Source organism: Dorea sp. AF36-15AT (assembly GCF_003477705.1).
Lineage (GTDB): Bacteria > Bacillota > Clostridia > Lachnospirales > Lachnospiraceae > Claveliimonas > Claveliimonas ammoniilytica.
Window position 1 is genome coordinate 1 of sequence record NZ_QUDV01000007.1, and the last position, 57,671, is coordinate 57,671.

At 41.5% G+C, this 57,671-nt stretch carries 53 protein-coding genes, 1 rRNA gene, 4 pseudogenes and 1 riboswitch (1 of these 59 running past the window's edge); of the genes and pseudogenes, 16 read left to right on the plus strand and 42 right to left on the minus strand.

Annotated elements, in window-relative coordinates; genetic code table 11:
• Positions 1 to 6 precede the first annotated feature (6 nt).
• From DWZ93_RS10360 to DWZ93_RS10400, 8 genes are all read right to left on the minus strand, one after another.
• Positions 7 to 1,537, minus strand: a 16S ribosomal RNA gene (locus tag DWZ93_RS10360).
• A 482-nt stretch (positions 1,538 to 2,019) separates the two neighbouring features.
• A complete protein-coding gene (locus tag DWZ93_RS10365; RefSeq protein WP_118452889.1) occupies positions 2,020 to 3,270 on the minus strand; it encodes a saccharopine dehydrogenase family protein in 1,251 nt (416 codons plus the stop codon).
• A 546-nt stretch (positions 3,271 to 3,816) separates the two neighbouring features.
• Positions 3,817 to 5,106: a DNA polymerase Y family protein gene (locus DWZ93_RS10370; protein WP_118452890.1), complete on the minus strand. Its 1,290-nt coding sequence runs from the start codon at positions 5,104 to 5,106 to the stop codon at positions 3,817 to 3,819.
• A 7-nt stretch (positions 5,107 to 5,113) separates the two neighbouring features.
• Entirely contained in the window at positions 5,114 to 7,696 is a 2,583-nt protein-coding gene (gene clpB / locus DWZ93_RS10375; protein ID WP_118452891.1) for an ATP-dependent chaperone ClpB, read from the minus strand.
• Positions 7,697 to 7,813: 117 nt separating this feature from the next.
• Entirely contained in the window at positions 7,814 to 8,887 is a 1,074-nt protein-coding gene (locus DWZ93_RS10380) for a DnaJ C-terminal domain-containing protein (protein ID WP_118452892.1), read from the minus strand.
• 105 nt (positions 8,888 to 8,992) lie between these two features.
• The gene (locus DWZ93_RS10385; RefSeq protein ID WP_118452893.1) at positions 8,993 to 9,442 is read right to left on the minus strand and encodes an Hsp20/alpha crystallin family protein; all 450 of its coding nucleotides are present in this window, start codon (positions 9,440 to 9,442) and stop codon (positions 8,993 to 8,995) included.
• Between the two features lie 780 nt (positions 9,443 to 10,222).
• Entirely contained in the window at positions 10,223 to 10,504 is a 282-nt protein-coding gene (locus DWZ93_RS10395; RefSeq protein ID WP_330421767.1) for a hypothetical protein, read from the minus strand.
• A gap of 585 nt (positions 10,505 to 11,089) precedes the next feature.
• Entirely contained in the window at positions 11,090 to 11,863 is a 774-nt protein-coding gene (locus DWZ93_RS10400; protein ID WP_118383453.1) for a NifB/NifX family molybdenum-iron cluster-binding protein, read from the minus strand.
• 590 nt (positions 11,864 to 12,453) lie between these two features.
• Between DWZ93_RS10400 and DWZ93_RS10410 the strand changes: the two genes are divergently transcribed.
• Positions 12,454 to 12,816, plus strand: coding sequence for a hypothetical protein (locus tag DWZ93_RS10410; protein ID WP_005928529.1), 363 nt, complete (start codon positions 12,454 to 12,456; stop codon positions 12,814 to 12,816).
• 210 nt (positions 12,817 to 13,026) lie between these two features.
• Positions 13,027 to 13,512: pseudogene (locus DWZ93_RS10415) on the plus strand (helix-turn-helix domain-containing protein); the annotation flags it as partial.
• On the opposite strand, the pseudogene DWZ93_RS10420 reads toward DWZ93_RS10415, so the two are convergent.
• From DWZ93_RS10420 to DWZ93_RS10430, 3 genes and pseudogenes are all read right to left on the minus strand, one after another.
• A pseudogene (locus DWZ93_RS10420) lies at positions 13,507 to 13,785 on the minus strand (relaxase/mobilization nuclease domain-containing protein); the annotation flags it as partial. The pseudogenes DWZ93_RS10415 and DWZ93_RS10420 overlap by 6 nt on opposite strands.
• Positions 13,746 to 14,075, minus strand: a complete 330-nt coding sequence (locus tag DWZ93_RS10425; RefSeq protein WP_005422959.1) for a plasmid mobilization protein — start codon at positions 14,073 to 14,075, stop codon at positions 13,746 to 13,748. The pseudogene DWZ93_RS10420 and the gene DWZ93_RS10425, both read right to left, overlap by 40 nt.
• A gap of 244 nt (positions 14,076 to 14,319) precedes the next feature.
• Complete coding sequence (locus DWZ93_RS10430; protein ID WP_201259548.1) at positions 14,320 to 14,679, minus strand: helix-turn-helix transcriptional regulator; 360 nt, start codon at positions 14,677 to 14,679, stop codon at positions 14,320 to 14,322.
• 160 nt (positions 14,680 to 14,839) lie between these two features.
• On the opposite strand from DWZ93_RS10430, the gene DWZ93_RS10435 reads away from it, so the two are divergent.
• The 9 genes from DWZ93_RS10435 to DWZ93_RS10475 all read left to right on the plus strand — a co-directional run bounded on the left by DWZ93_RS10435 (position 14,840) and on the right by DWZ93_RS10475 (position 22,046).
• On the plus strand, positions 14,840 to 15,022 hold the full coding sequence (locus DWZ93_RS10435; RefSeq protein ID WP_005422953.1) for a helix-turn-helix domain-containing protein: 183 nt from the start codon (positions 14,840 to 14,842) through the stop codon (positions 15,020 to 15,022).
• Positions 15,015 to 15,713, plus strand: coding sequence for a VanR-ABDEGLN family response regulator transcription factor (gene vanR / locus DWZ93_RS10440; RefSeq protein WP_118452894.1), 699 nt, complete (start codon positions 15,015 to 15,017; stop codon positions 15,711 to 15,713). Before DWZ93_RS10435 ends, vanR begins: the two co-directional genes overlap by 8 nt.
• A complete protein-coding gene (locus DWZ93_RS10445) occupies positions 15,700 to 16,788 on the plus strand; it encodes a sensor histidine kinase (protein WP_005422949.1) in 1,089 nt (362 codons plus the stop codon). Before vanR ends, DWZ93_RS10445 begins: the two co-directional genes overlap by 14 nt.
• A gap of 146 nt (positions 16,789 to 16,934) precedes the next feature.
• A complete protein-coding gene (locus tag DWZ93_RS10450) occupies positions 16,935 to 17,771 on the plus strand; it encodes a hypothetical protein (RefSeq protein WP_106762866.1) in 837 nt (278 codons plus the stop codon).
• Between the two features lies 1 nt (position 17,772).
• Positions 17,773 to 18,486 carry an ABC transporter ATP-binding protein gene (locus tag DWZ93_RS10455; protein WP_005422944.1) on the plus strand — a complete coding sequence of 238 codons (714 nt, stop codon included), beginning with the start codon at positions 17,773 to 17,775 and terminating at the stop codon, positions 18,484 to 18,486.
• Positions 18,476 to 19,663 carry an ABC transporter permease gene (locus tag DWZ93_RS10460; protein ID WP_106763257.1) on the plus strand — a complete coding sequence of 396 codons (1,188 nt, stop codon included), beginning with the start codon at positions 18,476 to 18,478 and terminating at the stop codon, positions 19,661 to 19,663. Before DWZ93_RS10455 ends, DWZ93_RS10460 begins: the two co-directional genes overlap by 11 nt.
• Positions 19,664 to 19,689: 26 nt before the next feature.
• Positions 19,690 to 20,175 (plus strand): hypothetical protein, encoded by a 486-nt coding sequence (locus DWZ93_RS10465; RefSeq protein WP_181013427.1) that lies wholly within the window; start codon positions 19,690 to 19,692, stop codon positions 20,173 to 20,175.
• Positions 20,176 to 20,229: 54 nt separating this feature from the next.
• A complete protein-coding gene (locus DWZ93_RS10470; protein WP_106762868.1) occupies positions 20,230 to 21,186 on the plus strand; it encodes a D-alanyl-D-alanine carboxypeptidase family protein in 957 nt (318 codons plus the stop codon).
• A 464-nt stretch (positions 21,187 to 21,650) separates the two neighbouring features.
• Positions 21,651 to 22,046: an RNA polymerase subunit sigma gene (locus DWZ93_RS10475; RefSeq protein ID WP_243061271.1), complete on the plus strand. Its 396-nt coding sequence runs from the start codon at positions 21,651 to 21,653 to the stop codon at positions 22,044 to 22,046.
• Between the two features lie 116 nt (positions 22,047 to 22,162).
• Here DWZ93_RS10475 and DWZ93_RS10480 read toward each other — a convergent pair whose 3' ends face one another.
• The 12 genes and pseudogenes from DWZ93_RS10480 to DWZ93_RS10530 all read right to left on the minus strand — a co-directional run bounded on the left by DWZ93_RS10480 (position 22,163) and on the right by DWZ93_RS10530 (position 31,173).
• On the minus strand, positions 22,163 to 23,854 hold the full coding sequence (locus tag DWZ93_RS10480) for an FAD-dependent oxidoreductase (RefSeq protein WP_118452895.1): 1,692 nt from the start codon (positions 23,852 to 23,854) through the stop codon (positions 22,163 to 22,165).
• 1 nt (position 23,855) lies between these two features.
• Positions 23,856 to 24,176, minus strand: coding sequence for a rhodanese-like domain-containing protein (locus DWZ93_RS10485; protein WP_118383448.1), 321 nt, complete (start codon positions 24,174 to 24,176; stop codon positions 23,856 to 23,858).
• 12 nt (positions 24,177 to 24,188) lie between these two features.
• Positions 24,189 to 24,494 carry a thioredoxin gene (trxA, locus tag DWZ93_RS10490; RefSeq protein ID WP_118383447.1) on the minus strand — a complete coding sequence of 102 codons (306 nt, stop codon included), beginning with the start codon at positions 24,492 to 24,494 and terminating at the stop codon, positions 24,189 to 24,191.
• Between the two features lie 157 nt (positions 24,495 to 24,651).
• On the minus strand, positions 24,652 to 24,810 hold the full coding sequence (locus DWZ93_RS10495) for a rubredoxin (protein WP_005339874.1): 159 nt from the start codon (positions 24,808 to 24,810) through the stop codon (positions 24,652 to 24,654).
• A gap of 75 nt (positions 24,811 to 24,885) precedes the next feature.
• A pseudogene (locus tag DWZ93_RS10500) lies at positions 24,886 to 25,074 on the minus strand (lactate/malate family dehydrogenase); the annotation flags it as partial.
• A 58-nt stretch (positions 25,075 to 25,132) separates the two neighbouring features.
• Positions 25,133 to 25,675, minus strand: coding sequence for a rubrerythrin (gene rbr, locus DWZ93_RS15280; protein ID WP_243032033.1), 543 nt, complete (start codon positions 25,673 to 25,675; stop codon positions 25,133 to 25,135).
• An 18-nt stretch (positions 25,676 to 25,693) separates the two neighbouring features.
• Positions 25,694 to 26,314 (minus strand): annotated as a pseudogene (locus DWZ93_RS15285) (flavin reductase); the annotation flags it as partial.
• Positions 26,315 to 26,468: 154 nt separating this feature from the next.
• Complete coding sequence (gene yaaA, locus DWZ93_RS10510; protein WP_118452897.1) at positions 26,469 to 27,221, minus strand: peroxide stress protein YaaA; 753 nt, start codon at positions 27,219 to 27,221, stop codon at positions 26,469 to 26,471.
• The gene (locus DWZ93_RS10515; protein ID WP_118452898.1) at positions 27,221 to 27,676 is read right to left on the minus strand and encodes a peroxiredoxin; all 456 of its coding nucleotides are present in this window, start codon (positions 27,674 to 27,676) and stop codon (positions 27,221 to 27,223) included. Before DWZ93_RS10515 ends, yaaA begins: the two co-directional genes overlap by 1 nt.
• Positions 27,677 to 27,679: 3 nt before the next feature.
• Positions 27,680 to 27,892, minus strand: a complete 213-nt coding sequence (locus tag DWZ93_RS10520; protein ID WP_118452899.1) for a DUF6219 family protein — start codon at positions 27,890 to 27,892, stop codon at positions 27,680 to 27,682.
• Between the two features lie 112 nt (positions 27,893 to 28,004).
• On the minus strand, positions 28,005 to 29,729 hold the full coding sequence (locus tag DWZ93_RS10525; RefSeq protein ID WP_118452900.1) for an ABC transporter ATP-binding protein: 1,725 nt from the start codon (positions 29,727 to 29,729) through the stop codon (positions 28,005 to 28,007).
• 82 nt (positions 29,730 to 29,811) lie between these two features.
• Complete coding sequence (locus DWZ93_RS10530; protein WP_118453000.1) at positions 29,812 to 31,173, minus strand: MATE family efflux transporter; 1,362 nt, start codon at positions 31,171 to 31,173, stop codon at positions 29,812 to 29,814.
• A 113-nt stretch (positions 31,174 to 31,286) separates the two neighbouring features.
• On the opposite strand from DWZ93_RS10530, the gene DWZ93_RS10535 reads away from it, so the two are divergent.
• Both DWZ93_RS10535 and DWZ93_RS10540 read left to right on the plus strand, forming a co-directional pair.
• On the plus strand, positions 31,287 to 32,186 hold the full coding sequence (locus tag DWZ93_RS10535; RefSeq protein WP_118452901.1) for a LysR family transcriptional regulator: 900 nt from the start codon (positions 31,287 to 31,289) through the stop codon (positions 32,184 to 32,186).
• Between the two features lie 128 nt (positions 32,187 to 32,314).
• A complete protein-coding gene (locus DWZ93_RS10540; RefSeq protein ID WP_118452902.1) occupies positions 32,315 to 33,439 on the plus strand; it encodes a 5-methyltetrahydropteroyltriglutamate--homocysteine S-methyltransferase in 1,125 nt (374 codons plus the stop codon).
• Positions 33,440 to 33,513: 74 nt separating this feature from the next.
• Here DWZ93_RS10540 and DWZ93_RS10545 read toward each other — a convergent pair whose 3' ends face one another.
• The 7 genes from DWZ93_RS10545 to DWZ93_RS10575 all read right to left on the minus strand — a co-directional run bounded on the left by DWZ93_RS10545 (position 33,514) and on the right by DWZ93_RS10575 (position 41,493).
• Positions 33,514 to 33,774, minus strand: coding sequence for a hypothetical protein (locus DWZ93_RS10545; RefSeq protein ID WP_118452903.1), 261 nt, complete (start codon positions 33,772 to 33,774; stop codon positions 33,514 to 33,516).
• Positions 33,775 to 33,793: 19 nt separating this feature from the next.
• Positions 33,794 to 35,134, minus strand: coding sequence for an MATE family efflux transporter (locus DWZ93_RS10550; protein WP_118452904.1), 1,341 nt, complete (start codon positions 35,132 to 35,134; stop codon positions 33,794 to 33,796).
• A 75-nt stretch (positions 35,135 to 35,209) separates the two neighbouring features.
• Positions 35,210 to 36,583 carry a sodium-dependent transporter gene (locus DWZ93_RS10555; protein ID WP_118452905.1) on the minus strand — a complete coding sequence of 458 codons (1,374 nt, stop codon included), beginning with the start codon at positions 36,581 to 36,583 and terminating at the stop codon, positions 35,210 to 35,212.
• A gap of 45 nt (positions 36,584 to 36,628) precedes the next feature.
• The gene (locus DWZ93_RS10560; RefSeq protein WP_118452906.1) at positions 36,629 to 39,169 is read right to left on the minus strand and encodes an ATP-binding protein; all 2,541 of its coding nucleotides are present in this window, start codon (positions 39,167 to 39,169) and stop codon (positions 36,629 to 36,631) included.
• Positions 39,169 to 39,978: a substrate-binding periplasmic protein gene (locus DWZ93_RS10565; protein WP_118452907.1), complete on the minus strand. Its 810-nt coding sequence runs from the start codon at positions 39,976 to 39,978 to the stop codon at positions 39,169 to 39,171. The genes DWZ93_RS10560 and DWZ93_RS10565 overlap by 1 nt, the downstream gene beginning before the upstream one ends.
• A 137-nt stretch (positions 39,979 to 40,115) precedes the next feature.
• The gene (locus DWZ93_RS10570) at positions 40,116 to 40,691 is read right to left on the minus strand and encodes a xanthine phosphoribosyltransferase (protein WP_118453001.1); all 576 of its coding nucleotides are present in this window, start codon (positions 40,689 to 40,691) and stop codon (positions 40,116 to 40,118) included.
• Between the two features lie 43 nt (positions 40,692 to 40,734).
• On the minus strand, positions 40,735 to 41,493 hold the full coding sequence (locus DWZ93_RS10575) for a tRNA threonylcarbamoyladenosine dehydratase (RefSeq protein ID WP_118452908.1): 759 nt from the start codon (positions 41,491 to 41,493) through the stop codon (positions 40,735 to 40,737).
• A 255-nt stretch (positions 41,494 to 41,748) separates the two neighbouring features.
• A riboswitch (glycine riboswitch) is annotated at positions 41,749 to 41,844 on the plus strand.
• Between the two features lie 209 nt (positions 41,845 to 42,053).
• Between DWZ93_RS10575 and DWZ93_RS10580 the strand changes: the two genes are divergently transcribed.
• Positions 42,054 to 43,397, plus strand: coding sequence for an alanine/glycine:cation symporter family protein (locus DWZ93_RS10580; protein ID WP_118452909.1), 1,344 nt, complete (start codon positions 42,054 to 42,056; stop codon positions 43,395 to 43,397).
• Between the two features lie 314 nt (positions 43,398 to 43,711).
• Here DWZ93_RS10580 and DWZ93_RS10585 read toward each other — a convergent pair whose 3' ends face one another.
• The 6 genes from DWZ93_RS10585 to DWZ93_RS10610 form a co-directional block, all read right to left on the minus strand.
• A complete protein-coding gene (locus DWZ93_RS10585) occupies positions 43,712 to 44,734 on the minus strand; it encodes a hypothetical protein (protein WP_118452910.1) in 1,023 nt (340 codons plus the stop codon).
• Between the two features lie 18 nt (positions 44,735 to 44,752).
• Positions 44,753 to 45,709, minus strand: a complete 957-nt coding sequence (locus DWZ93_RS10590; protein ID WP_158574310.1) for an ArsR/SmtB family transcription factor — start codon at positions 45,707 to 45,709, stop codon at positions 44,753 to 44,755.
• A gap of 209 nt (positions 45,710 to 45,918) precedes the next feature.
• Positions 45,919 to 46,539, minus strand: a complete 621-nt coding sequence (locus tag DWZ93_RS10595; RefSeq protein ID WP_118452912.1) for a peptidase C39 — start codon at positions 46,537 to 46,539, stop codon at positions 45,919 to 45,921.
• 110 nt (positions 46,540 to 46,649) lie between these two features.
• Complete coding sequence (locus tag DWZ93_RS10600; RefSeq protein WP_118383429.1) at positions 46,650 to 47,018, minus strand: ArsR/SmtB family transcription factor; 369 nt, start codon at positions 47,016 to 47,018, stop codon at positions 46,650 to 46,652.
• A gap of 10 nt (positions 47,019 to 47,028) precedes the next feature.
• The gene (locus tag DWZ93_RS10605) at positions 47,029 to 48,897 is read right to left on the minus strand and encodes a heavy metal translocating P-type ATPase (RefSeq protein WP_118452913.1); all 1,869 of its coding nucleotides are present in this window, start codon (positions 48,895 to 48,897) and stop codon (positions 47,029 to 47,031) included.
• Between the two features lie 72 nt (positions 48,898 to 48,969).
• Positions 48,970 to 49,188, minus strand: a complete 219-nt coding sequence (locus DWZ93_RS10610) for a cation transporter (RefSeq protein ID WP_118383427.1) — start codon at positions 49,186 to 49,188, stop codon at positions 48,970 to 48,972.
• 174 nt (positions 49,189 to 49,362) lie between these two features.
• Between DWZ93_RS10610 and DWZ93_RS10615 the strand changes: the two genes are divergently transcribed.
• A complete protein-coding gene (locus DWZ93_RS10615) occupies positions 49,363 to 50,289 on the plus strand; it encodes a cation diffusion facilitator family transporter (protein ID WP_118452914.1) in 927 nt (308 codons plus the stop codon).
• A 494-nt stretch (positions 50,290 to 50,783) separates the two neighbouring features.
• Positions 50,784 to 51,371: a 50S ribosomal protein L25 gene (locus DWZ93_RS10620; RefSeq protein WP_118452915.1), complete on the plus strand. Its 588-nt coding sequence runs from the start codon at positions 50,784 to 50,786 to the stop codon at positions 51,369 to 51,371.
• Positions 51,372 to 51,433: 62 nt separating this feature from the next.
• Here the strand turns inward: DWZ93_RS10620 and DWZ93_RS10625 are convergent, their stop codons facing one another.
• The 6 genes from DWZ93_RS10625 to DWZ93_RS10650 all read right to left on the minus strand — a co-directional run.
• Entirely contained in the window at positions 51,434 to 52,648 is a 1,215-nt protein-coding gene (locus tag DWZ93_RS10625) for an LL-diaminopimelate aminotransferase (protein ID WP_118452916.1), read from the minus strand.
• Between the two features lie 27 nt (positions 52,649 to 52,675).
• Complete coding sequence (gene dapF, locus DWZ93_RS10630; protein ID WP_118452917.1) at positions 52,676 to 53,512, minus strand: diaminopimelate epimerase; 837 nt, start codon at positions 53,510 to 53,512, stop codon at positions 52,676 to 52,678.
• A gap of 60 nt (positions 53,513 to 53,572) precedes the next feature.
• Entirely contained in the window at positions 53,573 to 54,121 is a 549-nt protein-coding gene (locus DWZ93_RS10635; RefSeq protein ID WP_118452918.1) for an ANTAR domain-containing response regulator, read from the minus strand.
• Positions 54,122 to 54,178: 57 nt separating this feature from the next.
• Positions 54,179 to 55,507, minus strand: coding sequence for a type I glutamate--ammonia ligase (gene glnA, locus DWZ93_RS10640; protein WP_118452919.1), 1,329 nt, complete (start codon positions 55,505 to 55,507; stop codon positions 54,179 to 54,181).
• Positions 55,508 to 55,669: 162 nt separating this feature from the next.
• Positions 55,670 to 56,533, minus strand: coding sequence for a pyridoxamine kinase (locus DWZ93_RS10645; protein ID WP_118452920.1), 864 nt, complete (start codon positions 56,531 to 56,533; stop codon positions 55,670 to 55,672).
• Between the two features lie 126 nt (positions 56,534 to 56,659).
• Positions 56,660 to 57,671: the 3' portion of a sensor histidine kinase gene (locus tag DWZ93_RS10650; RefSeq protein WP_118453002.1), read on the minus strand. It continues 302 nt past the right edge of the window; the window shows 1,012 of its 1,314 coding nt (coding positions 303–1,314); its start codon lies beyond the right edge, outside the window; the stop codon is at positions 56,660 to 56,662.

The following is a 57,671-nucleotide window of genomic DNA, read 5'->3' on the forward strand; positions in this document are numbered from 1 at the left end:
CCTTAGAAAGGAGGTGATCCAGCCGCACCTTCCGATACGGCTACCTTGTTACGACTTCACCCCAGTTATCGGTCCCACCTTCGGCAGCTCCCTCCTTGCGGTTGGGTCACTGACTTCGGGCGTTACCAACTCCCATGGTGTGACGGGCGGTGTGTACAAGACCCGGGAACGTATTCACCGCGACATTCTGATTCGCGATTACTAGCGATTCCAGCTTCATGTAGTCGAGTTGCAGACTACAATCCGAACTGAGACGTTATTTTTGAGATTTGCTTACCCTCGCAGGCTCGCTTCCCTTTGTTTACGCCATTGTAGCACGTGTGTAGCCCTGCTCATAAGGGGCATGATGATTTGACGTCATCCCCACCTTCCTCCAGGTTATCCCTGGCAGTCTCTCTAGAGTGCCCGGCCATACCGCTGGCTACTAAAGATAGGGGTTGCGCTCGTTGCGGGACTTAACCCAACATCTCACGACACGAGCTGACGACAACCATGCACCACCTGTCATCCCTGTCCCGAAGGAAAGGCAACATTACTTGCCGGTCAGGGAGATGTCAAGAGCAGGTAAGGTTCTTCGCGTTGCTTCGAATTAAACCACATGCTCCACCGCTTGTGCGGGTCCCCGTCAATTCCTTTGAGTTTCATTCTTGCGAACGTACTCCCCAGGTGGACTACTTATTGCGTTGGCTGCGGCACCGAATAGCTCTGCTACCCGACACCTAGTAGTCATCGTTTACGGCGTGGACTACCAGGGTATCTAATCCTGTTTGCTCCCCACGCTTTCGAGCCTCAACGTCAGTCATCGTCCAGCAAGCCGCCTTCGCCACTGGTGTTCCTCCTAATATCTACGCATTTCACCGCTACACTAGGAATTCCACTTGCCTCTCCGACACTCTAGTTCGACAGTTTCCAATGCAGTCCCAGGGTTGAGCCCTGGCCTTTCACATCAGACTTGCCATACCGTCTACGCTCCCTTTACACCCAGTAAATCCGGATAACGCTTGCCCCCTACGTATTACCGCGGCTGCTGGCACGTAGTTAGCCGGGGCTTCTTAGTCAGGTACCGTCATTTTCTTCCCTGCTGATAGAAGTTTACATACCGAAATACTTCATCCTTCACGCGGCGTCGCTGCATCAGGGTTTCCCCCATTGTGCAATATTCCCCACTGCTGCCTCCCGTAGGAGTTTGGGCCGTGTCTCAGTCCCAATGTGGCCGGTCACCCTCTCAGGTCGGCTACTGATCGTCGCCTTGGTAGGCCGTTACCCCACCAACTAGCTAATCAGACGCGGGTCCATCTCATACCACCGGAGTTTTTACCCCTGCACCATGCGGTGCTGTGGTCTTATGCGGTATTAGCAGTCATTTCTAACTGTTATCCCCCTGTATGAGGCAGGTTACCCACGCGTTACTCACCCGTCCGCCACTCAGTCACAAAAGTCTTCATCCGAAGAATCAAACTTAAGTGCTTCGTTCGACTTGCATGTGTTAAGCACGCCGCCAGCGTTCATCCTGAGCCAGGATCAAACTCTCGTAAAAAATATTTTCCCTCACGCCTCAGCGTGAGTTAAAATCAAGTTTAATTCCGTTCAGGAAAACTACTAGCTTTCCTATCCCGTTATTACTGTTATATAGGTTGACTTCAACTTTCAAGTTGTCAGTCCGTTCTGAATTTTCTCTTAAAGAATCTTCAGGGTTGTTGTCTATTGTTCAGTTATCAAAGTTCTTTGTGTTGTCGTTTGCGACAGCTTTAATAGATTATCACATCTTTCGTCGCTTGTCAACAACTTTTTTATTTTTGTTGTTTCAGCGATGTGTGCTCGCTCGAAACAGCTTATCTAGAATATCATGTTCATCGACATTTGTCAACAACTTTTTTCATTTCATATATTCCGGATTTTCTCTTGTGCCTCATGGACAGCGGTACTTCTCAGCCCTGTCTCACGCGACAGCCTGTATAATATAGCACAGCAGTCACATCACTGTCAACAACTTTTTCATTTATTTCATTTTTGTCTACATTACATTGCGAGTATACGATATTCAAAGCCCGTTTCTTTCATTAATTCCATATATGGCATCGGGTTAAAAAATTCCGGAGAATATACTCCCGACTCTTTCCATATACCACGCCCGATTAATTCTATAGAAAGTGCTGCCCCGAAACCCGTCTGCGCAGTTACTGCCTGTGAATGCCACCGTTTCATGGAAGCCTGATTATCAAATGGCTGATAGATAAAGTACTCTTTCTTGTCTCCATTTTTCTTGCCAATGCAATGCACACCTACCAGCATACGTCCTGTCATTTCATCCCCTATGTCCTTCGGCTGAGGTGCACAGGCTGCCACTACATCTCGCGGCACTACAGACACATCTCCTACCTGCACCGGATGAAGGCTGCGTAGTCCAAGGTGATCTAATACCTTTAACGCCGTGATCAGATTCTCATCCAGGCTGATCTTAAAGGTCGCACGTTTCAATCCATATTCACCCAGATATCTTGGCATAGTTACGGTTTCCTCATGTTCTACTTTTACTAATGTATTAGCTCCTACTCCATCCGGCATCTGGAACACCTCTTTTCCGGCAAATGGTTTCTCTACAATAAAGCCACCTCGTTCTTCATCATATTCCACATTGGGATTCATCACTTCGTCAAGCACAGTCCATACATTAAACCCGAATGTAATATCATCCGGATCAGCTCCGGGAATTCTAAGGTTGCCACCATCTTTTACATGTACCTCAGTTAGTTCATCAAATAATTTCACAGCAGCATATTTAGCAAATACATTGACCACACCAGGATCTATCCCCATACAGATTACTGCCATATTTCCACGTTCTTTCCATTTTTCATGGCGATCAAAATTATATCTGGTCATAGGCTCCGTATAACTGTTTTCAATTCCAAGCCCATAAGCCGGATGTTCCATTGGCACTGACCAGGTACCCATACTTCCGTAATCTGCGCCCGTCTCGAAAGCGGCATCAAAAATCATATTACTTGCAAATGGAGGTGCCGCATCCATAACAAAATCTATGCGATGCTCCCGGATAAGCCTTACCAGATCTTCTGTGCTTGTTGCATCTGCCTGCGCTGTCTGAAAACGTTCCGCATCCCACAGCATATCTGCAATTTCCTTTGCTCTCGCTTCATCATAATCACAAATAAGCACATATTCCAGCCATTTTTTCGCCGGATCTCTCCATTTCAATACTTTCATTATACTTTCACCGACTGCTCCGGCTCCCACAAGCATCATTCTCATAATCATTTCTCTCCTCGTTCATATTGCAAATATCCTTGAACCTATTGCTTAAGTCATCTCGCCTATCAACTCGACGAACATTGACCGTCCTACAGGATTCGCGCAAGCTCGGACTTTGACTCGTCGTAGTTATCGAGTAGGCCAACACCTACTCGACGTGCAATCAATGTCATCTCGCCTGTCGGCTCGATGAACATTGGCCGCCATATAGAAATTCGTGCAAGCACGATTTCTGCATAGCGGCTTATTGCACAAAAAGAGAGATAGACATACAGTTCCCCTGTACATCTATCTCTCTGTCCATTTGCCAGTTGGTTCTTGCCACGTAGGCGATGCTAATGCATTCTCTCCAAAGATTCGTCCGACTGCCTTCCTTTTGCCTGTCAGTTTCCGCAGAGGAACGATGCATCCCCCCGGTTTGCTTCTTCGGCCCCTTTCGGTGTCTAGAGCAGTCATCATCCGCTTTATTTCTATATACTATTATATATCTATCCCCCTGAATCTCGTCAAGAACTTTCTATATTTCCCATAACAGATCTTTTTATCTCACTCATCTGCTTCAGCCTCCATTTTCTGTACCTTCAGTTGGGTTCCACGTTTCACAGCATCGTCGCCATACTTTTTTCGTATCTGATCCAGCGCCTCATCCAAATTGCGTAATTTATCACTACGTGATGTATTTTCAGTCGATAGTATACTATGTATTTTCTGTGTACTATGCGTGTCTTTCCCTGCACTGCTATGCAGTATCGGCATATCAAAAAGACTCATCTGCTCTGGTTCATCTTCATGTACCAGCTTGGAACTTCGAAGTCCAAGGAGGCGGATCGGTTCTCCATTCCAGAATTCCCGAAACAGTTCCATCGCTATATTATATATATCCATATCATTACTGGTTGATCGAAAAAGCTGCTTCTGATGCGAATTATCCTGAAATGTATGATAACGAATCTCCACGCTCAGCATACCTGCTTTCATCTCGGCATTGCGAAGACGCCTGCCCACACTCTCTGCCAGATTAAAAAGAACTTTTCCAGCCTCTTCCTCAGTGGTAACATCTTTTGCAAGAGTCGTAGAATTACCAATTCCTTTTGCCTCTGCCCGCACCGGTCGCACTACATCATCCCCGATGCCATTAGCAGATTCCCAAAGCATTCTTCCGTGGTTTTTCAAATGCAGCTCCAGAATTGCCGGATCTGCCTGTGCCACATCACCAATTATCCGCATTTCCAGCTTATGAAGTGTCTCTACGCTGGATCTGCCTGCCATGAACAGGTCTTCCACCGGAAGTGGCCACATTTTTGCCTGAATCTCTTCCGGAAAAAGCGTATGCACTTTATCTGGTTTTTCAAAATCAGATGCCATCTTAGCCAGCAGTTTATTCGTGGATATTCCTACATTCACGGTAAAGCCAAACTTATCGCGTACCGCATTTTTAATCTCCATAGCACCATCTATGGGCGAATGAAAACGATGCGCAATACCGGTAAAATCCATAAAACATTCATCTACACTGACCTGTTCTATATCTGGTGTATAATCCCGCAGAAGATCCATAAGCCTTTTACTGTATTCCTGATAACGCCTGTGATCCGGAGGTACCACCACAAGATCCGAACACTTACGAAAGGCATTCGCAACAGGTTCCCCCGTACGGATGCCATATCTTTTAGCAGACTGGGACTTGGCAAGCACAATGCCATGCCGCGACTTCTGGTCACCGCCTACAATAGCATTGATCTTACGCAGATCCCGGTCTGCGCCATTCTTCAGTTCTTCTACCGCGTTCCAGCTCAGGAACGCAGAATTAACATCAATATGAAATATTATAGTCATTGATCTATTATTCGCTTCTTGCCGTCAGACTGCCATTCTCCACATCAATTACAATGGTCTGATCTGCACCGACGCCACCCTGCAGCATCAGCTTAGCAGCCAATGTCTCTACATGTTTCTGCAGGAATCTCTTCAGCGGACGCGCACCATACATCGGATCATATCCGCCTTCTACCACGTAATTCTTCGCTGCATCTGTCAGCCTGATGGAAATCTCCTTCTCTTCCAGACGTTTGTTCAAACCGGCTATCAACAAGTCAATAATGCCATGAATATTATCCTTCGTCAATGGTTTGAACATAATGGTCTCATCCAGACGGTTCAGAAACTCCGGGCGGAAATGCGCTCTCAGATCTGCCATCACAGCATCCTTACTTGCTTCACTGATATTACCGTTCTCATCAATTCCATCCAACAGATAAGAGGAACCAATATTTGATGTCATGATCAGTATCGTATTCTTAAAATCTACCGTACGTCCCTGAGAATCCGTAATGCGTCCGTCATCCAGTACCTGAAGAAGTACATTAAATACATCCGGGTGTGCTTTTTCCACCTCATCAAACAGAACAACTGAATATGGTTTTCTACGAACAGCCTCTGTAAGCTGACCACCCTCGTCATATCCTACATATCCCGGAGGCGCTCCGATCAGACGAGACACAGAATGTTTCTCCATGTACTCACTCATATCTATACGGACCATATTGGACTCGTCATCAAACAGACTCTCTGCAAGTGCCTTGGCAAGTTCCGTCTTACCTACGCCAGTAGGTCCAAGGAACAGGAAAGAACCGATCGGCTTAGTCGGGTCTTTAATGCCAGCTTTGGAGCGAATGATCGCTTCCGTCACAAGTTCCACTCCTTCATCCTGTCCAATAACTCTGTGATGAAGTTCATCTGCCAGATGCAATGTCTTATTACGTTCGCTCTCATTCAGTTTGGCAACTGGAATTCCGGTCCATCTGGATACGATTCTGGCAATCTCTTCATCTGTTACACACTCGTGTACCAGAGATCGATCTTCATCCTTTGTCTGTGATTCCAGTTCTTCCAGCTGCTGTTTGAGCTGTGGCAGCTTACCATACTGAAGCTCTGCTGCCTTATTCAGATCATATGCCTGCTGTGCTTTCTGAATCTCTTTACCGACATTTTCAATCTCTTCACGTACCTTATGAATACGCTCTACAGCTTTCTTTTCATTGTCCCACTGAGCTTTCTGTCCGGCAAATTCTTCCCGGAGTTCAGCCAGCTCCTGCTGCAAATGCTCCAGGCGCTCCTTGCTAAGACGATCTTCTTCCTTCTTAAGTGCAGCTTCCTCGATCTCCATCTGCATGATACGACGATTCAACTCATCCAGCTCTGTCGGCATGGAATCAAGCTCTGTCTTAATCAATGCACACGCCTCATCCACCAGATCGATTGCCTTATCAGGCAGGAACCTGTCGGAGATATAACGGTTAGATAATGTAGCCGCTGCTACCAGCGCGCTGTCAGTAATCTTAACTCCATGGAATACTTCATAACGTTCTTTCAGACCACGCAGGATAGAAATGGCATCCTCAACCGTTGGCTCATCCACAAGTACCGGTTGGAAACGGCGTTCCAGAGCGGCATCTTTCTCAATGTACTGTCTGTACTCATCCAGTGTCGTAGCACCGATACAATGCAGTTCGCCTCGAGCCAGCATCGGCTTCAGCATATTGCCTGCATCCATGGCACCATCTGTCTTACCTGCGCCCACGATCGTGTGCAGTTCATCAATAAAGAGAATAATGTGTCCATCACTGTTCTTAACCTCTTCCAGAACAGCTTTCAGACGCTCCTCAAATTCTCCACGATATTTAGCACCGGCTACCAGTGCTCCCATATCCAATGAGAATATCGTCTTATCTTTCAGACCTTCCGGCACATCACCTTTCACGATACGTTGTGCCAGACCTTCTACAACTGCTGTCTTACCTACACCAGGTTCACCAATCAATACCGGATTATTCTTAGTCTTACGAGACAGGATACGAACCACATTACGGATCTCTGCATCACGACCAATGACCGGATCCATCTTCTGATCTCTGGCCCTTTCCACCAAATCTGTACCATATTTGTTCAATGTATCATAGGTAGCCTCCGGATTATCGCTGGTTACCCGCTGGTTTCCACGCACTGTAGAAAGTGCCTGGAGAAACCCTTCCTTACTGATACCCATCTCCCGGAAGATTTCTTTCATTGCACGGCTTGGATAACGAAGCATTGCAAGGAACAGATGCTCAACCGATACATACTCATCCCCCATCTGCTTTGCTTCATCCTCTGCGTGCACCAGAACATTATTCAGATCCTGTCCTACATACTGCTTGCCGCCCTGTACCTTTGTGCGACCGGCGATTGCCTGTTCTACACGATGCGTTACCACACCTGTGTCCAGACCCATCTTCTCAATCATCTTCGGAATCAGCCCATCATCCTGTGTAAGCAATGCATACAGCAAATGCTCCTGCTCGATCTCCTGATTACCATAGTCCATTGCAATCTTCTCGCAGTCCTGAACTGCTTGAAGTGATTTCTGCGTAAATTTATTTATATTCATAAAACATGCCTCCTTTGACATGCGAACCAGTCGCACTTATCTTTGTTCTATTCACAATATAGCACCGGCTATTAGCCAAGTCAATAGTCGAGTGCTAATTCTTTTCATCTATTATTATCATGCTGCGCCCTTTGTTCTGCCGCCACATGCTGCTTCAAATTCTCGCAATTTTCGTTTGGCTTCTTCTGTCAGATTCTTCGGAACATCAATCTGTATTGTCACATACTGATCTCCTTTTCTGCCAGAATCCCTCATTGCAACAATCCCCTTGCCTTTCAGACGGATCTTGGTTCCGGACTGAGTACCCGGATTAATCTTACACATAACCTTTCCGGTCAGTGTAGGCACAATGGTTTCGCCACCGAGTACCGCTGTTGTAAATGGTACCCGGGCAGTGGTGTATACATCCATTCCTTTTCTTTCAAATCCTGGTTTCTCGCCTACTCTTACTTTCAGTAACAAATCGCCCGATTTGCCGCCATTGATACCTGGCATTCCTTTTCCTTTCAAACGAATGCTCTTACCGTTATCAATACCTGCCGGGATATGCACCTTCAGTGATGTCTCACGTCCGCTATGATTCGGATCCGTCAAATGGATCATCTTATCTGCGCCAAATGCTGCTTCATCGAATGTTACATCAATCTCAGCTCTTGTGTCAGAACCATTCTCTCTATACTGACCGCTGAATCCACTATGGAATCCTCCACCAAAATCGCGTCCGCCGAAGCCTCCGCCATGGAATCCATTTTCAAAGTTACTGTAGCTGCTGTAATCGCTACGTCCGGTCTTATTTCCGAATCCTCCACCAAAGATATTTTTCAGGATGTCATCCATATCACCCATATCTCCGCCTTCAAAATGATATTCATGGAAGGTTCCATTCGGATCGCTGTACGTATAAGTACCTCCACCCGGTCTGCCGTATCCATATGCTCCGGATCCACCTGTTCCTGCTGTGCCATCAAATGCTGCATGACCGAACTGATCATACATTTTCTTCTTTTCCGGATCGCTGAGGACATTGTAAGCTTCTGTTGCTTCCTTGAATTTCTCTTCTGCCTGTGGATTGTCTTTATTCGTATCCGGATGATATCTCTTCGCCAACTTACGATAAGCTTTCTTAATCGTATTCTTATCGGCCGTCCTGTCTATACCAAGGACATCGTAATAATCTCGCTTCGCTGACATGTCTCTCCCTCCCATCTATATATTATTGCTCTGTTACTGTATTTGAATACCCCGCAGGTTCGGGTGCCTGCGGGGTATCTGATACTTACATCTACAATTTTACAATTACTCGATGGTAATGTAATGGCTCTTTTCTTCTACCGGCTTCTCCTCTTCCTTCGGTACTACGAAAGACAGAATACCGTTCTCATACTTCGGATGAATATCTTCCTCTGTAAGGTACTCGCCAACATAAAAGCTTCTGCTAAGGCTTCCGGCATAACGCTCTTTTCTGATATAATTACCTTTCTTGTCTTCCTCATCTTTGTCCAGACCCTTGGCTGCACTTACAGTCAGTACACCATCTTTCAAATGCATCTGAATCTCGTCTTTCTTAAATCCCGGCAGATCAATGTCTACTTTATATCCTTCTTTTGTATCTTTTACATCAGTCTTCATAAGGTTCTTTGCATGCTTACCATACAGCTCTTTATCCACATTCGGAAATGCTGGGAATGCAAAATCATTCATAAAATCATCAAATAAGTTCTCTCTAAAAATACTAGGCATCATCATAAGTCATATCTCCTTCCAAATGATAAATAATATATTTAGCACGATCGGAAAATTCCGAGGTGTTGATTGCTGGAACTTCTGGAATCGCAATCCGGAATACTGTATGAATGCTGTCAGCTTCATATCTCTGATTCCTTATCCCTCTTCCTTTGTTCTAGTTGTACTATAGCACCTATTATTAGCACTGTCAAGAGGCGAGTGCTAATTTTTTAAGATTTTTTTGCAAACCTTGATTTTACATGGTTTGCAACACTTTTTCTTCCTTATAATCATCACTTTTTCTTGATTTGACACCATTTTGACACCAATTTTTTTATTTTTGGTATCAGCTAATTGCTACGTTTTCCAGTCTTGTAACTTCACTCTCAATTCTGGACATTTCACTTACATGGTTATATAGCACCAGTAGTTGGTGCTGATCTGCCAACCCTTATCCTTTCTCATAATTTGAACGCAGATAAGCATTCCCCCGCTTCAAGTGCGCGGAGCACTAAACGGCGGGTGAGGGGGATGCTTATGTCAGTGGGAGTTGAAAGCTCCCACCGACAAATCGCGAAGCGACTGCGTTCATGCGCAAGTAGCGAAGCGGATTGCGAATGTCCGCTTTACTCTATTTCATTGTATTTTTTCAAAAAAATCCCATGCCGGATGATTTGCATACAGCATAGGATATGTAGGTTTATATTGTGTTTGAAAATTGTTTCAGAATTGTTAATTCAAGAGAAATATTTAACACCAAATCAATTTCTTAATTCGTTTTCTTTCTTATCCGTAATATTGTTATCTGCATCCATGACAGCCCGTACATGCTGTGCCTTTTGATGCCATCCATAATCTTTCTGCCGCAGGTGTCCAGTTTGCTGCCACCTCCTCACATTTATCTAAAAATTCCTTTGCTGTCTCAAGATTCTGATAGTCTGTACTTCTAGCCCCATTCTTTTCTACAATGTCCGTAAACCGTCCTGGATTATCAAGTACAGGACACGGACGAAGCATGTTATCATTAAACGGTTGATTGTCATGATATCCCATAAAAAGTCTTGAACAGTATGCCTCTAACAATGTCTTTTCCCTGATATTGGAATCTGAGTAATGGATTTCAACTCTCTTTTACTTACTCATCCATATTATTTTCTCCTTAAATCTATCCTCAGGCATACAAACTGCAGTAATTGTAATTTCTACAATTGCTACTAATGATACTATAACAAATATCATTTTCTTCATAAATCTCACCTTGTTTTATGGACATATTTCTATCTGATATTTATTTTTTAATTGAGTTTTATTTGAGGCATGTTGATTCTCTTACATTCTATTTTATCATACACGTTTCAAAATATCCTATACCAATATCTTGAAACGTGTATGCACATTTAATTTTTTACTTTCTATTCTTCACCACAACACCCGCTACTACTGCAACTACTACCACTGCTACTACGATAACTTTTCCCATGTTCCGAACCTCCTTTCGACTTCGTTAAGCGCATATTATCCTATATTTGTTTATATTTTGATAAAGCAATGTTTGAGTAATATTAATTTTCTGTTCCATTATTTAACTTAACAAAAAAAGGATGCGCTACGGTAACTTCTCCATTACCTTGGCACATCCTTTCGTATTATTATTTTTTACTATTCTTCTTAATGACAACTATGGCTTCCACATCCGTGCTCGCCACATGTATGTCCTTCCCCGTGGCTGTGTTCATGGTGAGAACATTTCACATCTGGATTGTAATCCAGTGTTTCATTAATAAAGGCTTCTACTGCTTCATCCGCATCTCCGGAAACTCCTCCAAAAAGTTTAATACCAGCTGCCGCTAACGCTGTCTGTGCACCGCCTCCGATTCCGCCACAGATCAAAATATCTGCGTTCAATGCATTAAGAACTCCTGCCAATGCACCATGTCCGCTTCCATTCGTATCTACTATTTCTGAATGTACTACTTTTCCTTCCTCTACATCGTAAATCTTAAATGTCTCTGTGTGTCCAAAGTGCTGGAAAATCTGTCCATTTTCATATGTTACTGCTATTCTCATGATACCTTCTCCTTTTTCTTCTGCATATTTTTTGTATATTTCCTGTTTATAACATCCTCCAAAGCTGCAGTTGCTGCTCTGACCATCACAGATTCTGAAATCCCCACCCTCAATTCTGAGTGGATGTCCATCAATGAGTGCATCTGCTATTTTCTTCCTGGCAATCTCGTAAATTCGTTGAACTGTTGTTCTTGCGACTTGCATAGATGCTGCACACTGCTCCTGACTATAACCTTTCTTGTCCAAAAGACGAATTGTCTCATACTCATCTACCGTCAGAACAATAGGTGTTTTTTTCTCAGTATTATCTGCCGGAAGAAATTCTAAAATATTGGGGAAATGACAGACTTTTCTACATTTTACTGGTCTCGGCATAAACTGCTCCTTTCTTGCTTTTTTTATATAATAGCCTTATAAAAGGCATATCGGAACCATTTTGAACTCATCCATCTCGGGGTTGGTTTATTTCTTGAGCATTTTAAATCTCCACCAAGCTTACTAAAAAGCTGGCCACGTCCACACAAATGATTACAGAAAAATTTATTTCCACCGAATATTGCTATTCCTAACGGCACCAGGAAATCAATCATCCCAAACCAAGCGAACAAAATATTTAAAAAACCTAGAGCAAAATAAATGATCGCCCATATCCATAAATAATCATACCAATGCTTTGTTCCCCTTTCAAATTTGTTATCTCTATTGTACCTGAAAAAGGTAAATTCTTCTGTGATATTATTACATAAGAATTTACCTTGACCGCTAATAACTAAAAAGACATTTTTTTATTGATTTGATAGACGCAAAACCTTTTATAAGTCCTCACAAATGTTTATAAACCAATGTGAAAATGGCTTAAAATCAAGGTTTTCCGCATATCTTCATTTTTCTTGTCATATCTCCGCATAAGGTGTTTTTGTAAGACCGGGCACCATTTTAGCACCACAGAATATAAGGAGGACGACATGAAAAACGAACTTTTGACTAAGGGTATTATACTTCCGTCCGGCGAAATCGGCAAGAATAAGATAAACCTTGTCGCCGGGGCAATCACGCAGCCGTTCGCGGAAATGGTATGGGTAACGACAGGCGGCGACATGGAAACAATCAACCGCCTTACCAACGTACTTGTAACCATGAACAACCCCACCGACCGGGGCAAGCTGTTCAAAATCATCAAACTGCTTTATGGGCTAATGGGCTTGCCTTTTTCAGAGGAAGCCGAGCCTATGGACGCAGACCCCGACGTTTTGGAATACTTCATCTTTTCTTTCATGGCAGACTTTGGAGAAGTCATGCAAGAACTGATAGCAGAAGAAATGAAATAGCGACCCGCACAGCGGCGTTTCTCACTCTCTCACTGGGAGAACAGGAACGCCGCTATTTTTATGCCCTCATGTTACGCAGTAGGGGCAAAAAAAGCCTTGATTTATCGGGCTTACAGAACGCAAAACAGAGGAAGCAAGGAAAAGATACCTTACCCCTCAAAATCCGCGTTCTACTGCGCAACAAATCTAAAGCAAAGGAGTGATGAAGCTATGGCAGTTTTCCGTGTGGAACGCAACACAGGCTACACCGTAATGAGCAACCACCACTTACGCAACAAGGAGCTTTCCTTAAAGGCAAAGGGGCTGTTATCTCAAATGCTGTCCCTGCCGGAGGATTGGGACTATACCCTTGCAGGGCTGTCCTACATCAACCGGGAAAGTATCGACGCTATCCGTACCGCCGTTTGGGAGCTTGAAAAAGCCGGATATATCACAAGGCGGCAGGGACGCGACGAGAAAGGCAAAATGACCGCAATCGAGTACACCATTTACGAACAGCCGCAGCCGCCGGAATTGGATTGCCCGGTATTGGAAAATCCAACAGCGGATAACCCGACAACGGAAAATCCGACGTCGGAAAATCCAATGCAATTAAATAAAGATATATCAAGAACTAACTTACAAAAAAAAGAAAAATCAAATACGGATTTATCAAGTACCCATTCCATTCCTATCCATTCCCTAAATCCCTTGCCCCTTTGTTACCGCGTCGGCAAGCTGTTTTCCGATTTCATGGGCTTTCTCATAATCGACTTCCCCCGGCTCAAAAGATTGTATCAAATGGTGTGCGAGGTTGTTTCCTCTGTCAAGAGCTTGCGACAATGTAAATCCGAACTCAATATCTGCCGTTTCATAGCTGCACCCGAACGAGGACACCAGCATTTTCCCGTCCGTCTTGTTCGGGTTTTGGATATAGTCAAGGGCTTTTTTTAACGTGCTTTTAATAGGCTTAATCTTTGTAACCGCCATATCTCCGCAAGCACCTCCTTGATTTCTTCTATATCCTCTTGGTAGACGCTGCCCGTCGCATTGACGCGCTTTGCAATCTGATTGACATTGACCCCGATTTTCTGTATCTCCGCTGTCATAGCTTTTATGTCGGCATGGTCTATCTGAATGATATACCCGTCGATTGCCATTTTCCGCAAGTAGGCTTCCATGTTCCGGGTAGGGACGAGCTGCATTTTCTGTTCAATGAACGCCCGTTCTTCCTCTGTTACTCTGAATTTAATTTGTACTGTCCGTTTCCTGCCGTTCATCGGCTCACACTCCTTTCCATTCCGAGGGTTTGGGACACTTCCCAACAAGCAATTTTCAACCGACGCGCCGCAGCGCAGGAGGGCGAAAATACGGAAAGGGTACCCCTTTCCTATGCTTGCTAAGAAACTTTCTCCCTTTATCCCTACTACATGGAAAATCTGATTTTGCCAAAGCAGGACAAAAGAAAAACGCCGCAAACTGCGACGTTTCAAACTGCTTTTTCTATGAAGAAACGAGGGAACTTTATTCCCCCGTTGTTTCGTTGTTGGCTTCCTCAATCCCTTTTGCGGTAGCTGACAGGATTTTCAAATCCTTTTCGCTCATGCCGTCGAGCATGGTATCAAGCTGACGGCGGCGTGTGGACTTTTCCTGTTCCCGTTCCGGGAAAAAGAACTGGTCTACCGATACGTCAAGCAGGGTTACAAGCTCATACAAAATCTGCAAACTTGGGTGCTGCCCGCTGTTTTCAATGGACGCGATATATCGCGGCGCAATGTTCAGCTTATCCGCTAACTGGTTGCGGGAAATTCCCTTTGCTTTTCTTGCCGCTTTGATAGCCTGTCCGAAAGCCTTAAAATCAAACTTTTCTTTGCTCTGCTTCATAATCATTTCACCCAACTACATTGTATATTTCATCTCTCTTTCAAGATATGATTACACGCATCATAGTATGGATAGAAATAGAGCATATCATGTACTTGCTATTATTCGGTTATCCGAGTATAATTATATTGATAATGTTTGAAGAAAGGACGGTTACGATATGGAATATATGTCTTGTCCCGAAGCAGCGGAAAAATGGGGTATTTCTGAACGGCGTGTGCAGATACTTTGTAAAGAAAATCGAATACCTGGTGTTTCAAAAATCGGTTATATGTGGTTGATACCCAAGAGCGCAGTAAAACCATTTGATAAAAGGATAAAAAGGAGTGTAGACAATGAATGAAAAAATTTTAGTTGTAGATGATGAAAAAGAGATAGCAGATTTACTTGAAGTTTATCTTAAAAACGATAATTATATAGTACACAAATATTACAATGGAATTGAAGCATTGGAATGTATTCAGAAAACGGAAATTGATTTGGCGATATTGGACGTTATGCTTCCTGATATAGACGGATTCCGTATTTGCCAAAAAATTAGAGAAAATTTTTATTTCCCTGTTATTATGCTTACAGCTAAAATTGATGATGGCGATAAAATAATGGGGCTAACAATAGGTGCCGATGATTATATAACAAAACCTTTTAATCCCCTTGAAATCATTGCAAGAGTGAAAACACAGTTAAGACGCTATCAGAAGTACAACAATCCAACAAAAAAGCAGTTTTTTCCAAAAAGTGAATATGACATTAGAGGATTGATTATCAATAAGGACACGCATAAATGCTTTTTGTTCGGAAAAGAAATATCTTTAACTCCTATCGAGTTTTCAATCCTTTGGTATTTATGTGAACATCAAGGCAAAGTTGTTTCAACTGAGGAACTATTTGAAAATATCTGGAAAGAAAAATATTTAGATAATAACAACACCGTAATGGCACATATAGGGCGGCTTAGAGAAAAATTAAATGAACCCGCCAAAAATCCAAAATTTATCAAAACAGTTTGGGGGGTAGGTTATGAAATTGAATAAAAATGAACAAAATTATCTGCTTACAATCCTGTTTAAAAGTTATATCTTACAGAGTGTAATTTGTTCGGGAATTATCTTAGTGTGTACGGTTTCGTTAGATATGGGACTTACTTGGGTACTGGATAGATATGTGGAACATTACTACCTGATATATAGGGGACTTTATGTTTATATGGTAGGGCTTATATTATGGGTAGTTTGCATTTTGTATTTGACTTATAAACTTTTGAAAAAGGTTGTTAATTATGTCTACGAGTTACAAGCTGCAACAGGAAAACTATTTGATAAATCAGTAGATTATATTGAACTCTCACCGGAACTAAGCGAAATTGCTATCAACATAAATCGCTTAAAGCAAGAAGCAGAAAACAATGCGCGACTTGCACAGGAAAATGAACAGCGCAAGAATGATTTGATTATGTACCTTGCACATGATTTGAAAACGCCGCTTTCTTCCGTCATTGGCTATCTAACACTACTGCATGATGATGAACAACAAATATCACAGGAGTTAAGAGAAAAGTATCTTTCTATTTCTCTTGATAAAGCAGAACGTCTTGAAGATTTGATAAACGAGTTTTTTGAAATCACACGATTTAACTTATCTAACATAACATTACAATACAGCAACATAAATTTGACCCGTTTATTAGAACAACTTATCTATGAATTTAAGCCCATATTAAAGGAAAAAAATTTGAAATGTACTCTCAATAGTACAAGCGACATTATGCTACATTGCGACGCAAACAAAATACAACGTGTGTTCGATAATCTCTTGCGTAATGCGGTAATTTACAGTTATACAGATACAGAAGTTGCAATAACCACAGAACTTCAAGAGAACACTATTGTAATTACTTTTGAAAATTTTGGGAATCCTATCGCAGAAGAAAAACTAAAACTAATATTTGAGCAGTTTTACCGAGTTGACACATCAAGAAATACTACAAGTGGTGGTGCCGGATTGGGACTTGCGATTGCGAAACATATTGTAGAACTACATAAGGGGACTATTGTTGCTCATAGTAAAGACGAGTGTATAAAATTTATAGTTACACTTCCACTTTCGTAGGAAAATCGTAAGAAATTCCGTAGCAAAAAAGAGGATTTTCTTGCGAACAATCATCAAAATTAAGGCTTTTATTTTGATACAATTATTGTATCAAGGTGAAAGCCTTTTATCTTTAAACGAAATATAATATACAATAACAAGGAGGTATGTTGGTGAAATACCAAAATCGAATTATGGCGTTACCTATGCTATGTATGATAATAATTGTGTTATCTGCCTGTTGTTTTGACGAGCAGAAAAATGAAACCAGTAACGTAAATCCAAAAGTACAATCCGTTGAAACGGTATCCGTTACTCGCGGTAATCTTACTCCAACGGTATCTGCTCACACAACTATTATTCCGGCTTTGGATTTTGTTTTATGTTCTTCTGTTGAGGGTACTTTTGAAGCCTGTTCCTCAGCCGGCAACAAAATTACTGAGGGTGGTGTGATTGGGAAAGTATCTGAAGAAGAAATAAAATCCCCAGTTGACGCAACGATTCTTTCTATTATCTCATCTAATGAGAGTGTTCCCAAAAATTATCCCTTAGCAACAGCTAAGTACACAGGTTTTGCTCTCAATATTGAAGCTGAAAATTTTTTGAAAATATTGCCGGAAAATGCAGCATTAAAAGCAAAGTTTCAAGTAGTTGATGGTGTGGGACCTACGGAAGCGATTGCAGTTGTAGTACCAGTATCAGAAAATGCAGAAAGCACATTGCAATGTTTAATTGGAAAAGATATTGATGTAAAACCCGGACAAAGTGCTACCGTTGTCATAACAGCCGAAACTAGAAAAGATGTGCTTTTGTTACCACTTTCAGTCATTGCGGGCAGACAAGGTAAGGGAATGGTAACCGTAATAAATGACGGAAAACAAATTCAAACAGAAGTTATGCTGGGTGCAACTGATGGTGCATATATAGAAATATTGTCGGGTGTAAATGAGGGCGATACAATTTCTTCTATTCCCCCAAACCTTGACCCAAGGAGTAATTTGTAACATGGAAAAAACGAATGGAGGAAATTTAATTCAAATAAAAAACTTGGTAGCGACTGTTAATTTGAATAATGGTGATACCTTAGTAACTGTAAACAAAGCAAATATGGAACTAAAGCGAGGAAACAGCTATGCTATTGTAGGCAAATCGGGTTCAGGAAAAACAAGCCTTATATCAATTATAGGTTTACTCAACCACTCATATCAAGGCGAATTTCTTTATAATGGTATGTCTGTTTCCACTTTAACAGATAGCCAGCTATCTATGCTTCGAGCAAGTAATATCGGTTTTGTTTTTCAAAACTATTCTTTAATTAAACATTTAAGAGTTTGGGAAAATATTGAGCTTCCTTTACTTTATTCCAAAAAGAAAATGAATACAAGACAGCGGAAAGAAGCAATACGAAATCTTTTGCAAAGTGTTGGATTAGAAGGAAAAGAAAATGATTATCCATCTAATTTATCAGGAGGCGAACAACAAAGAGTGGCGATTGCCCGCGCACTTGCAGTATCGCCGGAAGCCATTTTATGTGATGAACCTACTGGTGCTTTAGATAAAAAAACCGGAAAACAAATTATGGACCTTTTACATCAAGTTGTGCTTAAAAATGGCATTATGCTTTTAATAGTAACTCATGACCTCGATATTGCAAAGACTTGTAATACAATTTTTGAAATGGACGGAGGGAGGCTTCAATGTGTTAAATATGATTCTTAAAGACCTTCGTATTTCTCCTCTCCGCAATATTTTAACCAGTATTTCTATGCTTGTAGGAATTATAGCAATGATAGGTTCCGTTTTGGTTGGTACTCTTGGTAAAGAGTATTTAATTTCTGTTAATGCACAGATATACGGTTGGGTTCCAACATACTCCTTTTCAATAATGGATTGCCGTTTTGAAGATGCCGCTAAAATGCAGAATTTTTTGACAAAAGTACAGCAATTAGATGACTCGATAGCCGTTACTCTGTCTATGCAGGAAAATATAAGCTTTGCACCGATTCCATCCCTTTCATCATTGAAAGATAAAAATGACACACTTTATAAAGATTTTATACCTGTTGATGTCATTTTCACAACAACAGGTTACAATAAAGTCTATAATTTACCTATGTCATCGGGAAATTGGTTTTACTCCTCCGAAACAAACAATATTCTTTGTATGGTAGTAAATAAAGAGGCTGAATCCTATTTCAATACTTCGTATGCCGTAGGTAATCCAAAAAACAGCCTTGCATTAACACCGTTTAACGTAACTGGGATTGTAAATGACGGAAAGGATATACCTACAATCTATATTGACGTACAAGCAATAGAACAGCTTGTTCCTAATATGTGGCAAGTACAAAGTGCAAATATTTATTGGCACATGACTAATGGACTTACAACAAAACAAATGTATTCTGCCTTACAAGATATTTTGAAAGAAACAATAGGAGGTCATTTAGAAAATACAGGAAGAAGCGATATTGGTAATGCTTATGATTCTGTATTAGCTATGCTTCAACTAGGACTTTTAGTAACATCGTTTTTATTATTGTTTGTTTCTGTTTTGGGACAGATTAACATAGGTTTATCTTCTTTAGAACAACGTACACATGAGCTGTTGATTAGAAGAGCAATAGGAGCTTCCCGCGCAAATATTGTTACTTTGGTTTTAGGTACGCAACTGATTATTTCAATATTCGTTTGCATTGCGTCAATTTTACTCTCGCTACTTATCGTTGAAGGTATCAGTGTATTGCTTCCACCTGATTCACCAATAACAGCACCAAGTTATCCTATTTTTTCGGCTGTCATAGCTGTAATAACTTCTGTTATTGTTGCATTATTAGGCGGGTTATTGCCCGCAATAAAAGCAGCAAAACTGGAACCTGCATTAGCACTTAGATAAAAGTTTAAGAAATTGGAGGAATAAATATGAAAATATTATCTGCTAAAACAAAAATTCTTTTAGGAATGATTTTTACTTTAATGATATGCTTAATGTTTGCGGGGTGTTCTAATTCTGATACTACATCTGATTCAAGAGGATTTACAGACTTTGAGCATATCGAAGAAGAATATCTTGCAACCATTGACAGTTTGGATTGGCCAGATGGAGTTGAACTTCCTAAAAAGTTGGAAAATGAAGATACAGGGGCTTCTTTCCAAGTTGGCTATGGTGAAACAAGAGCTTCTAACTTGTGGGAATATTCATGGATGAAAGAATGGCTTGACACTTATAATACAAATCCGGAAAGAGCCGAAAAAGCATTAGAAGAATTGGAAAAAGCATTTGATATGCCATATATGGGAAAAGACAGGTGCGATGACGCTACTCGTAATTATTTGCGAGAAAATATTGACAAAGCAAAACTAGGTGATCCATCTGGTTTTAGGGAGTGTATAGATGTTAATTATTGATTGGTCTTACTAACAAGTAATTTTCAAGTACATTTAGGGAGGTGAATTAAGTAGATGAGAAGAAATTATAAGAGAAAAAAATTCCATGTAAGCGGTATCTGTATTTTTCTTGTTTTGATAATATTTAGTGTTGCTTTTGTATTGTGGGCAATGAAACCTGACAATTTTCGCAATGAGAAGAATAAAATCAACTCTTGGCTGAATGGAATTTCCTTTCAAGATTTTTATAATGCAAAATCCCTCATATTAGTTGACCTTTCTAATGACAATATATTTATTTCAAAGCGAGAAAACGAGCAACAGCTTCCTGCCAGCTTAGCCAAATTATTTGTCATTGAATACGCAGCAACACTTGCGGATTTAGATAGTATTGTTCCTGCAAATTATGAAGCAATCCAATTAACTAAACCTGGTTCATCTGTTGCGAATATAGACGCGAAAAAATATTTTCTCCACAATTTGTTTGCTGCCATGTTGGTTCCATCTGGAAATGACGCTGCTTATGTAGTCGCGGATTATTGTGGTTCTATTCTTTCACCACAAGCTAAGAATAGTCAAGAACGTATTAATGTTTTTATGGAACATCTAAATAATTACTTACAAAATCAAGGGTATGAAAACACAATTTTATATGACCCAAGCGGATATGATGTCAATGCTCTCACTACCGTTTCAGACCTAAAATCAGTATCTACTCACCTTTTAGAGAAGCAATGGTTTAGAGATATTGTTTCAAAGAGTAATTATACAGCTACTTTACCTGACGGAAGTACGCAGACATGGAGGAATACTAATACTTTTCTTGACCAAACATCAGAATATTACAATGAAAATGTTAAAGGTATCAAGACAGGTTCCTTATCTAATGACTATAATTTAGTTGTTCTTTATCAACAACATGGAAAGGAATTTTTAATATGTAGTTTAGGCTCTCAATCGGATTCTTCAAGATATGATGATGTGAATTATATTCTTAAAACAATAGATGAATCTGACTATTTAACTAAATGATTTCATCTGCCGGACGACGGCAAAAGAAAAAAAGCCGTCGCAGAGCAGACACATTTTCACGCGCCTACTCTATTTCGGCGGCTTTGATTATCAGAGCCGCCGTTTCTTTTTATCCATCTAAATTCCAACGACGACCCTCTACCATGTAAAGGCATGGCGGCTTTAGGAGGTAGCCGCCATGCACTTATCAACTTATCGACACAAATCGACATTCCCCCAATTATCAAAAAAAGTCTATCCCCTGCAACGGGGTATTTCGGGCATAAAGATGAACAATCACATCATCTAAATACTTTTTATGTTTCCTTTGCGTCTGTCTGCGCCTTGCAGATGGGCGCATTTTGCATTTTACAGAACTTTTTTCAAAGAAATTTTTGCTTTCGTCCAGCGTTTGAAAAAGTCGTCTGTATTATCACGCGAAAAGGGGAGGTACTACCACCTTTCGACAGAAAGGAGGTGAGAACATGGAACCTAATCGCAGAGAATTTCAAAAGCAATGTGCCTTTCAAAGTTTCTGTAAACGGGTGCTGCACAACGAAGCGTGCAACGCCCACGACGAAATCCGGCGACGCAGAAAACGGGAAGTATCGTTTTGCGACCTTGCCTTGCATGAGGAACGGCAGCTTTACACCGTTGACAAGTATTTTCAAGACGAAGAAGCTGAACCGCGTTATCAAATGGCAGGAAAAGAGATAACCCCGAAACTGCTGCTTGAAGCAATCCGCACTTTGCCGGAGGAAAAAAGGACTGCTATCACTCGAATGCTCCGATACTTTCAAGGCGAAGGACTCGTCAAACTCTCCCGCGGTAAAATCACAATCCTTGATTCGAAAAGACTGGAAACACTACAAAGATCATAAAAATGTTTTTCTATAACATCTAAAGAATCCTCCATTTATCAGAATTATGAAAGTCGTTCTAATAAATGGGGGATCTTTTTATACTACGATTAAACTATAAAAATATTTGTTTATTTCTAATAATCCATACCGCATGCATATGCCCTTCCGATCAGCGCACGGTCATTAACCACTGCATCATAGAAGCGGAATCCACCGGAAAAGTTGTATGTTTCATAACCGTTTCCTTCCAGAATACGGCTGGCAATGTAACTGCGCAGACCACTTTGGCATATCAGATACACAGGCTTTCCTTTCTCAATTTCATTAATTCGTTCCCTCAGTTCATCTACAGGAATATTGTTGAATCTATCCATATGACCCCTGTTAAATTCACCTACAGTTCTCACATCCAGCAACACCACATTTTGATCTTTAGAAATCTTATCCATATCTTCCAAATGCCATTGTTTTAAGGTACCTTTCGCTATATTGTCTATCATGAATCCAGCCATATTTACAGGATCCTTGGCAGATGAATAAGGCGGTGCATATGCGAGATCTAAATCTTTCAGCTGGGTTGCCTTCAGCCCTGCATGAATTGCTGTTGCCAACACATCAATACGTTTATCAACTCCTTCATATCCAATAATCTGAGCACCAAGCAAACGATAGGTTTCTTTTTCAAAAACCACCTTCATGGTCATCACTTTTCCACCGGGATAGTAACCGGCATGACTCATAGGAGAAAGAATTACTGTATCTACCTCTAATCCTGACTTTTTGGCATTGGTTTCATTGATACCTGTAGTGGCTGCTGTCATATCAAATACTTTGATAACAGAACTTCCCTGACTGCCTAGGTAACGACTATCACCACCACAAATGTTATCCGCGATGATCCTGCCCTGTTTATTGGCAGGTCCCGCTAAAGAGATTAACGCATCATTACCAGTAACATAATGTTTTACCTGAACTGCATCACCTGCAGCATAAATATCCGGTACAGAGGTTTCCATTCTGTCATTCACTACAATACTTTCTTTGATGCCAAGTTCCAGACCAGCTTCTTTTGCTAATGCTGTGTCTGGTGTAACTCCGATTGCCAGCACCACCATATCAGCCTGAAGAGATGGATTATCTTTCAATAAGACCTCCACTCCATTGTCTTTTTCTTTAAATCCTTCTACTGTATAGCCCAATACCAGTTTTATTCCATGCTTTCTCATTTCATTATGGATCATGGATGCCATATCCGGATCAAAAGGATTCATCAGCTGTTTAGGCCGCTGGACAATCGTAACATCCATGCCAAGCTCCCTCAAATTTTCTGCCAGCTCTAAACCAATAAAACCGCCACCAGCCAACACAGCCGATTTTGGATGATTCTTATTAATATATTCTTTTATCCGAAAAGTATCTTCTACAGTACGAAGTGTAAAAAGTTTATCAATACCTACTCCTGGAAGTCTCGGCTGTGTTGGCTTTGCACCTGGAGAAAGGATAAGTTTATCGTAATTTTCTTCAAATATTTCACCGTTTTCTAAATTTTTCACTGAAACAGTTTTACGTTCCGGATGTATGGAGATAACTTCATGATGAATTTTCATATTAATACGGAAGCGTTTAAAAAAACTCTCAGGTGTCTGTAGTGTAAGTTCTTCCGGATCTGTGATTGCATCTCCAATATAATATGGAAGCCCACAATTCGCATAGGATATGTATCCGGATCTTTCAAACACAGTAATTTCTGCATGTTCATCCAGTCTTCGGATTCTTGCTGCAGCTGTAGCTCCTCCGGCTACACCGCCTACGATTATTACCTTCATCTTATTTTTCCACCTTTCCTGAATAACCAGCAATGCCACCGATATTATTTACTTTAGAATATCCCATTCGTTGCAACAACCCTATTGCTTGACGACTTCGGGCTCCGGAATAACAGTATACAAACAGTGGAATTTCTGTATTCTTCGCTACTGAAACAACATTGTTAAGTTGTTGTAACGGTACATTTTTACTTTCTGGTATATGCCCTTCCTGATATTCCTGCGGAGTACGTACATCCAGCAGAACTGCACCAGTAGTCCTTTTATATTCCTCTATCCCTTGATTAATATTCGCCTGTTTAAGGAAATCGAAAAATCCCATTAGCGCACCTCCTTAAAGCATTTCTAAAATTGCATTCTTAGGTCTCGCACCTGAAATCTGTTGTACAATCTTCCCATTCTTCATAACCACCAAAGTTGGGATACTCATAATACTAAATTCACTTGCCAGTTCAGGCTGCTCATCCACATTGATTTTACCAACTCTGATATCAGGGCGTTCACCTGCAATCTCCTCTATGATAGGAACCACCATACGACAAGGAGCACACCAAGGCGCCCAAAAATCCAAAAGGACAGGTTTATCAGAATTCATTACTTCGTTCTGGAAATTATTTTTATTGATATTAATTGCAGTCATTTTATAATCCTCCCTATCATTTCTTTGTGGCTTTATTATAATCTGAATTTTATTTCTTTTCTGTGATATCATCACAAAATATCGCAATAAAAAACCCCTGTTGCTCACGCACCAGGGTTTTGATTTATCCATCCGTATTTAACACAAGATTAGACTTCTATTCAACTTCTGAAAACTGATCTTTTCCAACATTACATAATGGACATTCAAAATCTTCCGGAACATCCTCCCACTTTGTTCCTGGTGCAATACCACCTTCAGGATAACCTTCCTCTTCATCATATTCCCATCCGCAAACGTCACATACATATTTCATTAGTTTGTTCCTCCTTATAAATATATTACTGTTGTATCTGAATTATTTTGTAATCTTAGCACGAATGTCAAGTGTTTTTAGCATTTCCAAAACCCATGAATTGACTGCTGTAGCTACTACAAGCATGATACCCGCAAAATTTCTCTTTGCTATTTCAGGAATGATTGACTTAAATATTGCTACATTTTTATTTACTAAATCAAGCCTTGTCTATCCCGATTTTTGCCCCGCTCCGGCAGATATGACAACAATTGCAGCATCAGCCTATCATTACTGCTTTTTTTGAATTAATCACTTTCTTCTTCGTAATAATCTCATCCCCTTAATAATTCTCTTCATGTACTTCAAAATAGCTCTGTGGATGATTACATACCGGACATACTTCAGGTGCCTTAGTTCCTACCACAATATGTCCGCAGTTACGGCATTCCCATACTTTAACTTCACTCTTTTCAAAAACTTTAGCAGTTTCAATATTCTTAAGAAGTGCACGATATCTTTCCTCATGGTGCTTCTCAATCTCACCTACTGCCCTGAATTTTGCTGCAAGCTCAGGGAATCCTTCTTCCTCAGCTGTTTTAGCAAAGCCTTCATACATATCTGTCCACTCATAATTTTCGCCTTCTGCCGCTGCCGCCAGGTTTTCCTTTGTATCACCAATTCCTGCTAATTCCTTGAACCACATCTTTGCATGTTCTTTCTCATTATCTGCGGTTTTTAAAAACAATGCTGACATCTGCTCGTAGCCTTCCTTTTTCGCTACAGAAGCAAAATAGGTATACTTATTTCTTGCCTGCGATTCCCCTGCAAATGCCTCCTGTAAATTTTTCTCAGTCTGTGTTCCTACGTATTTGTTTGCTACCATTTCTTTTTCCTCCGTTTTCTTTACTATTTTTTCAAAATCTGATGCTGGGTGCTTACATAAAGGACATATGAAATCATCCGGTAATTCTTCTCCTACATATTCATATCCACAAATTCTGCAACGCCATATTGTCTGCCCATCCTCGGTTTTTCCGACTGCCTGTGGCTTAGGTTTAATATTATTCTGGTAATAATCATATGTGACAGAAGGAACATTACTTAAAACTTCCATATCTGTTATCTCACCGATAAACATTGTATGTGATCCTAAGTCCTCCGTTTTATTAACTGTTACAGAAATGTATGCATTTGTACCTTCTGTAATATAATAAATACCATTTGTACCCCTAGCACACTTTTCAAATGCTTCAAATTTATTGGTATCCCTTCCTGATTGGAAACCAAAATATTTGAACAATTCAAACTGTGCCTTCTGACTTAAGACTGATACTGTGAATTTTCCAGTTCTCTGAATCATGTCATGCGTGTAATTTGCTTTGTTGACGCAGATACTTAACTGGTTCGGTTCTGAAGCTGCCTGAATGGCTGTATTAATAATACATCCATTGTCTTTTTCATCTTCCCTGGCAGTCAGTACAAACAATCCATAACTCAACTTATACATTGCTTTCCTATCCATTTTTCCCTCCTTTACCTTCTCCCTGCATTTTGGGCAAATACCTTTAAATGAAATATCATAATCCAAAAATTCGATTCCATGAGTGTTATGAATTCTTTCCAGCAAATCCGGTATTTTATGAGAAGATGCCCGTGCTGCGCATCTTTAATCTAAATCATTGTTCTATTTTTCGTTCAAAAACATATTCAGCATCTGATGATAAATCAGACCGGAATGAATAACCAAGTCTGTCGAATTTCTTAATATCTACCGGATTCTCAATATTATTTTCTGCCATAAATCTGACCATTTCACCACGAGCCATCTTGGCATATGTACCTTTTGTTACCATTTTATCTCCAGAAGCTTCACAAAATGTAACCGAAATATATCTGTCCTGTGGTGTCAAATACTTTTCTATACATTTTGAGTATTCTTTTGATGCAAGATTAATGATAATCCTGCTGTCATCTATTACTGAGCGGTATAACAAGTCACCCCAGTACTCATACAGATTTTTGGCATCTCCAATCCTGGTCTTTGCCTGCATTTCCAAACGATAAGGCGTCACACCATCTCTTGGTTTTAACACACCATAAAATGCAGATATTATTCTCAAATGATTTTGTACATACTCGAACTGACTGTCCTCAAACACGGATGGAGCCATATATTGAAAAGCAATTCCTTCATATGATAACACAGCTGGAGTAAGTAAATGATAAAGATCCATGTTTTCAAATCTATTGAAGTTCTGTTCTGCAATTTTGTCATTACATTTCCAGATAGTCTTCAGTTCTGCTTTTGACTTACTTTTCAACCAACTTTGTATCTCAGTCGTCTTTTCAATAAATTCAGGCAATGCATCCGGTGCTATGCTGTCAGTATCTGTAATCATTTTTTTAGCAGGGGATAATATTATCTTCATTAATCTAATTCCTTAAGCATATTTTCAGGATCATCTGCAGCCTTGACTTTATCATTTGCCTTTATAATAATCCCCTGTTCATCAATAAGATATGTGGTTCTTACTACTCCCATAGAGACTTTGCCATAATTTTTCTTTTCTTTCCATACATCATAAGCTTCAATAACCTTCCGCTCTGGATCTGCTAAAAGTGTAAATGCCAATCCATACTTTTCCTCAAATCTCTTATGAGAGGATACAGAATCCTTACTGACTCCAAGAATAACTGCACCTTTTTCGGTAAACTGAGGGTATCTCTCGGAAAAACCACATGCCTGTTTCGTGCATCCCGCTGTATTATCCTTGGGATAGAAATATAAAATCACTTTTTTTCCTATATAATCCGATAATCTATGTATTTTCCCATTTTGATCGGGCACCTCAAAATCAGGTGCCTTAATTCCTACTTCCAACATTATTTATTCCTCTCCATCTGTAACTTTCTCTTTTTTTGCCTTTTCTTTTCTATTCCCAGTAATCATTTTATGACCTGTATATATCGCCATTACCATACATAACATAGAACTTAAAGCAAAGTATTTATGACTTGATTTTAGCTTTTTATATCCAGTGTAATAAGTCCCAAACATTGTAATTAATGCTCCAACTGACCAATATTTATGTGCTTTCATGTAATTCCTCCATTTTTTCAGTGTATTCAATTGTAATTATACTCTACCACATTCCTGTGTCAATTTGATAATAGCGCATTCCTATAATTTTTTCAGAATATCATGGTTAAAATTATGACATTTCATAATAGTGTGCGTAAATCCCACCTTTTCCCAACAGTTCCTCATGCGTTCCTCGTTCTGCAATCCCACTTTCTGCAACCACCAGAATTTCATCCGCATTGCGGATCGTTGACAATCTGTGTGCAATGGTAATCGTAGTTCTGTCTTTTGCCAGTTCTTCCAGGCTCTGCTGAATGAATCTCTCACTCTCATTGTCCAGTGCGCTCGTTGCCTCATCCAGAATCAGGATAGACGGATTCTTCAAAAATACTCTGGCGATAGAAATTCTCTGTTTCTGTCCACCGGACAATCTTGTACCTCTCTCTCCGACAAAGGTCTCATAACCATCTGGCAGCCCCATGATAAATTCATGAATATTTGCTTTTTTCGCAGCTTCTACGATCTCGTCCATCGATGCATCTGGTCTGCCATACGCAATATTCTCACGAATACTTCCACAAAATAGATATACCTCCTGCTGTACCAGCCCAATCTGATTACGCAGACTTTGTAACGTGAGTCTCCGCACATCCTTTCCATCAATCGTGATACTTCCGCCAGTCACATCATAGAACCTCGGAAGTAACGAACAGATGGTTGTCTTTCCACTTCCGGATGGTCCGACCAACGCAATCGATTTTCCTGCCGGGATATCAAAAGAAACATTATCAAGAACCAGTGAGTCATCGTCATTATAATGAAAGGAAACATTTTCGTAACGCACATGCCCTTTGGTATTATCCAGTGGCTCCGCATCTTCTGCATCCACAATCTCCGGTTCTGTCTCAACGACATCTAAGAATCTTCTGAATCCTGACAACCCTTTTTGCATCATTTCCGTAAGCTCTACCAGAATCTGGATCGGACTGATAAAAATGCCAATATAGAGCGCATACATCGCCAGATCTTCCGGCTCCATCTGTCCATATGCGATCAGCCAGCCTCCAAATACCAGCGTCATCAGATACATCATCCCCTGAAAGAATAAATTGCCTCCTGTAAAACTACCCATACAACGATAGTTTGCATTCTTTGAGATCAAGAAACCCTGATTGCTCTTTTTAAATTTCTCCCGTTCAATATCTTCATTCGCAAAAGACTGTACCACACGGATTCCTGCCAGCGTATCCTGAAGGCTGGAATTCAGATTTCCGATTTTACGCCTGTTATCCATAAATGTTGCCTGCATCTTCTTGTTCTGCCCATAAGAAAACGCCAGCATAAATGCCACAAGCACCAGAAGCGGAATCGCCAGTTTCCAGTTGATCAGGAACAGAAATACAAAAGATCCAACGATTTTGATCAACGAGATAAATAAATTCTCCGGTCCGTGATGCGCAAACTCTGAGATATCGAATAAGTCCGATACCAGTTTACTCATCATCTGTCCCGAGTTATTCTGATCATAATATGAAAATGATAATTTTTCATAATGATCAAATAACTGTTGACGCATATCTCGTTCCATATGTGCCCCCATCATATGTCCCTGATAACTAACATAGTACTTGCATCCTGCCTGGATCACATACATAACAAACAACACGAGTGTAATCGGAGTCAATACCCGTAAAATCGCATCAGAACTCTCTGTAAATAATGTCTTCGTCAATGTTCGTAAAATCTGTGGAAAAGCCAGATCGACCAAACTGATCACAGCGGCACAAATCAAATCCAGAAAAAATATCCCCTTATACGGAGCATAATATTGAATAAATTTCTTTAATGTATGCATATTAATCCCTTATTCCTTTCAAATTAATCTGCTACATTATATCATAAAAATTGCAAGAGCCGACTCATTCTAGCTATTTTCTTCAGTATTTCATTCGTTCCAATTCCGGCAGCACTGTGCAAAGCATCGTAACAAAGCACACACTTCCACCGATCACATTGGACACCGGCTCTGCCATAAATACACCGGTCACTCCCATGTCCAGTGTGTATGGCATCAGATAGGTCAACGGAACTACGATAACTACTTTACGAAGCAGGGAAAAGAATATTGCCTGCTTCTTTTTATTCATTGACTTGAATACCGTCTGACCAATATACTGCAGATCCATAAAAATAAATGCGGCAAAATACTGATGAAGTGCCGGAACTGCATCTTTCAAAAGCTCTGCATCCGAGCTGAAAATCCTGATTAATGTTCCCGGTGCCAGTATGATCGTACCCCACATAATTGCTGTATATCCCAGAATCATAAATCCCATAACCATCATTGCCTTTCGCACTCTTGCCGGTCTGCGTGCTCCGTAATTATAACTTAATATCGGTGATGTTCCTTCATTCATTGCATGAATCGGCGTTTCTACCAGCTGCCGGACACTGGATATGATCGTCATAACTGAAATATAGATATCACCGCCAACAACAGACAGCACATTATTACAGCAGATAGTTACCAGACTGTTCGTCAGCTGCATGATAAATCCAGATGTTCCGAGACTTACAATATTCTGTGCATATCCTTTGCACTCTGCTAGCTCACCTCTATGCAAGAAACGTACTTTCAGCTCTGCTTTTTTCATAAGAAAGAACATCACAAACACTGCTGAAAGACACTGCGAAAGAACCGTTGCAATTGCTGCTCCTCGCACACCCAGGCCAAACAGAAATATAAATACCGGATCCAGCAGCAGATTCGTCAATGCTCCGATAGCAACTGAAAGCATACCGATCAGCGAATATCCCTGCGCATTGATAAATGGATTCATTCCAATCGCAATCATTGATGGCAAGGTGCCGATCAGATATATCATCATATATGGATATGCATAAATCATAGACGTATCAGATGCTCCAAACAGCACAAGCAATGGGTGTGCAAATACAAGTCCGATCATCATCAGCAGAATAGCACTGACGCATACCAGTGAAAATGATGTATTCATTACACAAACTGCTTTTGTTTCCTCTTTTTTGCCTCTGAATATAGAAAAAAGCGGTGCGCCACCAGTTCCAAACAGATTGGCAAATGCACTGATAATTACAATCAATGGAAAACAGAGTCCAACTGCTCCAAGCGCAGCTGTCCCTACTTCCGGGATCCGTGCAATATAAACACGGTCTACGATGTTGTACAACAGATTCAGAATCTGGGCAACTAACATCGGAAGTGCTGCTCCAAGAATATTGCCCGTTACAGTTCCATGTTCGAAATCTATTCGTTTCAATTGACATTCATCCCTTTTCTTTTTCTTGATTTTCAGTATAGCATGCAGTATTCTATGTGTAAATATATGATGCAGCAACACACAGCACCATCGTTTACAGAAAGGTTTTTCACATGACTCTTCAACAGTTAAAATATGTCATTACTGTAGCCGAGACCGGTACAATCACCGAGGCTGCTAACAAGCTTTATATTTCCCAGCCCAGTCTGACCAATGCAATACATGAACTGGAAAAGGAAATGAATATCATCATTTTTAACCGGACTAATAAGGGAATCACACTTTCTAAGGAAGGTGATGATTTCCTTGGATATGCCAGACAAGTACTGGAACAGGCAGCAATTCTGGAGGATAAGTACAAACACACGCCTGGTGGCAAAAAGAACTTCTGTGTATCAACGCAACATTATTCTTTCGCAGTAAATGCTTTTGTTGATCTCATCAAAGAATACGGACAAGATGATTATGATTTCAGTCTTCGCGAAACCCAGACATATGAGATTATTGACGACGTAGCAAAAATGCGCAGCGAACTTGGCATTTTGTTTTTAAATGAATTCAATGAAGCCGTTTTAACCAAAATCCTAAAATCGCATGATCTTTCATTTCATCCATTATTCACTGCCAGGCCGCATGTATTTGTCAGCCGTTCACACCCACTCGCGCAGAATACAGTCATTACCAATGAAGAACTGGAAGCCTATCCTTATCTCTCTTTTGAGCAGGGAGAACACAATTCGTTTTATTTTTCGGAAGAAATCTTTTCTTCCTATGAACGCAGAAAAAATATCCGCGTCAGGGATAGAGCAACTTTATTCAATCTATTGATTGGTTTAAATGGCTATACTGTATGTAGTGGTGTCATCGACGAGAATCTGAATGGAAGTGATATTATTGCAGTTCCTCTGGCTGTCGATGATGATATGCGTATCGGATACATCACACACAAACGAGGAATGCTCAGCAGACTGGGATGTTCTTATCTGGAAGCACTAAAAAAATATTTCATCTGATCGGGTTATCCATAGTTTAAAGCTATGGACAACCTGAATTTTTATGTATTTTTCAATCTTCTTCTGCCCATATATAATGAAAAACATCACTTGAAACTTATAAAATATATTATATGGAGGACATTAGAATGAGTTTATTACAGACACCTTTCAGATATGATTATGTAGGAAGCTTTCTCCGCCCGGAGCGGTTAAAAAAAGCCAGAGCTGATTTTGAATCAGGCATGATCACCCCGTCACAGTTAAAAGAAGTTGAGGACGAATGCATCCTTGATCTGGTCAGCAAGATCAAAGATCTGGGTTATCACGTAATTACAGATGGTGAATTCCGTCGTTCCACCTGGCATCTGGACTTCATGTGGGGATTCAATGGAATCGAGCACAAGAAAACCTTAGATGGTAATACCACCTTCGACGGAGAAGCAGCTATGATTGATGATACTTATATGATCAGTAAGATTTCTGTCAAAGAGCATCCATTCGTAGAACATTTCAAATTCCTCAAGGCTCTGGAGGACGAAAATACCATTGCAAAGCAGACCATTCCTTCACCGGGACAGTTCTATGCTTACTTTACAGGTGCTGAACTTCTCACCACTACGCTGGATATCTACGGAACAGAGGAAGCTTTCGCTGACGATGTAGTAAAAGCCTACAGTGAATTTGTCGATGAAATTTATGCAGCCGGATGCCGTAATCTGCAATTTGATGATTGCGTATGGGGCGGCATGGTAAATCCAAAACTTGCCGTTGCACTCACCGGCCGAAGCGGTCAACAGCTGGAAGAATATAAGAAACTGATTCTCGACTTAAACAATCGTGTAGTTGCTCTTGCACCGACCGATCTGATTATCAACACTCATGTATGCCGCGGAAATTATCATTCCACATTTTTCAGTTCCGGCGCTTATGATGGTGTTGCAGATCTGCTATTCGGAGAAGAACACGTAAATACCTACTATCTGGAATATGATGACGAAAGATCTGGCGGTTTTGCGCCACTTTCAAAAGTATCCGGAGACAAGAAAGTTGTACTTGGACTCATCACTACCAAGACTCCTGCTCTCGAGAATAAAAAAGCTGTCATTGCAAGAATCCACGAAGCTGCCAAATACATTCCATTGGACAGACTGTGTCTCAGTCCGCAGTGCGGCTTTGCCTCCTGTGAGATTGGCAATAAGCTTACCGAAGAAGAACAGTGGGATAAACTTCGTCTTGTAAAAGAAATTGCAGAAGAAGTATGGGGTAAATAATACCCTCTTATAATATAGAAAGAGCTGTGATTGATCAAATCTGTTTGATTAATCACAGCTCTGTGTTCCTAATATTATTCAGCATCAAAATCCACTTCAAAGACTCCCTCTGGAGTTTTCATCGTTAAAACTCCCAGATTAAAATCTTCATCATGAATTGTAATATGATATTCAAATATCACGCCCTCTTCAAAATGTGAAAGCAACAGGTATTCTCCATTCTCCTTACCATCAATCTGATCACAAATATCATCATACACCTCTGCACCTGATATCTTTCGTGGATAGCCGGATGCCTTGATTTTCGCTTCAATAACTTCGTATAATTCGTTCATATCGTTCCTCCTCGTACCTTTATATCACCTTATGTTCCAACCATTTTCTGCTGTGGAATCTCCATGTAAAGAGCACTGCACGCACTGTCCAGTCAGCAAACATTCCAATCCAGACACCCATCGGGCCGAATCCCAATCCGCGGATCAGCAATACAGACAGGCAGAATCTGCATAGCCACATAACTGCGCAGGAACTTATCATCGAAAATTTCACATCTCCAGCTGCTCGCAGGCCATATGCCGGAACGAATGCCAAAACCCACATAATTGGTTTCACTATGGTAATCCACATAACCATATGCCGGCACATATCTGCACTGGTCTTCTCCATGCCTCCAAGCATCGTAACCGGTCTTGTCAGTATAAATACCAGCAGACAGCTTACGATAATCGTAACTTCTGCGATGACAGAGAGCTTTTTAATATAATAGACTGCTTCGTCTTTGCGATTTGCCCCCATACACTGTCCAACTATCGTCATCAGACCTACCCCGACACCGATACCTGCGATTCCGTTCAGATTCTCCAGAATGTTCGTCATTGCCTGTGCTGCAATAGCAACCGTTCCAAGCGTAGATACCGTAGACTGTATTGCAAGTTTTCCCAGCTGGAACATACTGTTCTCAACACCTGACGGAATCCCGATTCCAAGTATTCTTCCAATCATCGGCCAGTCTGGACGGATCTTCAGATAATCACGCACAACAATCGGTTGTCGTTCTCTTCTGAGCTGGATCAATACAACTAGTGCACAGAAAATACGGGAAATCAACGTCGCAATTGCTGCTCCTGCTACTCCCATATGAAATCCCCAGATCATGATTGCATTGCCCACAATATTCATGATATTAGAAATCATAGATATCGTCATCGGTCCCTTCGTATTATCCTGCGCCCGGAAAATAGATGCCGCCGCATCATACAACGCTATAAATGGAAATGACAGTGCCGTATAAAAGAAATAAATCTCCGATGCCCTCATGACATCAGCTTCCACCGACCCGAATATCAACCGGAGTAACGGCTTCTTAAACCCCAGACAGATTGCACTGACAACAATTGAAATCAGGGTAATGATAAATAATACCTGTCTCGCTGATTCATTGGCACGTTCTTGATTTCGCTGTCCTATGTACTGTGCGCAGACGATCGCACCGCCCGCTGCAAGTGCTGAAAATGCCTGAATTACTAAAATATTGATCGAATCCACCAACGAAACTGCTGAGATTGCTGCTGAGCCAACATTACTTACCATCATCGTATCTGCTGTACCCATGATGGAATTAAGTAACTGTTCCAATACAACCGGAATCAGAAGGCTCCGAATCATACGATTCGTGAACATGTGTTGTTGTTTCATTCTTCTATAGCACCTCTTCAAAAGAACCCACGCCAGTAGATTACTAACGAGGGTTCACACATTCAATATCAATCATTACATGGAAATCCACCCAAATGCATTAGCCACCGAACTAAGCAGAATAATGGCTGCAAAAATCGGGCAGAGATATTTGATCATAAAATTGAAGATCTTCTTTCTACGGAAAGTTCCTTCTCCGTGGAGAACTTCTTCCTCAATCTTCTTTACTCCAATTACTTTAGATACCAGCAGACAGGTTGTAAATGCTGCGATCGGCATCATAACAGAATTAGTCAGGAAGTCAAAGAAATCCAGGAACTGCATTCCAATAATCTTCACCCCTGCTAACGGTCCATAACCAAGAGCTGACAGACTTCCCAGTGTAATCATGATAACGCCGACAACTACGGTTGCTTTCTTACGTCCCCATTTCAGTTCATCCTGGAATGTAGATACCGCACTCTCTGTCAATGCAATAGAACTGGTCACTGCTGCACAGAGTACCAGCAGAAAGAACATAATACCAACAAGTCTTCCAAGTCCCATGCTTTCAAATACTTTCGGAATCGTAATAAACATCAGTGACGGTCCTGCCTGCAGGCTTGCTGCATCTCCGCCTGAAAATGCAAATACCGCCGGAATGATCATAAGTCCCGCCATAATCGCAATCGCCGTGTCAAAAATCTCTACATTTCTTGTAGAATCCTCAATCGCTACGTCTCTCTTCATATAAGAACCAAATGTTACCAGAATACCCATTGCAATGGACAGCGAATAAAACATCTGTCCCATTGCAGCAACCACCGTCATCCACGAAAAATTATCCATGTTCGGAACCAGGAAATACTTTACACCGGCCATAGCTCCCGGTCTTGTTACCGAATAAACAGCAATAATTACAGATAATACCACCAGTATCGGCATCATAAACCTGGATACACGCTCCACACCGTTACGAACACCGGCATAAATAATTGCTACCGTAAATAATGAAAACAGAATAAAGCAAATCTCTGTAGATACTCCATCTGATATAAATGCTGAAAAATATCCGTCAGATGCGAGATCTGTACCCTGTCCCATCACATAGCCTGCCAGATACTTAATAACCCATCCTCCGATCACCGAATAATACGGTACGATCAAAATCGGAATAACAGCATTGATCCAGCCTCCGAACTTCATCCACCCCGCCTTACCGAACGACTGATACGCTCCTACCGGACTCTTCTTTGTCATACGACCAATCGTTGTCTCTGCCACGATCATCGTATATCCAAATGTCAATGCCAGTATAATATACACCAACAGAAAAATTCCTCCGCCATACTTTGCTGCCAGATATGGAAATCTCCAGATATTTCCTAATCCTACGGAAGCTCCCGCTGCCGACAGTACGAATCCCAGCTTACCGGAAAACGTACTTCTCTTTTCACCATGCTTTTCCATAGTCTCTCCTCTCAATTCATTTTACGCTTTTTGATACTTTAGCAATTATTGTACCACAAGAGCAGCTATTGCCTCAATAACTTTCTGAAATTCCAGAGGTTTTGCCAGATGCATATTCATACCCGCCGCCAGGCTTTGTGCAATATCATCATCAAATGCATTCGCCGAAAGAGCAATGATCGGTATGCTTTGCGCATCTTCTTTTTCTGATGCCCGGATGCATCTTGCAGCTTCCAACCCATTCATAACCGGCATCATAATATCCATCAGGATCACATCAAATGTGCCTGACTCACAGCTTTCATAGATATCTGCGGCTTCTTTTCCATTCCATGCTTCAGTCACAACAGCTCCCTGTTCTGTCAGCATATATTCTGTAATTTCCATATTAAGTTCATTGTCTTCTACCAACAGAATCTGAAGTCCTTTCATCACCTGTAATGGATCTTTTTTCTCTGACAACTGATAATATGCCCGGTCGATCTGTACCGGAAGCTTTACAGTAAATACTGTTCCAATCCCCCGTTCACTTTCAAAGCTGACCTCACCATTCATGCAATTTACCAGCTTCTTTGTAATGGCAAGTCCCAATCCTATGCCCGAATAAGTTGTTCTGGCACTTGTATCCTCCTGAGTAAAAGCCTCAAAGACGTGCTTCTGAAATTCTTCACTCATACCGATACCGGTATCTGCACATACCATTTCCAGCTCTACTGTATTCTCATCACTTACAAATTCTCTGCATACTACATTAACGCTTCCACTGTCCATGTTGAACTTCACTGCATTTTCTATAATATTCTGGAAAATCTGACGAATATGTAACGGACTTCCAATCAAATGATAATGTTCTACTTCGGCAGAATTAATCTGAAGACTGATCTGCTTCCGCTCTGCCTGCACATTTACAAAACGCTTCACATCATCTAACATCTCCTGCAGATCAAAGGCTTCTTCTGTAAGCTGGATACCACCAGATTCCAGCTTACTCATATTCAAAACGTTGTTCACCAGATCCACCAGCATGTCCGAACTCCGCATGATCTCATCCAGACATTCTTCTATTTTATCCACATCATGGATATGATTCTTACCGACATTTGCCAGCCCTCTGATTCCGTTAATCGGAGTACGCATATCATGGCTCATCCGTTTCAGAAAATCTGTCTTAACCGCATTGGCCCGTTCTGCTTCTTCGGCTGTCACACGCAGATCTTCCTGATACGTCATCTCTTTTCTCTTCTGTTCTGATACATCACGGATAACCAGCATAACGATCTGTTTATGATCATCCTGCTCAAACTTCTGTGGAATCAGAAGTGCCTGATACCAGAGCCCCTCTACATCTTCAAACGTATATCCTATAAATCTGCGATCACCCAGGCGTTCTTCCAGATCCTTAAGCTTCAGAAATTCTCCAAAAGCTTCCTGATATGCCGGAGCCACCCGTTCTCTGTTGAATGTGTCCAGCATCCGGTCTGCCTGCGTAATATGACTGATCACCTTTTCAAGACGCTTTGACATCACAATCGGTTTCCAGATATTTTCCTCTGGATATAATGCCAGATTAGCACTGTAAATACTGGCGATCACATTGATCAGATGATATTCTTTTTCCTTTCTCTTCATTTTGGTTCTCCTGATATATTGTGCCAAAATAGTGAGACTCAGGCATCCAAAAATATACAGCGCCAGTGTCATGACCACAACCAGCTGTCTGTCGGAAAACACATCCGAATCTTTATAAAACACATACAGATAATACTCCCTGTATATATCGTGTTTACCGTACCAGTTATCTCCGTTGCTGGTCATCTGAAACATTCCATGATCTGAATCACTTGCTTCTCCATCCTCTATATCCACAGCCGGACATTTCTCCATCATCCGACCAACCTGCTCTTTCGCATTGGAACACAGAACCTGTTTGCCATCTGTGATCACAATGATCGCATTATTACGGAAACTGTCCCCGGAAAGCAGTGAATTTAATGAAAATTCACTCATGTCTTCATCATCTGCTGTCACATCTTCATAGCAAATAATTACGCCGTCTCTGTCTTCTCTCGCAATGATCACATAGTCATAACTGCTATCATCCAGCACAATCCGCTCCGCATAACTTTTCTGCGGATATTGCTGTACATTAGCAGCATTATCTTCGGACAGAATCTGTTCCAGCAAATTACTTCTTTCCATCTGATCACGGTCAGCATAATACTCTGTATTCAGATCGGCATCCAATATCCATATTCCTGTCAGAGACTGATCCTCCTCGAACTGTGCAAGCTGATCATTACTGCTTAATACAATATCGTTCAGATAACGGCATAGATTCTCCGCTTTCAGCTGTAAATTCTGCAGATTTTCAACCTGATTGCCAAGCTGGTAATCATCATATTTCTGGCAGCTTGACTGCAGGAACTCCATCACTTCATCCGCTTCCTGACTGATATTGCGCTTTTCTGAATTAGATGTAATCTGAAACACCGCATATAGGATCAGATAACCAGTTATGATCATTATCGCACTCAGCAGCTGAAGTTTTCTTCTGTTTTTTGATTCATTACTCAGCAATCTGCGCATTACTCCTCCTCTTTGTACAAATTAGACTCCACATCCAGATGATATCCTGTCAATATCTCCGTAATTGTTCCATCCTCTCTCATCTCATTCAAAGTCTGCGTCAGTTTCTGTACCAATTGCTCGTCTTTATCCTTTGCAAACGCAACACCAAGCTTGGATCTGTACAGGCTGATATTCAAATATTGATAAGCCTCCGGATATTCCGCTGTATACTGACCCAAAGTCGCCTCATGTCCACCAACTGCATCCACATAGCCTTTCCGCAAAGCGGTAAAAGCATCTGCGACTGTACGATAAGTATGTAACTTATACTCTGTAGGGATCTCAGGATTCATATTCTCAAGAAATATTTTTTCTGTCATAGAATTAGCCTGTACTGCAATCGTCTTCCCTTCCAGATCTTCAATTGTCTTAATATCACTGTCGGTCTTCACCGCCAATACTCTTCTCGTATACAGATATGGTCCGGCCCACAGATATTTATCTTCCCGCTCTTCCATCGTATAACAGCTCCACAGACAATCAACGATATCTTCCGGAAGTGCATAATCTATCTTTGCAATATCTACATCAACAAAAACCGGTTCATATCCCATCCGGTGAAATGCTTCCTTCGCCAGTTCCACATCAATCCCGGTAAATTCTCCGTCAATGTCCTTATAAAAATATGGTTCATACACCACTCCGCCCACTCGAATCTGCGGTAGTTTTTTATCCGATTCCTTCTCCTCCTTCTGGCATCCGCATAATACCGTAACAATACAAAATACCAGAAAACATATAAATGCACTGAATCTTGTCCTCTTCATCTGTTACTCCCTCATAATACAAAAGGAAACAATTCAACAAATATTGTTCAAATTGCTTCCTCATTATTCGAAAATATTGTCTATCAATATTTTGTCATATATAACAAAATACGTCAAGTTTTATGACTACCATTTTTCTATTCCTGTACAAATTCGATAATGCCTTTGCCAAGTCTGGAAATACGTGCCAGAGAGTATACATGCACACCCTGTGCTTCCAGCTTCTCACGTCCTGGCTGGAAAGACTTCTCAATCAGTGCACCCACGCCTGCTGTCGTGGCATGTGCTTTTCTCAGCAGTCTCAGTGCACCTGTTGCAGCCTCACCATTGGCAAGGAAATCATCAATGATCAGGACATGATCCGCTTCACTGATCTGATGGCTGGAAAGAGTCAATTCATAACTGGTTCCTTTGGTAAATGAGCTTACCAGCGTCTGATACAGATCATCATTCAACACCTTCGATGGCTGCTTCTTCAGAATAACCATCGGCACATTCATCTCATATGCTGTCATAAGTGCCGGTGCAATACCGGAACTCTCAATCGTCACGATCTTGGTAATCCCCTGATCCTTGAAATGCTCTGCAAACTCCTTGCCAATCTCATGCATCAGTTTAGGATCTACCTTATGATTGATAAAACTGTCTACTTTTAATACGTTTTCATTCAATGCCCGGCCTTCCGCCAGAATCTTCTCTTCCAGTACCTTCAACTCTTTCACCTCATACATATTTACTTTAATTTTAAAAATTAACTTATCCAATCTGTCCCAGATCTTTGACCACTTCTCCTGCTATGATCAATCCTGCAACTGCCGGCACAAATGCTACACTTCCCGGAATATCTCTCCGTTCCGTACACTTATGCTTGGCTCCCGGTGGACAAATGCAGTTCGTACGGCAGCCAATCGACATATCTTCCTTCGGTCTCGTAGGCTGTTCTTCTGAGTATACTACCTTCAGCTTCTTCACTCCGCGCTTCTTAAGCTCCCTCCGCATAACCTTCGCTAAGGGACATACCTTAGTCTTATAAATATCTGCCACTTTGAACTGACTTGCATCCAGCTTATTCCCAGCTCCCATACTGCTGATGATCGGCACATTGCACTCCTTTGCTTTCATCACAAGGGAAATCTTCGCTGTCACAGTATCTACCGCATCTACGATATAATCATACTCCTCAAATGGAAAATCATCTGCATTCTCCGGAAGAAAAAAGCAATTATGAATCTCAACCTTCGCCTTAGGATTAATATCCAGAATACGTTCCTTCATAACTTCCGTCTTATACCTGCCAATGGTCTTTCTCGTAGCTATGATCTGGCGGTTCAGATTCGTCAAACACACTTTATCATCATCAACCAGATCCAGCGCGCCCACACCACTTCTTGCCAGCGCCTCACATACATAACCACCCACACCGCCAATACCAAAGACTGCAACCCTGGCTCCTTCAAGCCGCTGCATCGCCTCTTTTCCCAGCAATAATTCTGTTCTCGAAAACTGTGTAAGCATCTATATTAAACTCCTGTAAATCGTCTCTAAATAATCTACTAATAACCTATATTATGTATTCTTTCCTTACATTTGTCAATACTCCAGAAACCACCAGAAATATTTTTTGTGGGGTTGACAAGGATTGTATACATGTTTATAATAGACCACGATAATTGAATATCGAGCCAATCGAAGATTGCAGGAAAGCAGGCATTATGCCCGCCGAAGGAATAATACTCTCAGGTGTCTTCATTTAGAGACGAGACTGTAATTGGATGGCCCTCTGGAGAATCCCTTAAGTGGGTGCCGAAGGTGAAAGCAGGACATAGTTCCCGCGAATCTCTCAGGCAAAAGGACAGTGTGACTAGTATATTAAAACAACCTTGTTGTTTTTTATTATTTTGATATACCAAGATCTCGTGGATTCTCCCCGGGATTTTTTTGTTTCACAAATTGAAATCCCGGGGAGACATCTATTTGAATCTTTTTCATCTATCCCAATCTATCCATTTTTCAGTCAGAGCTTTTCCCATATCTTCTATGGCTTAATAATTTTGAGAGGAATCGAGGAAAAAAACATGGAATTCATTGCAAAAATCGTTGATCTGGTCAACACATTTCTCTGGGACTACGCACTGTTGGTGCTGCTCCTTGGCGCAGGTATCATTTTTACCTTCCGCCTGAAGTTCATTCAGGTACGTAAGTTTGGCGAAGGTATGCGTTCACTGTTCGGTAATTTCTCGCTACACGGTGGAAAAAGCGAAGAAGGTCTCAGTTCTTTTCAGGCACTGACTACTGCCATTGCTGCGCAGGTCGGTACCGGTAATATTGCCGGAGCTGCTACCGCTATTGCATCCGGTGGACCCGGTTCCATTTTCTGGATGTGGGTCAGCGCGTTTTTCGGTATGGCTACGATTTACGCTGAAGCAATTATGGCTCAGCACACCCGCAAAGTAGAAAACGGTACTGTAATCGGCGGTCCTGTATATTACATCAAATACATATTTAAAGGCGGATTCGGTAAGTTCCTTGCCGGTTTCTTCTCTGTAGCCATCATCCTTGCACTGGGATTCATGGGTAACATGGTACAGTCCAACTCTATCGGAGTTGCATTTAACAATGCATTCCACGTACCGACTATCGCTGTTGGTATCTTCGTGGCAATTGTTGCAGCTATCATTTTCATCGGAGGTATCAACCGTATCGCAAGCTTCACAGAAAAGATCGTGCCAATCATGGCTCTCCTGTACGTACTTGGAAGCCTGATCATTCTGGTAACACATCTTCCAGGTGTAGGTACTGCATTGAAAGATATCTTTGTAGGTGCATTTTCACCACAGTCAATCGCCGGCGGTATGCTTGGTGTGACCGTACAGAAAGCTATGCGTTTCGGTGTTGCAAGAGGTCTGTTCTCCAACGAAGCAGGTATGGGTTCTACACCTCATGCGCATGCAACGGCTAAGGTATCCAACCCATGCGAGCAGGGTATCATTGCTATGATGGGTGTGTTCATTGATACATTTATCATCCTGACTATGACAGCACTGGTTATCCTGTCTACCGGAGTTCTGGGAAATGGACAGACCGGAGCTGAACTGGCGCAGAGTGCATTTAACGTAGGATTCGGTGATTTTGGAAATATCTTCATCGCCATCTGTATGCTGTTCTTCGCGTTTACCACTATCATCGGCTGGTATTACTTCGGAGAAGTCAATGTACGCCACCTCTTTGGTAACAAAGCAGTAAAGGTATATGCCGTAATCGTAGTAATCTTCGTTATCATTGGTTCTACATTAAAAGTAGATCTGGTATGGAATATGGCAGATATGTTCAACGGTCTGATGGTTCTGCCGAACCTGATCGCACTGTTAGCTTGTATGAAAGTTGTAACGTCTATTTCAAAAGAGCACAAAGCGCTCTAATTTATCGTAATAAACTGCACGATATGTGCAAAAGGCCTGAATTTATGCTACACTAGCTATATACAAAGAACGGAGGTACGCCTATGACTGCAATCCGCACTGGCATAAAGAACTGTAGCTTACCCGTGTAGAATGCGGAGATTTAGATATCCGCGTGGACGGTATTGACTATACATTGCATCAGGGCGAAGCCATTCTCAACTTGTCAATGACGAAGACGAATACGTACAGCTTATCATCGGGCTAAAATCGTAGAACTGTAATATCAATATCAGGCTGAACTGCTTTGTCAGTCCAGCCTGATATTATTCTCTCTACTTCAAAAATAATCTTTTTATATCTTCCGCTGCCTCTTCTGGTGAATTCCAATCAATGACCGTAGAATCTATCTCCTGTTGCAAATTTTCAGCAAATGTAATCGCTTCTTTTCTACTGCTGTCTCCCCAATGATGCCAGTCTGGATAATTCAGATCATACGGTGTATAACAGCTAATGGCCAATAGTTCCTGTTTACTCAGACATATTCCTTTTGCATTATTATTCAAATAAAACACATGTTTCAACTCCGCAGTTGCCGCTTTATGATCTATCCGCATTTCTTTTGCCGTAAACTGCATTTTCCTGTTAACATTCTCCATTTCATCAATTGATAAACTCAGATATTCTTTAGGTATTAACTGTCTGGTATTATCATATTTATTCATTGTTCGAATCGTCAGATTATAATAGTTAGGCCAACCATATATCATGTATTTCGAGTTCTCTTTTTTCAGCATAATACGATCCCTTGATACTTCTGAGAAACCATATTTATATAAAAGTTCCAGAGACACACTCGTTTTTCCACATCCTTTACCTCCGACTAATATAATGCCTCCGTATTCCTTTTTATATAATGCGGCCGCATGCAGCATTACAGCACGACTCTTCTCTTCTGCCAACACTTTTACTATATCGCGTACTACTCGTATTCCATCTTTATGAAGTACTCCTTTATCCGAATTATAAATGTGAATTTCCTTAGATAAATAATTCAATCTATACACACTTTTTGTGGCATGATTATATATACTGGTCGTCAATCCATTTCTGTATTCAGTTCCCGCTTCATGCACTGCACTTTTCTTACTGTTATGGATAACTATCCTTTGACCAAATTCCAGTATTTCCCGAAGTTCATCATATGATTTATTTTCCAGAAACACACGGAAATCTATCTCTTCATTTTCACTCTCACGAACAAAATAATCCGCCAATAATCTATCCATAGCATCTATCACATCTTGATTCCCGGCAACCATCCAATGCACATTCATAAACTTATAATATACTTGCATCACTTCCAATCTCCTTTCTCACATCATCATAACCTCATAAAATCGATACGGTATATAACGAATCATTTCTTCATCAAATCTATATTCCATATAAAACCCATTCTTTGTTTTCCGTACCAGATTAACCTCATTTAAAATCTTTAAATGTTTTGAAACAGCTGCTTCACTAATCTGCAGCCTGCTAGCCAGTTCTTGTGTCGTAGCCACATCTTTCATAAGTAATTTGATGATTCGAAGTCTGTTCTTATCTCCAAGCGCTTTAAATAGCTGTACGAATTCTTCCGGAATATCGCCTTTCGCCTGTTCCACAATAATCCCCTTTACAACTTCCAACTCATCTCCATGCTTATAAAGCCATAAATGTGGATACACAAAAGTACTGACGGTCATCCATATAGTCTGTATCTCACTTTTCTTATACCGAAACTCACGATTCTTCATATAGACAACTTCTTCCGACCCAACTTGTAATCTGGAATGAATCGTTCCAATCCACTTCCACATTCCATCCTTTTTACACTTCTCTTTTTCGTCCTGAAGTACCCGCATCAGATATGTACGTAGGATAATTTCTTCCTTTCGAAACACCAGATCGTAATATTGTTTCATTACACATAACACTCGGTCTCGATCATTTTTACTCATTTCACTTCCAGTAGAATCTTTAATCCATTGATTCCACTGATAAATATTTTTACCCTGAAAATAAGCAAGCATTTCCACAATTTCCATTTGGCGTATTTCTTTCCATTTCTCTGAATCAATAACCAGAATCCATGAATTGGTTATTTCCTTCAATTCACGAATCTCATTAATTACATCAGGAAAGGCTACTTCCTTTGCATAAACCCATTTCTTTCGTGACACATGATGTTCAGGATTTGCCAATACATGCATAGAAAAGAAGAACTCCCAAACCGGCAGATACGATACTACTACCTTGGTATTCTCCTCATAGAACATATCCAGAACCATATCCATCTCCTCCTCTTTCGATTAACCAACAAGTTAATCAATTCCCATTTCATCTTAGTTGTTGGAATTATAGAGATTGATACTACATTTGTCAATATTTTATAACGAGATTCGATTTTTCTGCCTCTCTTATTTTCCCATAACATTACAACAGGCAGTTGATTCAAAATCAACTGCCTGTCTCTCTAAAACACTTTTACTTTCTGATTTTATATAAAATATTCTATCGTCTTCTCCGGCGTCAGAAGTGTCTCTCTATTGGACAATAACACTGCTTCTCTTCCTGCCACCGACCCCAGTGCATATAATTTTTCTTCATCCTGATTAAAATATCGCTCCGGCACAATGCGGTTATACTCCATCGGATGATCCATATGTATCTCGATATCTTTCTCTTCATATGGTTCTGTCCAGTAATACGGATCAAACATTTTAATCTTGTCATCCTGAATTCCCGTCAATGTCACATAATGCCATTCATCTAGGAAAAGTCTTACTACGACAGCTCCACCTCTGCGTAAGACATCATTGATCCGACTGCTATCGCCAAGGTATACATCTTCTCCGGACAGATATGCACTGTTTACTGACAGCCTGCCGATCTTGCCAAATTCATTGAGCCAATTTGACAAAAACATCATAGCCATACGCGAAGTGCCGCTCTGTCCCGGCACACCTTCTGCACTGTAGCAGTCCAGACAATATAACATCACATTACGTATAATCTCCGGTGGAATATCCTCCCGGTCAAAAAGATAGCTGATCGCATTCAACATCGATGTCGGTCCGCAATCACATTCTGATATCTGATAGTGTAATGGGTTCTTCATATTTTGCCTCCCTGCATCTATGCTCTCTAGTGTACCATCTGCTCCCCTGATACGTCAACAGGAGCAGTCCTCCCAGACTGCCCCTGCTAATATCTAATATCTTTTATCTCTTAATCTTCTTCGATGTGTTCCCGTCCCTGATCGATGATCGTACGCACATGATCATCTGCCAGTGAATAGAATACAGACTTACCTTCCCGTCTGCTCTTGACCAGCTTGTTCTGCTTCAGTATCCTGAGCTGGTGGGAAATAGCTGACTGTGTCATATTCAATGCCTCTGCCAGATCGCAGACACATACCTCTGCTTCAAAGAGCACATACAGAATTCGGATTCTTGTGGAGTCTCCGAAGATCTTGAATAATTCCGCCAGATCATACAGCTCCGTCTCAGCCGGAATGGTCTCATTTACTATTTTCAGGAGATTCTCATGTACCTCGCAAGATTCACAGATCTCCACATCATTTGCTTTTTTTTCCATCTTATCACTCCTAGAGGTTCTTTACAAAAAGTGCACGGATCGCATTAAGAACTGCAATCACCATAACTCCCACGTCTGCGAAAATCGCCATCCACATATTCGCTATACCAAGTGCTCCGAGGATCAGGCAGATTGCTTTAATACCAAGTGCAAAATAAATGTTCTCATATACAATGCGTAAGCATTTTCTGGATATCTTAATCGCCTTTGCAATCTTCTGTGGATCATCATCCATCAGCACCACATCGGCCGCTTCAATGGCTGCATCAGATCCAAGGGCTCCCATGGCAATTCCGATATCTGCTCTGGAAAGCACCGGTGCATCATTGATCCCATCACCGACAAATGCAAGTTTCTCTTTCTCGCCTTTCTTAGCCAGCAGTTCTTCTACCTTCGCAACCTTATCTGCCGGAAGTAGTTCGCTGTGTACTTCATCAATGCCAAGCTCTGCTGCCACCTGATCTGCCACCCGCTTCATATCTCCGGTCAGCATAACTGTCTTCGTGATACCCGCGCGCTTCAGATCCTGGATTGCCTGTTTTGCATGAGGCTTCAACTGATCTGATATCAGAATGTGTCCGGCATAAGTTCCATCCACTGCCACATGTACAATTGTACCTACTTCATGACATTCGCTGTATGAGAGATCCATCTTCTTCATCAGCTTCGCATTACCGACCGCCACTTCTACGCCATCAACTTTAGCTTTCACGCCATGTCCGCTGATCTCTTCGATATCCGTTACACGATTACGATCGATTGGCTTGCCATATGCTTTCTGCAGACTCTTACTGATCGGATGTGAGGACGAACACTCTGCCAATGCTGCGTACTCCAGAAGCTGCTCTTCCGGAATTGTATTGTGATGTACTCCGCTGACCTCAAATACGCCCTGTGTCATCGTACCGGTCTTATCAAATACTACATATTTGGTCTGCGCCATGGTCTCAAGATAATTGGAGCCTTTGACCAATACACCTTCATGACTTGCTCCTCCAATTCCGGCAAAGAAGCTGAGCGGAATACTGATAACCAGTGCACAAGGACAACTGATAACCAAAAATGTCAGTGCCCGGTAGATCCAGTCACCCCATTCCGGCGCAAGTCCCAATGCAAGCATACGCACGATTGGTGGCAGGATTGCCAGTGCCAATGCACCGTAGCAGACTGCCGGTGTATAATATCTTGCAAATTTCGAAATAAAATTCTCGGATCTCGACTTTCTGGAACTTGAATTCTCCACCAGTTCCAGAATCTTGGATACGGTAGACTCCCCAAACTCACGGGTCGTCTGAATCTTCAGCAGACCTGTCATATTGATACATCCACTGATAACCTCATCACCGGCTTTCGCTTCTCTCGGAAGACTTTCGCCAGTCAGTGCACTGGTATTCAGTGTGCTGCTGCCTTCTATGATCACACCATCAATCGGCACTTTCTCACCCGGCTGTACAACGATCACCGTGCCAACTTCTACCTCATCCGGATCCACCTGTTCCAGTTCTCCGTCTTTTTCAACATTCGCATAATCCGGTCGGATATCCATCAGCTCACTGATATTCCGCCTGCTCTTGCCTACTGCATAACTCTGGAACAGCTCGCCGATCTGATAGAACAGCATTACAGATACGCCTTCCTTATAATCACCCAGAGCAATCGCACCTACAGTAGCTACCGCCATCAGGAAATTCTCGTCAAATACCTGTCTGTTCAGAATACCCTTGATTGCTTTGCGCAGTACGTCGTATCCGATTACCAGATACGGCACCATATAACAGATAAATCTGATATATCCCTCTAATGGGAGAAAACTGAATGCAATGATCAGTACTGCCGCAACGATAATACGGATCAATACCTTTTTCTGTTTCTTTGTCATATCTGCTCCTGTCCTTTCTAATTCATTTTCCGCTTTATTCTCTGCAGATATCTGTTACCATCTAGCTGTATCTTACAAGAAGATCTCGCAGTCGTCTTCTACCTTCTTACAGTTCTTCAGGACTTCTTTCATAACCTTCTTAGGCTCCTGTCCCTCTTCGAATTCCACGATCATCTTCAGCATCATGAAGTTAACAGTTGCATCCTTAACGCCTGCAGTCTCCTTTGCTGCCTGCTCCATCTTATTTGCACAGTTTGCACAGTCGACATCGATTTTGTAAGTCTTTTTCATAATAAATACTTCCTTTCTGGTATTGAATTATTTGTTTGAATATATGAGCACTTGTTCATATGTTTGTTTTTATTATAGCACTACTATCATTTCTGTCAATAGCTTTTCGCATCTTATCTGGAATCCCTGTAAACGATATGGTATGATGAAATAAACATCCGAAGGAGGCAATTTATGCACGTAGGTAAGAAAATGCAAAAAAGAGAAAAGTCCGCCATGTCTGTATCACTGTATGGCAATCTGGTCTTTGTCGTCATTGAACTTGTGATGGCACTGGTCACTGGCTCTCAGGCTGTACTTCTGGACGCTGTCTATGATAGCGTAGAATTCTGTATGCTGCTCCCTTCCATTTTTCTGATTCCATTACTATACAAGCCCTCTAATGAGGAGCACCCATTTGGATATATGCAGATTGAGACCATCTTCGTTGTTGTTAAGGGGATCACCATGACAGCTGTTACCTTTGGTCTGATTTTTAACAACATCAACCTAATGCTACACGGCGGTCATATTGTATCCTTCCACACCGTTGCCGGATTTGAATTATTTGCCTGCATCTTAGGTATTATCGTAACCGTTTATCTCTATTATAAAAACAAACAAATGGAATCACCGCTTATCAATATGGAAATGCAAGGCTGGCGGATTGACAGCTTTATCTCACTCGGTATGACCGTTGCTTTCCTACTACCAATGCTGATCCCATTCGACTGGTTCCAACATATCGTGCCGTATCTTGATCAGTTAATCACCATTGTACTTTCACTGGTTATGATACCAACACCGATCCACACTGTAATCACAGGTATCCGTGATCTGATGCTGATTCCACCGGAAGAAGAGACCATCGATGATATCAAAGAAACCATCGAACCGATCATCGGCGTATACGGACACAAAAACCTGTATTACGATATCGTCCGCACCGGAAGAAAACTCTGGATCAGTGTCTACATCAGTTTTGAAAAGGACATCGTATCTCTGTCCAAATTTAAACAATTACAGGATCAATGTATTAAGGCACTGGCTTCCAAATATTCCGATTTCTACTTTGAACTTCTGCCAGATATAGAATTCACCGGAATTGAAGATATTGAATAAAATCCGGTGAAAATCTGTTGACAGCTTTTTATCTGAGTGTTATATTATATGTATACAAACCAAAGGCGGTTTTCCAACAGGGGAACTGCCTTTTTGTTTTGTATAATAAAAAAGGTTGCTATTGCAGAAACGCCGAAGTATCATTTTCCCCAAGAATGATCTCCGGGCAAACTCCAATTCATATATACTTTTCTCCTTCAGGAGAAGCATTCCCCAAGCTTTGTATATAGCACTGCAGAGCAACAAAAACCTCTCAATGACATACCAAAAGGAAAAAGCACGACATTTTCATGTCGTGTTTTTTCTTGTCTTCGGCCATCGCTTTTTGTGCATTATGCATATTTTTGTATATTATTTTTTTCATTTCTTGGTTAATCATACTTTTCCTTCGGTGCTATAATGTGCTTGTAACAAAGAAAACCTACTTAACACACCTCTTTGAACAGCAAAGTTGAAGGATGCTAAGCAGATCAGATTTTTGGAGGAAAAGATAAATGAATACTTTAAAAGCTGAAAAGAGAAGCATGGACATCAAAGCAAAGAAATTAAGAAGAGAAGGTTTCGTTACCGGTAATGTATTTGGCAAGAAGCTTGCAGAATCCATTCCAGTCAAAATCGAGAAATCCGCAATTGAGAAGTTACTGAAGACAAGCCACAAAGGTAGCCAGATCATGTTAGATATCGACGGTGAGTCTTATCAGGTACTGATCAAAGATGTAGAATATAACCCGTTAAAAGGTCAGGTAGATGAGATTGACTTCCAGGCACTTGTAAGTGACGAGAAAGTTCATTCCGTTGCAGAGATCGAACTGGTCGACCATGAGAAGGTAGTATATGGAGTACTGGAGCAGTTCCTTGAAGAAATTCAGTTACGCGCACTTCCTGCTGCATTGGTTGATAAGATTGAGATTAATGTCGGTGAGTTAAAGGTCGGTGAATCTATCAAAGTAAAAGATTTGCCAATCTACCAGAACAAAGACATTGACATTCTGACAGATCCGGAAGCTACTGTTGTAACTATCCAGGAAGTACACAATGCTCCTGAAGCTGACGAGGAAGCTGAAGAAAGCACAGAAGCATAATTTCATATTTGCGATCAAAAAAAGGATTCCAGTTGTGGAATCCTTTTCTTAATTATAATGCTTTATAATGCTTTGATTCTTTCGATCGCTGCTACAGTATTCTCATATGAACCGAATGCTGTCAGACGGAAATATCCTTCTCCGCTCGGTCCAAATCCGGATCCCGGAGTTCCTACTACATTGGCATTCTCCAATAAGTAATCAAAGAATTCCCATGAAGTCATCTTATCTGGTGTCTGCAGCCAGATATATGGTGCATTCACACCACCGGATACATTGTATCCCGCACTCTTCAGTCCTTCGTAGATAACCTTCGCATTGTTCATGTAATAAGCTACCTGCTCTTTTAACTGAACCTTGCCAGCCTCTGAGTATACTGCCTCTCCGGCTTTCTGCACGATATACGGAGCTCCATTATATTTGGTTCCGTGACGTCTTGCCCACAGAGAGTGCAGCATAACATCACCCTGCTTGATATCCTTCGGAATAACCGTTGCCCCCAGACGTACGCCGGTAAATCCTGCATTCTTAGAAAAGCTTCGAAGCTCGATCGCACAGGTTCTTGCTCCCTCACACTCATAGATTGTGTGTGGCACATTGTCCTCTGAAATATATGCTTCATAAGCCGCATCGTAAATAATGACTGCGCCTACTTTATTCGCATAGTCTACCCACTCCTGAAGCTGATCTTTTGTGATCGTAGAGCCGGTCGGGTTGTTCGGGAAGCACAGGTAAATAATATCCGGTGTCTCCTTCGGAAGTTCCGGTGCGAAGTTCGTCTCTTTTGTACATGGCATGTAGATTACATCACTCCATGTCTCTGTCTTTGGATCATAAGTACCGGTACGTCCTGCCATAACATTGGTATCCACATATACCGGATATACAGGATCACATACAGCAATCTTATTATCTTTGGCAAAAATCTCCTGGATATTACCAGAATCTCCCTTTGCGCCATCCGAAATAAAAATCTCATCAGCCTTAATATCGCAGCCTCTGTCCTGATAATCATTCTTAGCCATTGCTGTTCTTAAGAATTCATATCCCAGATCCGGTGCATATCCGTGAAATGTCTCTGCATGAGCCATCTCGTCTACTGCTCCGTGCAGTGCATCAATGATCGCCGGTGCTAACGGCTGTGTCACATCTCCGATTCCAAGACGGATGATGGATTTATCAGGATTCGCCGCAGAATATGCAGCTACTTTTTTACCGATTGTAGAAAACAGATAGCTTCCCGGTAACTTCAGATAATCTTCGTTCACTTTAAACATCTTGTGTATCTCCTCTTTTTATTTCTTTTATACAGTGACTATTCCGTCATATACAGTGACTGCCGGTCCTGTCATATACATCTTTCCATCAGCTTCATCCCATAAGACGGATAATTCTCCACCTTTTAATTTTACCGTAACATGACGTTCTGTCAAGTCATTTAATACACCTGCCGCTGCTACTGCACAGGCTCCCGTACCGCAGGCAAGGGTTTCCCCGGCTCCACGCTCCCATACCCGCACAATAATGTGCTCTCTGTCCACCACCTGAGCGAATTCCACATTTACCCGTCTCGGAAAACGTCCATGATATTCAAACTCCGGACCAATCTGTGCAAGATCCAGTCGTTTTACGCGGTTTACCCAGACTACTGCATGTGGATTTCCCATGGATACACCAGTCATCCGATATTCCATATGACGGATTAAGATTGGCTCCTGTACCACTCTGGTGTGTTCCGATATAATAGGAATCTTATCTGCCTGGAAAATGGGATATCCCATATCTACGGTTACCCGAGAAATTTTATCTTCTTCATCCGTCTCCAGCCACAGTCTCCGCATACCTGCATCTGTCTCAATGATAAGTTCTTTCTTCTTCGTCAGTCCTCTGTCATAGACATACTTTGCAAGGCAGCGGATTCCATTGCCGCACATTTCAGCTCTGGATCCATCTGCATTATAAATGTCCATTCGAAAATCTGCTCTTTTTGATGGCAGAATAAGGATCAGCCCATCTGCCCCAACGCCAAAATGCCTGTCACTAAGCCTTACCGCAAGCCTTTCCGGTTCTCTGATGTGCTCTGTGATTCCATTTACATAGATGTAATCATTACCAAGTCCATGCATCTTCGTAAAATACATCCGCAGCACATTCCTTCTATAATAATTTTCAAAAATGCCTCGACATTCTTGCTGCTATACTTATTCTGACATGATGCTAAGTACCATCTCAGCCGTCTCTACGATATTATTACCACTGTCCATACTGCACTTCTGCAGATATCTGTGTGCTTCCTCTTCAGTCATATTGTTACGGGCCATCAAAAGTTCCTTCGCATCTTTGATCAGTTTCTGCTGCTTCGAATCTCTCTGTGATCGCTCTTGCTTTCGTTTCCTGCGTCTGCGATCCATCGCCTGAAGCATCATATTCATCGTGTTAAGAAGGTCATATACCTTGATCGGCATATTAAGTCCTACTACACCTTCCATATTATCTCCCTGCCATTTCTCCGGCGACGCTACCAGAAGCATCTCAAATTCTTTCGGAAGGTATTCCCGTAATTCGGTATACAGCATATCTGCCAGTTTATAGCCGCATACCACAATTCCCTCATCCAGAAGTTCCGTATAGTGCAGTACCTGAGCGCCCGTAGTACATACTCCGATGACTTCACAGCCGCCACGGGTCAGAATATTACGAATATTGATTGCATTATCTTTATTTGGAAATACAACAATAACATCTGCCACACTTACACCCCCTGTCGATCTACTCTGCTGTCCTCATTATTATCTGATAAGGGCAGCTTAGATCACACGGAGATATTTCTGAATTTCCCATTCTGTAATCTGAGCGCGGTATTGTCTGTACTCTTCTTTCTTCGCCGCAATGTATTTTTCAGCCAACTCTTTTCCAAGCACGTCTTTGATAAATGTATCCTTCTCAAATTCTCTGGCCGCTTCCAAGAGACTTCCCGGCAATGAGTCAATTCCCATCCGCTCACGTTCCTTCTGTGTCAGTTTGTAAATGTTAGTATCCACACTCTCCGGCGGCATAATCTCATTGCGGATGCCGTCCAGTCCTGCTGCCAGACATACAGCCAGTGCCAGATATGGATTCGCTGACGGATCCGGACTTCTGAGTTCAATTCTGCTCTCCTCGCCACCTGCCGGGATCCGGATCAGCGGTGTACGGTTGGTCTCAGACCATGCGATATATACCGGTGCCTCATAACCCGGAATCAGTCTCTTATAAGAATTTACCGTTGGATTGGTAATAAATGTAATCGCTTTCATATGCTTCATGATACCGCCGATGAAGTAATATGCCTCTTTACTGAGTCCCTTCTCATCGAAGTTATCGGTAAACACATTCACTCCGTCTCGGTTCAAAGTCATATTCAGATGCATACCGGAACCATTGGCTCCCAGATTCGGCTTTGGCATAAATGTTGCATGAAGTCCATGCCTCTTGGCAATGGTCTTAACTACCAGCTTAAATGTCATGATATTATCTGCTGTAGCAAGTCCTTCGTCATAACGGAACACGATCTCGTGCTGTCCCGGTGCAGCCTCATGGTGAGATGCCTCAATCTCAAATCCCATATCTTCCAGAGTCAGCACCATGTCACGTCTTGCATTTTCGCCAAAGTCCAGAGGTCCCAGATCAAAATAGCTGGCATTCTCATGTGTCCTGGTTGTCGGCTGTCCGTCCTCATCTGTTTCAAACAGAAAAAATTCGCACTCCGGGCCTACATTAAATTCATAACCGTCTGACCTGGCATCTTCCAACACTTTCTTAAGTACATATCTCGGATCACTGTCAAACGGTGTCCCATCCGGGCGATGTACATCGCAAATCATACGCGCAACCTTGCCCTGCTGCGGTCTCCATGGAAAGATCTCAAATGTATTCAGATCGGGGTACAGATACATATCAGACTGCTCAATTCGCGCAAATCCTTCAATAGAGGAGCCGTCAAACATGCACTTATTATTCAATGCTTTTTCCAGCTGACTGGTAGTAACCGCCACATTCTTCATAGTTCCGAAAATATCCGTAAACTGGAGACGGATAAACTCCACATCCTCTTCTTCTACCAGACGAAGGATATCTTCTCTCGTATAATTATTCATAATGGATACCTCCTATATTGATTTTTACTCATGTTGCCGTGATTTTATAACGTGATATATTAAGAATATTTCCAAATACCAAATAAGGGCATTCTTCACCTAAGAAAAACGCCCTTGTTTTATATGATATTATTATAGAGATATGTGGACTTTCTGTCAATCTTAACCTGATGTAATATTTTTCGGGAGTAGCATTCCCAGATGCCTCTCAAATTCTGTTCCGGAGACCTCTTTCACCTGATCTGTCGCCGAATCACGCATAGCTGCCTCAACAAATCTTCCTGCCAGCACGCACAGATCTCTTAAGCTGTCTCCACGCACCATGCCTCCGGCAATGATAGATGCAAAGATATCCCCGGTTCCTGAATAGCTTCCTCCGATATACGGAAATGCGGTCAGTTCGCATTGCTCTTCCGCAATGATCAGATTTCCAATCTTTTGTTCACCATTTTCGGTTAGATGGATCCCCGTTACAAGGATATTTTTTACTCCTTTTTCCACCAGACTGTTTGCCATCTGATGAATAATCTCAATCTTTAATTCTCCCGGCAGGCTGCATACTGTCTCATAATCTGCTTCTGTCAGCAGACAGAGTTCTGTCAGATTTGGCGTGAGCACATCTGCCTGACAGGCAAGTTCTTTCATCTTCTCCAGCAAGCCATCCGTAAACATATCATACTTCACTCCATCATCACCCATAACCGGATCTACCAGTAGGAATGTATCTTCCTTACGAAAGGTATCTAAGAAATCAAAAATCCGGTCTATCTGAGCCTCGCTCGCCACAAATCCGGTATAGATGCCATCAAAATGTGCACCAAGCTTCTCCCACTCGCTGCGTATATATTCCATCTTATCAGTATAATCATCCAGATAATAACTCGGATAACCGGTCTGTGCACTCAATACCGCTGTTGGCAAGGGACACGGCTGCACTCCCATTACGGATATCACCGGAATTGCTGCAGTCAGTGAGCATTTCCCAAATCCGGATAAATCCTGTATTACTGCTATCTTCTTAACCATTTGTTTGCTCCTTTATTAGTTAATTACTATGCTCTTACATAGTAAAAAATCGACACTGTTACTATACAGTGCCGATCCTTATGTGTCAATGTTTTAACCTTATAGAACGTACTCGCTATAAAAATATTACGGAAACACCAGCTCTATCCTGGTTCCTTCACCTAATTTACTCTCTACATGTACCTCGCCATGATGAAGAATCACTCCGTGTTTTACAATAGAAAGTCCAAGTCCCGTACCACCTCGTTCTTTGGAATGGCTCTTGTCCACCCGATAGAATCTTTCAAAAATCCGATCTATCTGATCCTCGGGAATGCCAATACCATTATCTGTGACAACGACCTTTTTTCCTTGTAAGGTATTGCCCGCCCAGACACTTACTTTACCGCCGGGATTATTATACTTGATCGCATTCTCAGTAATATTATAGATCATCTCATCCAATATCTGACGGATACCTGTATATTTTACACTTTCTCCTGTCAGCTCCAGACGCACCCGATTCTTTGCCGCCTGCGGTGCCAGACGACTGATGATCTCACGGGAAAGTTCGTACAGATCTACCTCTTCTTTCTCCAGTTCCACACGTCCCTCATCCAGTCTGGATAACTTGATGATATCTTCTACCAGCGTAATCAGACGGCTTGCTTCCTGATAAATCTTCTCTGAAAAATGCTGCATATCTTCCGGTCTTACCAGACCATCTTTCATAATCTCTGCATAACCGGATATAGAAGTCAGTGGTGTCTTAAGTTCGTGAGATACATTCGCTGAAAATTCGCGACGCATCGCTGCCACTGCTTCTTTCTCCTTGTTGGACTGTTCGATTCTCTCAAGAAGTGGCTGAAGTTCCGGATACATTTCCTGTTCCAGCGGATTCTCCAGATCCAGTGTATTAATTGGACGAATCAGACGTTCTATCTGCCATTTAGACAGAAGCCATGCTGTTACAATCATAATCAATGCCAGAAATATCATAAATGGAAGAATATGAAACGCTGATTTCATAGCTGAATTCATCGTCCTCGATACACGAAGTACGGTGCCGTCTGGCATCTTTTCCGCATAATAGCACATCTCTTCTCCGATCGTATCCGACTTCCGGATATCCTCTCCCTCTCCTTTTGCAAATGCTTTC

What these genes read in the sequence shown, in the direction of transcription:
- DWZ93_RS10365 (WP_118452889.1), bottom strand. Translation starts at nt 3,270, where the DNA reads ATGAGAATGATGCTTGTGGGAGCCGGAGCAGTCGGTGAAAGTATAATG.
- DWZ93_RS10370 (WP_118452890.1), bottom strand. Translation starts at nt 5,106, where the DNA reads ATGACTATAATATTTCATATTGATGTTAATTCTGCGTTCCTGAGCTGG.
- clpB (WP_118452891.1), bottom strand. Translation starts at nt 7,696, where the DNA reads ATGAATATAAATAAATTTACGCAGAAATCACTTCAAGCAGTTCAGGAC.
- DWZ93_RS10380 (WP_118452892.1), bottom strand. Translation starts at nt 8,887, where the DNA reads ATGTCAGCGAAGCGAGATTATTACGATGTCCTTGGTATAGACAGGACG.
- DWZ93_RS10385 (WP_118452893.1), bottom strand. Translation starts at nt 9,442, where the DNA reads ATGATGATGCCTAGTATTTTTAGAGAGAACTTATTTGATGATTTTATG.
- DWZ93_RS10400 (WP_118383453.1), bottom strand. Translation starts at nt 11,863, where the DNA reads ATGCCGAGACCAGTAAAATGTAGAAAAGTCTGTCATTTCCCCAATATT.
- DWZ93_RS10410 (WP_005928529.1), top strand. Translation starts at nt 12,454, where the DNA reads ATGAAAAACGAACTTTTGACTAAGGGTATTATACTTCCGTCCGGCGAA.
- DWZ93_RS10425 (WP_005422959.1), bottom strand. Translation starts at nt 14,075, where the DNA reads ATGAACGGCAGGAAACGGACAGTACAAATTAAATTCAGAGTAACAGAG.
- DWZ93_RS10430 (WP_201259548.1), bottom strand. Translation starts at nt 14,679, where the DNA reads ATGAAGCAGAGCAAAGAAAAGTTTGATTTTAAGGCTTTCGGACAGGCT.
- DWZ93_RS10435 (WP_005422953.1), top strand. Translation starts at nt 14,840, where the DNA reads ATGGAATATATGTCTTGTCCCGAAGCAGCGGAAAAATGGGGTATTTCT.
- vanR (WP_118452894.1), top strand. Translation starts at nt 15,015, where the DNA reads ATGAATGAAAAAATTTTAGTTGTAGATGATGAAAAAGAGATAGCAGAT.
- DWZ93_RS10445 (WP_005422949.1), top strand. Translation starts at nt 15,700, where the DNA reads ATGAAATTGAATAAAAATGAACAAAATTATCTGCTTACAATCCTGTTT.
- DWZ93_RS10450 (WP_106762866.1), top strand. Translation starts at nt 16,935, where the DNA reads ATGTTGGTGAAATACCAAAATCGAATTATGGCGTTACCTATGCTATGT.
- DWZ93_RS10455 (WP_005422944.1), top strand. Translation starts at nt 17,773, where the DNA reads ATGGAAAAAACGAATGGAGGAAATTTAATTCAAATAAAAAACTTGGTA.
- DWZ93_RS10460 (WP_106763257.1), top strand. Translation starts at nt 18,476, where the DNA reads ATGATTCTTAAAGACCTTCGTATTTCTCCTCTCCGCAATATTTTAACC.
- DWZ93_RS10465 (WP_181013427.1), top strand. Translation starts at nt 19,690, where the DNA reads ATGAAAATATTATCTGCTAAAACAAAAATTCTTTTAGGAATGATTTTT.
- DWZ93_RS10470 (WP_106762868.1), top strand. Translation starts at nt 20,230, where the DNA reads ATGAGAAGAAATTATAAGAGAAAAAAATTCCATGTAAGCGGTATCTGT.
- DWZ93_RS10475 (WP_243061271.1), top strand. Translation starts at nt 21,651, where the DNA reads ATGGAACCTAATCGCAGAGAATTTCAAAAGCAATGTGCCTTTCAAAGT.
- DWZ93_RS10480 (WP_118452895.1), bottom strand. Translation starts at nt 23,854, where the DNA reads ATGAAGGTAATAATCGTAGGCGGTGTAGCCGGAGGAGCTACAGCTGCA.
- DWZ93_RS10485 (WP_118383448.1), bottom strand. Translation starts at nt 24,176, where the DNA reads ATGGGATTTTTCGATTTCCTTAAACAGGCGAATATTAATCAAGGGATA.
- trxA (WP_118383447.1), bottom strand. Translation starts at nt 24,494, where the DNA reads ATGACTGCAATTAATATCAATAAAAATAATTTCCAGAACGAAGTAATG.
- DWZ93_RS10495 (WP_005339874.1), bottom strand. Translation starts at nt 24,810, where the DNA reads ATGAAATATGTATGTGACGTTTGCGGATGGGAATATGATGAAGAGGAA.
- rbr (WP_243032033.1), bottom strand. Translation starts at nt 25,675, where the DNA reads ATGGTAGCAAACAAATACGTAGGAACACAGACTGAGAAAAATTTACAG.
- yaaA (WP_118452897.1), bottom strand. Translation starts at nt 27,221, where the DNA reads ATGAAGATAATATTATCCCCTGCTAAAAAAATGATTACAGATACTGAC.
- DWZ93_RS10515 (WP_118452898.1), bottom strand. Translation starts at nt 27,676, where the DNA reads ATGTTGGAAGTAGGAATTAAGGCACCTGATTTTGAGGTGCCCGATCAA.
- DWZ93_RS10520 (WP_118452899.1), bottom strand. Translation starts at nt 27,892, where the DNA reads ATGAAAGCACATAAATATTGGTCAGTTGGAGCATTAATTACAATGTTT.
- DWZ93_RS10525 (WP_118452900.1), bottom strand. Translation starts at nt 29,729, where the DNA reads ATGCATACATTAAAGAAATTTATTCAATATTATGCTCCGTATAAGGGG.
- DWZ93_RS10535 (WP_118452901.1), top strand. Translation starts at nt 31,287, where the DNA reads ATGACTCTTCAACAGTTAAAATATGTCATTACTGTAGCCGAGACCGGT.
- DWZ93_RS10540 (WP_118452902.1), top strand. Translation starts at nt 32,315, where the DNA reads ATGAGTTTATTACAGACACCTTTCAGATATGATTATGTAGGAAGCTTT.
- DWZ93_RS10545 (WP_118452903.1), bottom strand. Translation starts at nt 33,774, where the DNA reads ATGAACGAATTATACGAAGTTATTGAAGCGAAAATCAAGGCATCCGGC.
- DWZ93_RS10550 (WP_118452904.1), bottom strand. Translation starts at nt 35,134, where the DNA reads ATGAAACAACAACACATGTTCACGAATCGTATGATTCGGAGCCTTCTG.
- DWZ93_RS10555 (WP_118452905.1), bottom strand. Translation starts at nt 36,583, where the DNA reads ATGGAAAAGCATGGTGAAAAGAGAAGTACGTTTTCCGGTAAGCTGGGA.
- DWZ93_RS10560 (WP_118452906.1), bottom strand. Translation starts at nt 39,169, where the DNA reads ATGCGCAGATTGCTGAGTAATGAATCAAAAAACAGAAGAAAACTTCAG.
- DWZ93_RS10565 (WP_118452907.1), bottom strand. Translation starts at nt 39,978, where the DNA reads ATGAAGAGGACAAGATTCAGTGCATTTATATGTTTTCTGGTATTTTGT.
- DWZ93_RS10575 (WP_118452908.1), bottom strand. Translation starts at nt 41,493, where the DNA reads ATGCTTACACAGTTTTCGAGAACAGAATTATTGCTGGGAAAAGAGGCG.
- DWZ93_RS10580 (WP_118452909.1), top strand. Translation starts at nt 42,054, where the DNA reads ATGGAATTCATTGCAAAAATCGTTGATCTGGTCAACACATTTCTCTGG.
- DWZ93_RS10585 (WP_118452910.1), bottom strand. Translation starts at nt 44,734, where the DNA reads ATGCAAGTATATTATAAGTTTATGAATGTGCATTGGATGGTTGCCGGG.
- DWZ93_RS10590 (WP_158574310.1), bottom strand. Translation starts at nt 45,709, where the DNA reads ATGGTTCTGGATATGTTCTATGAGGAGAATACCAAGGTAGTAGTATCG.
- DWZ93_RS10595 (WP_118452912.1), bottom strand. Translation starts at nt 46,539, where the DNA reads ATGAAGAACCCATTACACTATCAGATATCAGAATGTGATTGCGGACCG.
- DWZ93_RS10600 (WP_118383429.1), bottom strand. Translation starts at nt 47,018, where the DNA reads ATGGAAAAAAAAGCAAATGATGTGGAGATCTGTGAATCTTGCGAGGTA.
- DWZ93_RS10605 (WP_118452913.1), bottom strand. Translation starts at nt 48,897, where the DNA reads ATGACAAAGAAACAGAAAAAGGTATTGATCCGTATTATCGTTGCGGCA.
- DWZ93_RS10610 (WP_118383427.1), bottom strand. Translation starts at nt 49,188, where the DNA reads ATGAAAAAGACTTACAAAATCGATGTCGACTGTGCAAACTGTGCAAAT.
- DWZ93_RS10615 (WP_118452914.1), top strand. Translation starts at nt 49,363, where the DNA reads ATGCACGTAGGTAAGAAAATGCAAAAAAGAGAAAAGTCCGCCATGTCT.
- DWZ93_RS10620 (WP_118452915.1), top strand. Translation starts at nt 50,784, where the DNA reads ATGAATACTTTAAAAGCTGAAAAGAGAAGCATGGACATCAAAGCAAAG.
- DWZ93_RS10625 (WP_118452916.1), bottom strand. Translation starts at nt 52,648, where the DNA reads ATGTTTAAAGTGAACGAAGATTATCTGAAGTTACCGGGAAGCTATCTG.
- dapF (WP_118452917.1), bottom strand. Translation starts at nt 53,512, where the DNA reads ATGTATTTTACGAAGATGCATGGACTTGGTAATGATTACATCTATGTA.
- glnA (WP_118452919.1), bottom strand. Translation starts at nt 55,507, where the DNA reads ATGAATAATTATACGAGAGAAGATATCCTTCGTCTGGTAGAAGAAGAG.
- DWZ93_RS10645 (WP_118452920.1), bottom strand. Translation starts at nt 56,533, where the DNA reads ATGGTTAAGAAGATAGCAGTAATACAGGATTTATCCGGATTTGGGAAA.